The 51598-nt window shown below is 70.5% G+C and carries 54 protein-coding genes (1 of these 54 only partly in view); 19 read left to right on the top strand and 35 right to left on the bottom strand.

From position 1 onward, the window contains the following. Nucleotides 1-392: 392 nt before the first annotated feature. A complete protein-coding gene (locus E8D38_RS14080) occupies nucleotides 393-2315 on the top strand; it encodes an ATP-dependent metallopeptidase FtsH/Yme1/Tma family protein (RefSeq protein WP_140631544.1) in 1923 nt (640 codons plus the stop codon). Here the strand turns inward: E8D38_RS14080 and E8D38_RS14075 are convergent. Genes E8D38_RS14075 through E8D38_RS14065 form a run of 3 tightly spaced genes read right to left on the bottom strand, consistent with a single transcriptional unit; the run spans nucleotide 2312 to nucleotide 4704 of the window. Continuing rightward, nucleotides 2312-2677: a hypothetical protein gene (locus E8D38_RS14075; RefSeq protein ID WP_140631541.1), complete on the bottom strand. Its 366-nt coding sequence runs from the start codon at nucleotides 2675-2677 to the stop codon at nucleotides 2312-2314. The two genes, E8D38_RS14080 and E8D38_RS14075, sit on opposite strands and share 4 nt — an antisense overlap. A 20-nt stretch (nucleotides 2678-2697) precedes the next feature. Continuing rightward, the gene (locus E8D38_RS14070) at nucleotides 2698-3387 is read right to left on the bottom strand and encodes a DUF502 domain-containing protein (protein ID WP_246099484.1); all 690 of its coding nucleotides are present in this window, start codon (nucleotides 3385-3387) and stop codon (nucleotides 2698-2700) included. A 51-nt stretch (nucleotides 3388-3438) separates the two neighbouring features. Continuing rightward, a complete protein-coding gene (locus E8D38_RS14065) occupies nucleotides 3439-4704 on the bottom strand; it encodes an MFS transporter (protein ID WP_219851747.1) in 1266 nt (421 codons plus the stop codon). Between the two features lie 130 nt (nucleotides 4705-4834). Here E8D38_RS14065 and E8D38_RS14060 point away from each other — a divergent pair, with 130 nt between their 5' ends. Then, nucleotides 4835-5146, top strand: coding sequence for a hypothetical protein (locus E8D38_RS14060; protein WP_140631535.1), 312 nt, complete (start codon nucleotides 4835-4837; stop codon nucleotides 5144-5146). Here the strand turns inward: E8D38_RS14060 and E8D38_RS14055 are convergent. The 16 genes from E8D38_RS14055 to E8D38_RS13985 all read right to left on the bottom strand — a co-directional run bounded on the left by E8D38_RS14055 (nucleotide 5143) and on the right by E8D38_RS13985 (nucleotide 17060). After that, nucleotides 5143-7014 carry a GGDEF domain-containing protein gene (locus tag E8D38_RS14055; RefSeq protein WP_181179142.1) on the bottom strand — a complete coding sequence of 624 codons (1872 nt, stop codon included), beginning with the start codon at nucleotides 7012-7014 and terminating at the stop codon, nucleotides 5143-5145. The genes E8D38_RS14060 and E8D38_RS14055 overlap by 4 nt on opposite strands. A gap of 66 nt (nucleotides 7015-7080) precedes the next feature. Continuing rightward, nucleotides 7081-7587, bottom strand: coding sequence for a YybH family protein (locus E8D38_RS14050; RefSeq protein ID WP_246099483.1), 507 nt, complete (start codon nucleotides 7585-7587; stop codon nucleotides 7081-7083). A gap of 107 nt (nucleotides 7588-7694) precedes the next feature. Then, entirely contained in the window at nucleotides 7695-7922 is a 228-nt protein-coding gene (locus E8D38_RS14045; protein ID WP_140631528.1) for a glycine zipper 2TM domain-containing protein, read from the bottom strand. Nucleotides 7923-8051: 129 nt separating this feature from the next. After that, complete coding sequence (locus E8D38_RS14040; RefSeq protein ID WP_140631525.1) at nucleotides 8052-8810, bottom strand: SDR family NAD(P)-dependent oxidoreductase; 759 nt, start codon at nucleotides 8808-8810, stop codon at nucleotides 8052-8054. Beyond that, nucleotides 8807-9436 (bottom strand): flavin reductase family protein, encoded by a 630-nt coding sequence (locus E8D38_RS14035; RefSeq protein ID WP_140631522.1) that lies wholly within the window; start codon nucleotides 9434-9436, stop codon nucleotides 8807-8809. Before E8D38_RS14035 ends, E8D38_RS14040 begins: the two co-directional genes overlap by 4 nt. Nucleotides 9437-9494: 58 nt before the next feature. After that, nucleotides 9495-10127 carry a pseudouridine synthase gene (locus E8D38_RS14030; protein ID WP_140631519.1) on the bottom strand — a complete coding sequence of 211 codons (633 nt, stop codon included), beginning with the start codon at nucleotides 10125-10127 and terminating at the stop codon, nucleotides 9495-9497. Nucleotides 10128-10171: 44 nt separating this feature from the next. Then, a complete protein-coding gene (locus E8D38_RS14025; RefSeq protein WP_219851745.1) occupies nucleotides 10172-10915 on the bottom strand; it encodes a class I SAM-dependent methyltransferase in 744 nt (247 codons plus the stop codon). Nucleotides 10916-11138: 223 nt separating this feature from the next. After that, the gene (locus E8D38_RS14020) at nucleotides 11139-11795 is read right to left on the bottom strand and encodes a dioxygenase family protein (RefSeq protein WP_181179140.1); all 657 of its coding nucleotides are present in this window, start codon (nucleotides 11793-11795) and stop codon (nucleotides 11139-11141) included. Nucleotides 11796-11876: 81 nt separating this feature from the next. Further along, complete coding sequence (locus tag E8D38_RS14015) at nucleotides 11877-12353, bottom strand: protein-tyrosine phosphatase family protein (RefSeq protein ID WP_140631516.1); 477 nt, start codon at nucleotides 12351-12353, stop codon at nucleotides 11877-11879. Between the two features lie 60 nt (nucleotides 12354-12413). Beyond that, nucleotides 12414-12605 (bottom strand): hypothetical protein, encoded by a 192-nt coding sequence (locus E8D38_RS14010; RefSeq protein ID WP_140631511.1) that lies wholly within the window; start codon nucleotides 12603-12605, stop codon nucleotides 12414-12416. 111 nt (nucleotides 12606-12716) lie between these two features. Continuing rightward, complete coding sequence (locus tag E8D38_RS14005) at nucleotides 12717-13184, bottom strand: cupin domain-containing protein (protein ID WP_140631508.1); 468 nt, start codon at nucleotides 13182-13184, stop codon at nucleotides 12717-12719. Between the two features lie 36 nt (nucleotides 13185-13220). Further along, nucleotides 13221-13373, bottom strand: coding sequence for a hypothetical protein (locus tag E8D38_RS28310; RefSeq protein WP_181179138.1), 153 nt, complete (start codon nucleotides 13371-13373; stop codon nucleotides 13221-13223). Between the two features lie 182 nt (nucleotides 13374-13555). Further along, nucleotides 13556-14395 (bottom strand): Tim44 domain-containing protein, encoded by an 840-nt coding sequence (locus E8D38_RS14000; protein WP_246099482.1) that lies wholly within the window; start codon nucleotides 14393-14395, stop codon nucleotides 13556-13558. A gap of 123 nt (nucleotides 14396-14518) precedes the next feature. Further along, nucleotides 14519-14770, bottom strand: a complete 252-nt coding sequence (locus tag E8D38_RS13995) for an RNA-binding S4 domain-containing protein (protein WP_140631502.1) — start codon at nucleotides 14768-14770, stop codon at nucleotides 14519-14521. A gap of 28 nt (nucleotides 14771-14798) precedes the next feature. Beyond that, on the bottom strand, nucleotides 14799-16160 hold the full coding sequence (locus tag E8D38_RS13990) for a PQQ-dependent sugar dehydrogenase (RefSeq protein WP_140631499.1): 1362 nt from the start codon (nucleotides 16158-16160) through the stop codon (nucleotides 14799-14801). A gap of 57 nt (nucleotides 16161-16217) precedes the next feature. Beyond that, complete coding sequence (locus tag E8D38_RS13985) at nucleotides 16218-17060, bottom strand: c-type cytochrome (protein ID WP_140631494.1); 843 nt, start codon at nucleotides 17058-17060, stop codon at nucleotides 16218-16220. Between the two features lie 119 nt (nucleotides 17061-17179). Between E8D38_RS13985 and E8D38_RS13980 the strand changes: the two genes are divergently transcribed. From E8D38_RS13980 to E8D38_RS13970, 3 genes are read left to right on the top strand one after another with little or no spacing between them, the layout of a single operon-like run. Continuing rightward, the gene (locus E8D38_RS13980; protein WP_140631489.1) at nucleotides 17180-17554 is read left to right on the top strand and encodes a c-type cytochrome; all 375 of its coding nucleotides are present in this window, start codon (nucleotides 17180-17182) and stop codon (nucleotides 17552-17554) included. 44 nt (nucleotides 17555-17598) lie between these two features. Next, the gene (locus E8D38_RS13975) at nucleotides 17599-18483 is read left to right on the top strand and encodes a cytochrome c oxidase subunit II (RefSeq protein ID WP_246099481.1); all 885 of its coding nucleotides are present in this window, start codon (nucleotides 17599-17601) and stop codon (nucleotides 18481-18483) included. A 41-nt stretch (nucleotides 18484-18524) separates the two neighbouring features. After that, nucleotides 18525-21029, top strand: a complete 2505-nt coding sequence (locus tag E8D38_RS13970) for a cbb3-type cytochrome c oxidase subunit I (protein ID WP_140631481.1) — start codon at nucleotides 18525-18527, stop codon at nucleotides 21027-21029. A gap of 316 nt (nucleotides 21030-21345) precedes the next feature. Here the strand turns inward: E8D38_RS13970 and E8D38_RS13965 are convergent, their stop codons facing one another. Beyond that, nucleotides 21346-22653, bottom strand: a complete 1308-nt coding sequence (locus tag E8D38_RS13965; protein WP_140631479.1) for a tryptophan--tRNA ligase — start codon at nucleotides 22651-22653, stop codon at nucleotides 21346-21348. Between the two features lie 153 nt (nucleotides 22654-22806). Between E8D38_RS13965 and E8D38_RS13960 the strand changes: the two genes are divergently transcribed. From E8D38_RS13960 to E8D38_RS13940, 5 genes are all read left to right on the top strand, one after another. After that, complete coding sequence (locus E8D38_RS13960) at nucleotides 22807-23274, top strand: (2Fe-2S)-binding protein (protein ID WP_140631476.1); 468 nt, start codon at nucleotides 22807-22809, stop codon at nucleotides 23272-23274. After that, nucleotides 23271-25346 carry a xanthine dehydrogenase family protein molybdopterin-binding subunit gene (locus tag E8D38_RS13955; RefSeq protein WP_140631471.1) on the top strand — a complete coding sequence of 692 codons (2076 nt, stop codon included), beginning with the start codon at nucleotides 23271-23273 and terminating at the stop codon, nucleotides 25344-25346. The genes E8D38_RS13960 and E8D38_RS13955 overlap by 4 nt, the downstream gene beginning before the upstream one ends. After that, nucleotides 25343-26263: a helix-turn-helix transcriptional regulator gene (locus E8D38_RS13950; RefSeq protein WP_140631468.1), complete on the top strand. Its 921-nt coding sequence runs from the start codon at nucleotides 25343-25345 to the stop codon at nucleotides 26261-26263. Before E8D38_RS13955 ends, E8D38_RS13950 begins: the two co-directional genes overlap by 4 nt. Nucleotides 26264-26392: 129 nt before the next feature. Then, nucleotides 26393-28360, top strand: coding sequence for an ABC transporter ATP-binding protein (locus tag E8D38_RS13945; RefSeq protein ID WP_140631465.1), 1968 nt, complete (start codon nucleotides 26393-26395; stop codon nucleotides 28358-28360). A 204-nt stretch (nucleotides 28361-28564) separates the two neighbouring features. Beyond that, nucleotides 28565-29317 (top strand): hypothetical protein, encoded by a 753-nt coding sequence (locus tag E8D38_RS13940; protein WP_140631462.1) that lies wholly within the window; start codon nucleotides 28565-28567, stop codon nucleotides 29315-29317. 3 nt (nucleotides 29318-29320) lie between these two features. On the opposite strand, the gene E8D38_RS13935 is transcribed toward E8D38_RS13940, so the two are convergent. Continuing rightward, nucleotides 29321-30064, bottom strand: a complete 744-nt coding sequence (locus E8D38_RS13935; RefSeq protein WP_140631460.1) for a DUF4198 domain-containing protein — start codon at nucleotides 30062-30064, stop codon at nucleotides 29321-29323. Between the two features lie 19 nt (nucleotides 30065-30083). Further along, the gene (locus tag E8D38_RS13930) at nucleotides 30084-32261 is read right to left on the bottom strand and encodes a TonB-dependent siderophore receptor (RefSeq protein WP_140631458.1); all 2178 of its coding nucleotides are present in this window, start codon (nucleotides 32259-32261) and stop codon (nucleotides 30084-30086) included. A gap of 165 nt (nucleotides 32262-32426) precedes the next feature. On the opposite strand from E8D38_RS13930, the gene E8D38_RS13925 reads away from it, so the two are divergent. Further along, on the top strand, nucleotides 32427-33593 hold the full coding sequence (locus E8D38_RS13925; protein ID WP_140631456.1) for an acetyltransferase domain-containing protein: 1167 nt from the start codon (nucleotides 32427-32429) through the stop codon (nucleotides 33591-33593). 10 nt (nucleotides 33594-33603) lie between these two features. Here E8D38_RS13925 and E8D38_RS13920 read toward each other — a convergent pair whose 3' ends face one another. From E8D38_RS13920 to E8D38_RS13910, 3 genes are all read right to left on the bottom strand, one after another. After that, nucleotides 33604-34692: an acyltransferase family protein gene (locus tag E8D38_RS13920; protein ID WP_246099480.1), complete on the bottom strand. Its 1089-nt coding sequence runs from the start codon at nucleotides 34690-34692 to the stop codon at nucleotides 33604-33606. A 164-nt stretch (nucleotides 34693-34856) separates the two neighbouring features. Then, nucleotides 34857-36308, bottom strand: coding sequence for an aminotransferase-like domain-containing protein (locus tag E8D38_RS13915; RefSeq protein ID WP_140631453.1), 1452 nt, complete (start codon nucleotides 36306-36308; stop codon nucleotides 34857-34859). A 16-nt stretch (nucleotides 36309-36324) separates the two neighbouring features. Continuing rightward, nucleotides 36325-36912, bottom strand: a complete 588-nt coding sequence (locus tag E8D38_RS13910; protein ID WP_140631451.1) for a LysE family translocator — start codon at nucleotides 36910-36912, stop codon at nucleotides 36325-36327. A 105-nt stretch (nucleotides 36913-37017) separates the two neighbouring features. On the opposite strand from E8D38_RS13910, the gene E8D38_RS13905 reads away from it, so the two are divergent. Beyond that, nucleotides 37018-37599 (top strand): DUF1415 domain-containing protein, encoded by a 582-nt coding sequence (locus tag E8D38_RS13905; protein WP_140631449.1) that lies wholly within the window; start codon nucleotides 37018-37020, stop codon nucleotides 37597-37599. A gap of 91 nt (nucleotides 37600-37690) precedes the next feature. Further along, entirely contained in the window at nucleotides 37691-38656 is a 966-nt protein-coding gene (locus tag E8D38_RS13900) for a threo-3-hydroxy-L-aspartate ammonia-lyase (RefSeq protein ID WP_140631447.1), read from the top strand. Between the two features lie 23 nt (nucleotides 38657-38679). Here E8D38_RS13900 and E8D38_RS13895 read toward each other — a convergent pair whose 3' ends face one another. Genes E8D38_RS13895 through E8D38_RS13885 form a run of 3 tightly spaced genes read right to left on the bottom strand, consistent with a single transcriptional unit; the run spans nucleotide 38680 to nucleotide 40249 of the window. Next, the gene (locus E8D38_RS13895) at nucleotides 38680-39315 is read right to left on the bottom strand and encodes a DUF1294 domain-containing protein (RefSeq protein WP_140631444.1); all 636 of its coding nucleotides are present in this window, start codon (nucleotides 39313-39315) and stop codon (nucleotides 38680-38682) included. Beyond that, nucleotides 39312-39632 (bottom strand): 2Fe-2S iron-sulfur cluster-binding protein, encoded by a 321-nt coding sequence (locus E8D38_RS13890; protein WP_140631442.1) that lies wholly within the window; start codon nucleotides 39630-39632, stop codon nucleotides 39312-39314. Before E8D38_RS13890 ends, E8D38_RS13895 begins: the two co-directional genes overlap by 4 nt. Then, nucleotides 39629-40249, bottom strand: coding sequence for a DUF938 domain-containing protein (locus E8D38_RS13885; protein ID WP_140631440.1), 621 nt, complete (start codon nucleotides 40247-40249; stop codon nucleotides 39629-39631). The genes E8D38_RS13890 and E8D38_RS13885 overlap by 4 nt, the downstream gene beginning before the upstream one ends. A 173-nt stretch (nucleotides 40250-40422) precedes the next feature. Here E8D38_RS13885 and E8D38_RS13880 point away from each other — a divergent pair, with 173 nt between their 5' ends. Both E8D38_RS13880 and E8D38_RS13875 read left to right on the top strand, forming a co-directional pair. Then, nucleotides 40423-40641, top strand: a complete 219-nt coding sequence (locus tag E8D38_RS13880) for a hypothetical protein (RefSeq protein WP_140631437.1) — start codon at nucleotides 40423-40425, stop codon at nucleotides 40639-40641. A gap of 244 nt (nucleotides 40642-40885) precedes the next feature. Further along, the gene (locus E8D38_RS13875) at nucleotides 40886-41794 is read left to right on the top strand and encodes a DUF808 domain-containing protein (protein WP_219851743.1); all 909 of its coding nucleotides are present in this window, start codon (nucleotides 40886-40888) and stop codon (nucleotides 41792-41794) included. Between the two features lie 11 nt (nucleotides 41795-41805). Here E8D38_RS13875 and E8D38_RS13870 read toward each other — a convergent pair whose 3' ends face one another. After that, on the bottom strand, nucleotides 41806-43254 hold the full coding sequence (locus E8D38_RS13870; RefSeq protein ID WP_140631434.1) for an alpha/beta fold hydrolase: 1449 nt from the start codon (nucleotides 43252-43254) through the stop codon (nucleotides 41806-41808). Between the two features lie 83 nt (nucleotides 43255-43337). Between E8D38_RS13870 and E8D38_RS13865 the strand changes: the two genes are divergently transcribed. Genes E8D38_RS13865 through E8D38_RS13855 form a run of 3 tightly spaced genes read left to right on the top strand, consistent with a single transcriptional unit; the run spans nucleotide 43338 to nucleotide 45152 of the window. After that, entirely contained in the window at nucleotides 43338-43868 is a 531-nt protein-coding gene (locus tag E8D38_RS13865; protein ID WP_140631431.1) for a methylated-DNA--[protein]-cysteine S-methyltransferase, read from the top strand. A 10-nt stretch (nucleotides 43869-43878) separates the two neighbouring features. Continuing rightward, on the top strand, nucleotides 43879-44751 hold the full coding sequence (locus E8D38_RS13860; RefSeq protein ID WP_140631427.1) for a helix-turn-helix transcriptional regulator: 873 nt from the start codon (nucleotides 43879-43881) through the stop codon (nucleotides 44749-44751). Nucleotides 44752-44789: 38 nt separating this feature from the next. After that, a complete protein-coding gene (locus tag E8D38_RS13855) occupies nucleotides 44790-45152 on the top strand; it encodes a VOC family protein (RefSeq protein WP_140631422.1) in 363 nt (120 codons plus the stop codon). A gap of 37 nt (nucleotides 45153-45189) precedes the next feature. Here E8D38_RS13855 and E8D38_RS13850 read toward each other — a convergent pair whose 3' ends face one another. From E8D38_RS13850 to E8D38_RS13830, 5 genes are all read right to left on the bottom strand, one after another. Beyond that, on the bottom strand, nucleotides 45190-45636 hold the full coding sequence (locus E8D38_RS13850) for an FKBP-type peptidyl-prolyl cis-trans isomerase (protein ID WP_140631416.1): 447 nt from the start codon (nucleotides 45634-45636) through the stop codon (nucleotides 45190-45192). Between the two features lie 51 nt (nucleotides 45637-45687). Then, nucleotides 45688-47097 carry a PEP-CTERM sorting domain-containing protein gene (locus tag E8D38_RS13845; protein WP_181179136.1) on the bottom strand — a complete coding sequence of 470 codons (1410 nt, stop codon included), beginning with the start codon at nucleotides 47095-47097 and terminating at the stop codon, nucleotides 45688-45690. A gap of 171 nt (nucleotides 47098-47268) precedes the next feature. Next, nucleotides 47269-47595, bottom strand: coding sequence for a hypothetical protein (locus E8D38_RS13840; protein ID WP_342779543.1), 327 nt, complete (start codon nucleotides 47593-47595; stop codon nucleotides 47269-47271). A 125-nt stretch (nucleotides 47596-47720) separates the two neighbouring features. Further along, nucleotides 47721-49349, bottom strand: coding sequence for a chitinase (locus E8D38_RS13835; RefSeq protein ID WP_140631408.1), 1629 nt, complete (start codon nucleotides 49347-49349; stop codon nucleotides 47721-47723). A gap of 159 nt (nucleotides 49350-49508) precedes the next feature. Then, complete coding sequence (locus tag E8D38_RS13830) at nucleotides 49509-50000, bottom strand: DUF3016 domain-containing protein (RefSeq protein ID WP_181179135.1); 492 nt, start codon at nucleotides 49998-50000, stop codon at nucleotides 49509-49511. A 65-nt stretch (nucleotides 50001-50065) separates the two neighbouring features. Here E8D38_RS13830 and E8D38_RS13825 point away from each other — a divergent pair, with 65 nt between their 5' ends. Beyond that, nucleotides 50066-51349: a M16 family metallopeptidase gene (locus E8D38_RS13825; protein WP_140631402.1), complete on the top strand. Its 1284-nt coding sequence runs from the start codon at nucleotides 50066-50068 to the stop codon at nucleotides 51347-51349. Here E8D38_RS13825 and E8D38_RS13820 read toward each other — a convergent pair. Further along, nucleotides 51319-51598: the end of a nucleotidyl transferase AbiEii/AbiGii toxin family protein gene (locus E8D38_RS13820; protein ID WP_140631398.1), read on the bottom strand. Its footprint extends 602 nt past the window's final position; the window shows 280 of its 882 coding nt (coding positions 603-882); its start codon lies beyond the right edge, outside the window; its stop codon occupies nucleotides 51319-51321. The two genes, E8D38_RS13825 and E8D38_RS13820, sit on opposite strands and share 31 nt — an antisense overlap.

Here is a 51598-nt window from a genome sequence, read left to right as displayed (position 1 = left end):
GATCCACCCCACCACCCATCCCCTGCGCCCCTTCCGGCCAGCGGGAAGGCAAACCCCAACGACATCCTCCAACAAACCCCCATGAACGACGCGCTTGACAAAGCGGGTCTCATAGAAGGGGAGCGGGCCTTGCTTGGGGCGGCCCGGCGCGGCGGCCCGTGGGATGTCTGCCCCTCGGCCGGCGAGTACGCCGGCCACTCCCCCGAGGGGAGCGGGCCTTGCTTGGGGCGGCCCGGCGCGGCGGCCCGGGGCCCGCGAGGAGTGACGCGCCGCGTCACCTCTGTAACGCTGGTGCGAGAGCAGGTGTAAACAGCGTGGCGTTTGCACCTTTCTTGGAGCCCTTACACGGGGCGCACTTGTAGTCTCATCAGCGGTCTCTACATTGGACCGCGATGAAGTACCTCTCCACCTGGCCCCGCTGGGCCCTCTACCTGGCCGGTTCGCTGGCTTCCCTCCTGGTTCTGGCTGCCGCGGTGGCATTCGAATACCGCGGCACGCTCCCTGCGCATGAAGGCAAGACGGCGCTGGCGCGGCAGTTCGAAGCCGAGCCGCGCGCCTGGCTCGACCAGCCGCGCGACGTGTCCGAGTTCGAGCGCACGCTGCGTGAGGGGCAGGCCTCTGCCATCGGCGTGGACGGCCAGCACGTGCTGGTCACCACCCGTGACGGCCAGCGCTTCAGCACCGAGCTGCTGTCGAGCACCCGCGAGGGCATGCACGGCCGGCTCGAGGCCTTGAGCCGCGAGCAGGGCTTCGCGCTCACGCAGGTCAAGGTGGACGCGCGCACCGCGCGGCAGAAGCTCATGGCGAGCATCGGCACGGTGATGGAACGGCTGATGGCGCTGCTCACCCTTGCGGCCACGGTGCTGATCGGGGTGTACCTCGTGCGCCAGACCGGCGGCATGGGCGGCGGGGCCAAGGCCAAGCTGGCCGAAAAGCCCGACACCGGCTTCGACGACGTGATCGGCTCCACCGAAGCCAAGGCCGCGCTGCAGCAGGTCACGGCCTTCATGCGCAACCCGGACAAGTACCTCGCGCTCGGTGCCAAGCCGCCGCGCGGCGTGCTGCTCGAAGGCCCGCCCGGCACCGGCAAGACGCTGCTGGCGCGCGCGCTGGCCGGCGAATGCGGCGCCAACTTCATCGCGGTGGACGGCTCGCATTTCTCGAGCATGTTCTACGGCGCCGGCATCGCGAAGGTTCGCGAGCTGTTCGCCACCGCCCGCAAGCACGCGCCGTGCATCGTGTTCATCGACGAGTTCGACGGCATCGGCAAGCGTGCGAGCGGCGCCAAGGTGCAGGGCGGCCAGTCCGAAGAGAACCGCATCATCAACAAGCTGCTGGTCGAGATGGACGGCTTCTCCGCGTCGGAGAACGTGGTCGTCATCGGCGCGACCAACCACGTGGGCAACGTGGACGACGCGCTCAAGCGCCCCGGCCGCTTCGACCTCGTGGCCCGCGTGCACCTGCCGACGCTCCCCGACCGGCGCGAGCTGTTCGCGCTGTGCCTGGCCCGGGTGAAGGCTGCGCCCGCCATCGACGCCGACGCGCTGGCCCGCGCCAGCAGCGGCCTGTCGCACGCTGACATCACCAACATCGTGAACCGCGCCGCGGTGCTGGCCGCCGAGGCCGGCGGGGCCCATGTGGAGCAGTCGCACATCGAGCGTGCGCTCGAAAGCCACCAGCTCGGCGGCGAGGTGTCCAACATGAAGGCGCTCATCACGCCGGCGCACCGGGAGCGCATCGCGGTGCACGAAAGCGGCCATGCGCTGGTGGCCCACGTGCTGAAGGCCGGGGTGGTCGAGCGCATCAGCATCGAGCCGCGCGGCCAGGCCCTGGGCGTGACCTTCGTGACGCGCCACAACGAGGTGCCGCTGTACGGCGAAGCCGAGCTGCAGGGCCGCCTGGGCATGCTGCTGGCGGGCCGCGAAGCCGAGCTCATGGTGTTCGGCAACACCACCTCCGGTGCTCAGGACGACCTCAAGCGCGCGTCCGAGCTGGCCATCGAGATGGTGAGCTCGATGGGCTTCTCGAGCGAATTCGGCCTGCTGAGCCTGAAGGGCGTGCCCGAGGCACTGGTCGGTCCGCACATCCAGGAGCGGGTGCTGGCCGAGGCCCGCGCGATGCTCGACCGTGCGCAGGCCCTGTGCCGCGAAACGCTGACCTGCCACCGCGCCGTGCTGGACGCGCTGACCGCCGACCTGCTGCGCGACGAGAACGTGTCGGGAGCGCTGCTGCGCGACCGGCTGCCGCTGCACGCCGAGGAAGAAGCCGCGAACGAGCCGTCGCTGCGGGTGGCGATGGCCGGGCTGGAGCGCTAACCGCCGAACTTGTCGACGGTCTTCAGCGCCCACTCGTTGCCGACCTCGTCCTGGATGTCGTGCACGAGTTCATCGATGACGGGCTCGGGCACGACGCCGTCGAACTGCTCGTGCAGCACCCGGTCGGCGAGATAGGGGCCGCCGTCGGTGTAGAGGTAGTCGCCGGCGTCGTCATGCGGCGTGGCGAACTTGGGGTCGTCGTAGCGGGTGGCGAACCAGCGCCACATCGCCGTCTGCTGCTGCTCGGGCGGCGCCTCGCGCAGCCACTCGGCATTGGGTTCGAAACGCACCGCGTTCACGTCGCCGGCCATCGGCGGCAGCACCACGGTGCGGCCTTGCGCAATTCGATCGGGTACAGGCATGACGTACTCCTTCAGTTCGTTCACGAGGGCGCCGTCGCTCCCTTCACGTCTGCGGCCACGCCGTGGGGCGCGGCCGGCAGATGCTGGGGCGACGTGACCCCCATCGACACATAGATGCTGGTGACCGCCTCCATCCCCAGGCTGGCAGGTGTGACCCAGTGTTGCGGCACGTAAACGAGCCCGCCGCCGACCGGTACCGGCGTGGTGGGCAACACCACCGCGAGGAAGGGCTTGCCTTCCACGAGCACCGGCTCGGGTGACGACAGCAGCGCCAGCACCGCCGCACCGCCCGGCCCGCCGAAGTGGCACCACACCGCGCTCATCGACTTGAGGCCGTCCTTGTCGCGCTGCGACACCATGCCGACGAACTTCTCGATCACGTCGTACACGTGGCGCACCAGCGGGATGCGGCTTACCACCGCGTTCACCGCGGTGGCCAGCCCGCGCTCCAGGCCCGACTCGACCAGGATGCCCAGCCCGAAGATCGCCGAGGCCAGCAGCCCCAGGCCGATGAGGTAGCCCAGCGCCTGGGTGCCGCCGAGCCCGAAGCCGATGGCCACGAGGCCCTTGCCGATCAGGCTGTCGGGGCCGAACCACTGGAACAGCAGCTGCCCGGTCCACACCAGGATCAGCACCGTGGCCATCAGCGGCAGCGCGGCCAGCAGGCCGGTCAGGAAGATGCGCGCGATGCGGCGCAGGTTTCGATTCACCACCTTCTCCTCAGCAAATGCCGCGCCCGCGTCGCGGGCGCCGGCAGGATTTCAGCGCACCTCGCTCAGGCGATCGCGGCGGGCGAGATCCGGGAACAGCTTCATCCAGGCCAACGCCACCAGCAGCGTGCCGAAGCCGCCCAGCAGCACCGAGCCCACCGGTCCCAGCAGCGCTGCCGTGGCGCCCGATTCGAATTCACCCAGCTGGTTGCTCGCGCCGATGAAGATCGAGTTGACCGCGCTGACGCGGCCACGCATCTCGTTGGGCGTGTCGAGCTGGACCAGCGACTGGCGGATCACCACGCTCACCATGTCGGCCGCGCCGGACACGAACAGCGCGGCGAACGACAGCCAGAACAGCGTCGACAGGGCGAAGCCGAGCGTGGCCACGCCATACACCGCCACCGCGGCGAACAGCAGCTTGCCGACGCGGCGCTGCAGCGGCCAGCGCGTCATCGCCAGCGACATGAGCAAGGCACCGGCCGCCGGCGCGCCGCGCAGCAACCCGAGGCCCCAGGGTCCGACATGCAGGATGTCCTTCGCGAACATCGGCAGCAGCGCGGTGGCGCCGCCCAGCAGCACGGCGAACAGGTCGAGCGAAATCGCGCCCAGCACCACCGGCCGCTGCCGGATGAAGCGCACGCCGGCCAGCAGCGTGTCGAGGCTCACCGGGGCCTTGGGCAGCAGCGCATGGTGATGGCGCACGCCCAGCATCAGCAGGCAGGCGGCGCCGAAGAGCAGGGCACACATCGCATACACGACGTCGGCTCCGGCCACGTAGACGAAGCCGCCCAGCGCCGGCCCGCCGATGATGGCCGCCTGCATGCCGGCCGAGCTGAATGCCAGCGCGCGCGGCAGCACCTCGGGAGGCACCAGCAGCGGGGCCAGCGCCTGCTGCGTCGGCATCTGGAAGGCCTTGGTGGTGCCGAGCACCACCGACAGCAGCAGCAACAGCTCGCGGCTGGTCCACTGCTGGTGTGCGGCGGTGGCCAGCACGAGGCCGATGACCGCCTGCGCGGTGTAGCAAAGCGCCAGCACGCGGGCCCGGTCATAGCGGTCGGCCACGTGCCCCGCCACCAGCGTGAGCGCCAGCGCCGGCGTGAACTGCAGCAGGCCCACGAGCCCGAGGTCCCAGGCGCTGCCGGTGAGGTCGTACATCTGCCAGCCCACCGCCACCATCAGCATCTGGTTGCCCATGGTCGAGGCGAGGCGACCAAACCAGAAGCGCATGAATGCGCGGAAGGTGAACAACGAAGGCTGGGAAGCGCTGGCGGGAGAGGGGCTCGCGGGCGGAGGAGGCGGGAGAGTCGGCGGCATGGACAGGCGTGCGGGGCCCGCTAGCTTAAGCGATGCCCCCGGCCGGGCTCTCGCCTTATGCGTGCTTAACAAACCCGCACTAGGATGCAGCCTCGTCTCACTGCCTCTCGCGCTTTCGCGTCTTTCGGCCATGAACTTCCTGTCCCGGGTCCTTTCCTTCCTGCTGCGTGTCGTCGTGCTGCTGGCGGGGCTGGTGTTCGCCGCCAGCATGCTGGTGGCCGGTGTGGTGGTGGCGCTGGTGTTCGTGCTGCGCAGCCTGCTGGCCGGCAAGCGGCCGGCGTCGGTGCGGTGGCGCATGGCTTCCGGCTCGCGCGGCAGGTCGGCGCCCTGGTTCCAGACTGCCGGCGCACGCCATTCAGGCGCAGACATGGGCGACGTGGTGGATGTGCAGGCTCGCGAGGTGCCCTCCGCCGCGCAGCGCCGCCTGCCGCCCGAAGCCTAGGCCGTGCGCGCGACCACCCGGTTGCGGCCGGCGTGCTTGGCCTCGTAGAGCCCTTCGTCGGCGCGCTTGAGCATGGTGCTGAGCGTGTCCGCACCAGGCGTGGACACGGTGACGCCCAGGCTCATGGTCAGGGCGCGGTCGCTGAACCAGCGCGAGGTATCGATGGCGGCGATGCCCTCGCGCAGCCGCTCGGCCACCTGCGTGGCGGCTTCCAGCCCCGTGTCGGGCAGCACCACCAGGAACTCCTCGCCGCCCAGGCGGCCCAGGCACACCGGCTCCCGCACCGCTGTCGAAAGCGAGGCCGCCACTTCCCGCAGGATCGCATCGCCCACCGGGTGGCCGTAGCGGTCGTTGATCGGCTTGAAGTGGTCGATGTCGCCGATGAGCACGGCGCAGGGTTTCGCGCCCGGCGCCGACAGCAGCTGCGACAGCCGCGCCAGCACGTTGCGCCGGTTGGCGAGGCCGGTGAGTTCGTCGGTGAGGGCGAGCGCGCGCATGCGCAGGCTGGTGCGCCGCTGCTGCGCCGCCCAGGCGGCCAGCAGCAGAGCCAGCACGCTGCCCAGCGAAATGGCCACCACCTGCAGCTGGTTGGCACGGCGCTGCTGCTCCAGGGCCTGCTCGTTGGCCAGGTTCTCGCGCAGCAGCGCGATGTTCTGGCGCTCCTTGGCGGCCGTGTCGAACTCCACCTTCAGCGTGGCGAAGCGCTGGTCGAGCTGCTGGTGCAGCAGCTTGTCGGAGGCCACCTTGAAGTCCACCTGGTGCGCATAGGCGGTCTTCCAGTCGCCGGTTTCGGCATGCGCCTGCGCCAGCTCATCGTGCGTGGACGCCAGTTCGGCCAGCGAGTCGGCGCGGGAGAACACCTCGCGCGCCTCCTCGAGGGCCTGGATGCTTTCGGCGTAGCGGCGCAGCCCCTGCAGCGCCTTGCCGCGTTCGAGCAGGATCTGGGCCTTGAGCCTGGCCTCGGGCGTTTCGCCGCCGATCAGGGCCTCGGCCTGCTGGAGCAGGTCCAGGGCGCCGGCGGCGTCGCCCCCGGCATTGCGCACGCTGGCCAGCCCGCGCAAGGCATGCGCCTGTCCGCGGGGGTACGCGATCTCGCGGCTGGCCGCCAGGGCCTTTTCGAAGGCCTGCCGCGCGGCGGGCCAGTCGCCCAGCTTCTCGTGCGCACGGCCGAGGTTGTGCACCGTGACCGCCACCTCGCGCAGGGCGCCTGATGCCTCCTGGGCTTTCAGCGTCTGCTCGTAGTAGCTGCGCGCCTGGGCGTAGTCGCCCATGCGGTTGTAGAGGATGGCGATGCCGTTGAGCGTGGTGAGCGCCTGCTGAGCCAGCCCGAGCCTTTCGTATTCGGCGCGCGCCCGCTGCAGGTCGGCCAGGCCGGTCGCGTAGCTGCCGAGCACGCCGCGCAGATAGCCGCGCTGGAACAGCGAGTTCGCCAGCATCTCGAGGTCGCGAGCGCCTTCGGACACGCTCACGGCCTGCTCGTAGTACGCCATGGCCTGGGTGTTGTCGCCGGCGCTTTCGAGCATCTCGCCGCGGCAGCCCAGTGCGCCGGCGCGCAGCCCCGGGCGCGAGGCGCGCGGCAGGGCCGCGTCGATCGCCTCGATCTGACGCAGGGCCAGGGCGGTGTCTCGCTCGGAGGCGTGGTCGCACAGCAGCAGGCGCGCCCGGATCTCGAGGTCGGCATCGGGCTGGCGGGCCAGTGTGGCGAGTGCCCTTTCAGCCAGCTGGCGTCCCTCGTCAGGGTGGCTGCGCAGCGCCCGTGTCGCCTCTTCGACCAGGGCTTCGGCCGGGTGCGGCGCTGCATGGGCACGCGGCAAGGCCCCGCCGCACAGCAGCAGGACCAGGGCAAGTGGGAGATACGGCAGGCTCACGGTACGGCAGCGGCACTGGAATGAGCGGCGCATTGTTGCAGAGTGCTACCGCCGGCCCGGCACCGGTTACTCCGCGCAGTTGCAACCCTTGTCGAACACGATGCGCCAGACCCCCGGGCCCTCCAGTCGCCAGATCGAGGTGAAGCTCGCGACCTTCTTGCCTTGCGGGTCGAAGACAGGCCCGGAGCTGATGGCCAGCGTGCCCGAGTCCAGCACCTGGACTTCCTCCGGTGCCCATGAGAAGGGGGCCTTGGCCGGCGCGTAGAAACGCTTCCAGGCGGCCGCCACGGCGGCCTTGCCGCGCAATGGCTTCGGCCCGGTGAAGAACACCGTTTCCTCGGAGAGGAAGCTCGAGAAGGCCGCATGGTCGCGGTCTGCCATGGTCCTGGCGAACGCACGTTCGGTGTCGGCCACCTGTTGTTCGAGCTGCAACCGCTCCGGTTCGCTCAGCACCACCGGCTGGCCCGGCCGATGCGAGCCCGGATGGCCGCAGGCCGCCAGCAACATGCCGGCAACGAGGAGGGCGGCACGGCGCAGCAGCGCCGCGCCAGGCGCGGTGGCAGTGAACAACATGGCTTCCTCGCTCCACGGAGAAGCCAGGGATGTTACGCGTCTGCCGCAAAAGCGAACGGCGCAACGAGCAAGCGTTGCGCCGTCGCAAAGTCCGGCGGAAAGGGGGCTCAGCGTTCCCGCTTCTTGCCCACCTGGTTGCCGACCACGCCGCCCACGGCGGCACCGCCCACCGTGCCGGCCACGCTGCCGTCGGTGAGCACCGAGCCGGCCACGCCGCCGATGGCGGCGCCGGCGGCGGTGGCCTTGTCACGTTCGCTCATGCTGGCGCAGCCGGCCAGCGCGGCCGACAACGCCATGGCAGGCAGCACGCCTGCAAGTTTGCGCAGCTTGTTCATGAAGTCTCTCCGTCGAATGGTTCGAGCCAGAGACATTCGTGGCTCAACACAACGGTAGACGCCGGGCCTGCCGCGCTGTATCGGCCCAGGGTGGCGGGGCTTGTCGGCCCCGGCTGTCGGACGGGTCCGTCAGGCCTCGCGCACGTCGGCCACCGGGTTGCTGCCGAAGTCGGCGCGGGCCAGGTAGGCCAGCACCTTGGCCGCAGCCTGCGCCGGGCTGCTCAGCTGGCCCTGGGCCTGCAGCTGCACGAAACGTTCGCGTTCGGGGAAGCGGGTCGCATCGGCACTGCGCAGCAGGACCTGCATGTCGGTGTCGATGACGCCGGGTGCCAGCGACACGATGCGCGCGCCGTTGGGGCGCTGCGCCTCCTCGAGCGCCGCCGCTCGAGAGTAGTGGTCCATGCCGGCCTTGGCGGCGCAGTAGGCGGCGCTGCCGGCCATGGCGCGCCGGCCCAGGCCCGAAGAGATGTTGAGCACGCGCCGGGGCCCGGCCCAGGACGACGTGGCGCGCAGGAAGGCCGACGTGAGCAGCAGCGGCGCTTCGAGGCCGACGCGCAGCGCGTTCGACAGGTCGCCGGCGTTCGCCTCGGCCAGCGCGCCGGGCGGCGGCACCACGCCTGCGTTGTTGATGAGGCTCGCGCCGGAAAAGGCATTCGCCGGCTGCGCCTGCAGCCAGGCTTCGAGCCGCGCCGCCGCTTCGAGCGGCTGGGCCAGGTCCTGTTCCCATTGCTCGCAGGCCGCCTGGGCTGCCTGCGCGGCCTGCGCCAGCGCGTCGCTGGTGCGGCGCGACAAGCACAGCAGCATGTGCCGCGCCGAAATCAGCTGTGAAGCGATGGCCTGGCCCATGCCGCGCGACGCGCCGGTGACGATGTAGAGCTGCCGGTTCATGTGTTCTCCGGGCGAGGCCTGTCCACCGGTTCGAGGGCCGAGGTCTCGAATGCTTCGCCGATGGCGAAGAAATGGCCGCCGGCCACGTAGTGCAGGGTGTGCAGCGACGGGTCGGTGCCCGGGCCGTACTGCCAATGGCCGTTCGAGAACACGCGCGTGTCGGCCTGGGCAGCCACCACTTCACCGATGAAGAGGTCGTAGCGCCGCTGGTTGTGCGGCTCGGGGATCAGCCGGCATTCGAGCCAGGCCACGCAGCCCTCGAGCAGCGGCGCTTCAATGGTGCTCGGCGCAAACGTGGCCAGGCCGTAGTGCGCGAACTTGTCGGTGCCGGCGCCTTCTCGCAGCGAGATCAGCTCGCGCGCCGAATGCTGGCCCACCGCGAGCGTGGCAGCGGCGAGCGCGCGGCAGGGCACGTTGATCGCAAAGCTTGCCGAGGCCTCGACCAGCTCGCGGGTGTAGGTCGCCTTGTCGATCACCACCGCCACCTTGGGCGGGTTGAAATCCAGCGCCATGTTCCAGGCGGCGGCCATGACGTTGCGCCGTCCGCCATGGGCGGCGCTCACCAGTACGGTCGGACCGTGGTTGAGCAGGCGATAGGACTTGGGCAGTTCGACGGGAGCGCGCATGGGTTGACGGCAGGCGAAAGCAAGGCGGCAGTGTAGGCAGGGCGGCGGGTCCGTTTCGTCAGAAGGGTGCCGGGCTTTCGAAGGTCATCGGCTCGCCGGTCCGCGGATGCGGCAGTTGCAGCAGCGAGGCGTGCAGCAGCAGGCGCGGCGCCATGGCGTGCACCTCGGGGCTGGCGTAGAGCGCGTCGCCGAGGATGGCGTGGCCCAGCTCGGCCAGGTGAACGCGCAGCTGGTGCGAGCGGCCGGTCACCGGCTCGAGCTCCACGCGCGTGGTGCCGTGTGTGCGGTCGTGCTGCAGCACGCGGTAGAGCGTGAGCGAGGGCTTGCCGAGGCTGTGGTGCACCTTCTGGCGCGGCCGGTTCGGCCAGTCGCAGATCAGCGGCAGCTCGATCCGGCCCTCGGGGCTCTGCACCGAGCCGGCCACCACTGCGGTGTAGCGCTTGTGCACCAGTCGCCGTGCGAAGGCGATGCTCAGGCTGCGCTGTGCCTGCGCGCCGCGGGCCAGCACCAGCAGCCCGGAGGTGGCCATGTCGAGGCGGTGGACGATCAGTGCATCGGCGTGCAGCGCCTGCACACGGGCGGAAAGGCAGTCCTGCTTGTCGGCGCCGCGGCCGGGCACGGCCAGCAGCCCGGCGGGCTTGTCGGCAACGATCAGCGTGTCGTCGGCGAAGACGATCTCGGGTGCGGTCATCGGCGGATGATCGCACCCGGGCTGTCGGCCGAGGCGGGCCGAAACTACCGCCGGGTGCCCCAGGTGAGCAGCGTGTTGCCGAGCATCATGCGTTCCTTCAGGCGCTCGAGGGTCGCCTTGGGGATCACCAGGCCCAGCGCATCGTTGAGCTTGGGCGAGTTGACGATGCGCAGGAAGCCGCCGTCGCCCACCGGGCACAGCGAGGCCAGCCCGACGTCGCGGAAGTGCGGCGCCATCAGCGCGCGCAGCTCCTTCGCATTGACCCAGCGGCGCACCTGTGCCGGATGCGCCGCCGCGACCGAGCGCCAGCGTTCGTAGATGGGGCGGTTCTGCGTGGCCAGCACCAGGCGGCCGCCCGGCTTCAGCAGGCTGGCCAGGCGTGACATGAAGGACGGCTGGTCGTCGACATGCGACAGCACCTCGAGCGACACCACGACGTCGAAGCTGCCGGTGGGGAGGTCGAGGTCGAAGATGTTGCCGCAGATGAAGCGCACCTGCGGCAGACGCCGGCGCGCGCGGTCAAGCACGGTCTCGACCATGTCGGTGCCGGTGACGGTGCCGTGGCGCGACAGCCGCTCGCAAAGCCAGCCGGTGCCGCAGCCCACGTCGATGATGGAAAGGTCCTTGCGGCCCAGCTGGGCCACCAGGTCTTCGACCGCCTGTGCCTGACGCAGCGAGGCGGCATTGAGCGCGCGGTCCTCGCGCGCTGCCGCATTCCACTCGTCCCAGTAGCGGGCCTGGTCGGCCATCGTGGGGGCGACGGCAGGGATGCCTTCGTTGAGCTGCATGGGTTCCTCTCCTGGAGTGGCGGGTGCAAGCACCTGCGCACAGGCTTGCCGCATGTGCGGCGCTTGGGCTCTCATTGGGCCGCGGCGCGAGTCGCGGTGCGGCGGCAGGTACGGCGGGTCTTGCGCGTCGACTGCGCGCAAGGCCGCGCAGATTACCCGCACGGGGCGGTTGCGCCACTCCCTAGGTCGCGAGTGCTTACATTTGACGGCGGCGCGGCCTTCGTCAAGCCGCCACCACGATCGGGAACCGCGCCAGCAGGCCGTCGCTCACCGGCTCGAAAGGCACGGTGAGCGCTGCCCGGTCGGCCTCGTTGCGGATCGAGCGCCACAGCATGTCGCGCTCGTTGCGCGGCTCGCCCTGTACGTACACCTGGGTGGTGAGAAGTTCGCGCGAGCCCAGCTTCACCTTCAGGTGGATGTGCGGCGCACGCCCACCGTAGGTGACCGGACGGAGCGTGCGAAATCGATAGCGGCCCTGTGCATCGACCGACACGCGGCCGAAGCCCTGGAAGTCCGGGTCGGCCTGGTTGCCGTCGCCGGGATGGTGGTAGCGGCCGTTGTGGTCGCATTGCCAGATCTCGACCGCAGCACCACGCAGCGGCTGCCCCGCCGGGTCGGTCACCTGGCCTTCGAGCCAGGTCGGCTGGCCGTGCTGGTAGCGGCGCGCTCCGCTGCGCAACAGGTCTGCGTCATGGTCGTCAGGCAGCCGCACAGGGTAGTAGGGGCCTTCGGTCTGGGACGGCGTGAGGCGCCGCTCGGCCGGCTGCCCGGCGCGTGGCCCGAACCAGAGCGCGGGCAAGGCGACCAGGGCGGTTGCGGCGAGGCCGTGCTGCAGGGCGCCGCGGCGCGTGTTGCTCGCAGGAAGGGCCGGCAGAGGCATGGCGAGACTTTCGGTTGGCGGAGGTGAGTTGCAGGACCGCCTCGGTGCGCAAAGGTTCCGCGCGCGCGAGCCTGCGCCGCCTCAGAACCAGTTCACCAGCCCCGACTGCAGTGCGTTCTCAGGGTTCGAGCCCGCGTCGCGGATGCGCTGCAGGGCCTCGTCGGTTGGCAGGCCCAGGTGCTTGAGCACGCAGGCCCCGGCGGTGCCGGTGCGGCCCATGCCGGCCGCGCAGTGCAGCAGCACCGAGTCACCCGCGATGAGGGCTGCCCCCGCCCGCTCGATGCCGGCGCGGAAGCCGCCCTGGTTGAGCGGCAGCCCGTAGTTGCGCATCGGCAGGTTGTGCCAGGCGAACGGCAGCTGCCCCCGTGTGATGGCACGGTGATAGGCCGGCGCGCCGCTGGCCACTTCTTCCATCGGCGTGAGGCACAGCACCAGCGAGAGCCTGGCGGCCCGCGCCTCGGCCACGAACTCCGCCCAGCTCTCGAAGCGCCCGGGCATCGAGGCGAGCCAGAGGCGGCCGGGTGTTTCGGCAGGCAGGTCGACGGGGCGAAAGGTCATGGCGGCAGGCGGCGGAATGCGCCGGTCATTCTGCCTTCGCCGCCTGCGCCGAGGGCCGGTTCAACGACGGTAGTAGTAGCCGTCGCCACGGTAGTGGTGGTGATGGTAGGGACCGCCATAGCCCGGCTGCACGATCACCGCGCCGCGGGGCCGGTAGTAGGGGGCCGGCACTACCACGCAGGCGGTGAGCAACTGGGTGGTGATCAGCAGGCCGGCCACCGCCAGGCTGCGGCGGTTCACGAAACGTCGCATCGTCATCTCCTCGGGCCTTGATGGCCGTGGTTTGCCAACGGCCGGGCAAATGCCGTTGTTGACGCGGCTACGTTTCCGGGAGGTAAAGATCGGGCGGGCTTGCGCTATCGATCACGGCCGGTGGATCGGGTCCACCCACAACACCGTTTCCGGCTTCTCGACCGGCTCGATGTCGAGGTTCACCGCCACCGCCTGGCCGTCGCTGCGCACCAGCACGCACTCCAGCGCCTCATTCGGGCTGGCGTTGATCTCCTGGTGGGGCACGAAGGGCGGCACATAGATGAAGTCGCCCGGACCGGCCTCGGCGGTGAACTGGAGCTGTTCACCCCAGCGCATGCGCGCACGACCCTTCACCACGTAGATCACGCTTTCGAGCGGCCCATGGTGGTGTGCGCCGGTCTTGGCATTCGGATGGATGTGCACGGTGCCGGCCCACAGCTTCTGCGCACCGACCCGCGCAAAGGTGATGGCGGCCTTGCGGTCCATGCCGGGCGTCTGCGCGGTGTTGGGGTCGAGCTGGTCGCCCGGCACGACGCGCACGCCGTCGTGTTTCCAGCGGGTTTCGTCCTGGGTGCTCATCGTGCGCTGGTCATCGGCTCGCGGTGGCGGCCGGCTTCAGCCCTTGTTCTTCTTCTTGCCCTTTTCGGGCACCACGGTGGTGATGGTGTACGAGACGCCCACCCCGAGAGGCGCCACCGGCTTGCCGCCTTTCTTGTCCTGCTTCGGTTTTTTCGCTTCCTTGTTGCCGTGCTGTTCTCGCTGAGCCATGAGGTCCTCCAGTTGTTGTGTCGAGACTTGCTGTTGGTGTTTGCTGTTGCTGCTGCTATCGCTGTCAGTCGTCGCAGTTGCCATGCGTGCGCGCGATGGTGTGCCCGGCAGGCAACGAAGTCAATCGACACAAGCAGCAACGGCGGCCGAAGCCGCCGTCGTGTGGTGCTGAACCTTGGCGGTCACTGCACCGGCGTGATGCCGGCGATCGCCCACTCGCGGCTGCCGTTCACCGGCTTCACCAGATGCCAGAGTTCGTCGAAGGCGGCAGCACCGGCATCGGCCTGCTCGCGGATGAGGCCCGAGAAGCGCACGCTGGCGACCCACTGGTCGCCTTCTTGCGCCGTGTCGACGAGCTGCGCATCGAGCTGCACCACGTCGGTCTGCTGCGGCTTGCCGCCGCGTTCCTGCAGGTCCAGGCGCAGCGAGGCGAACAGCTCCGGCGTCGTGAACTTGCGCAGGTCCTCGACCTCGCCGGCGTCGTTGGCCGCCTGCAGGCGGATGAAGATCATCTTGGCGATGCGCTCGAACTCCTGCGCGTCGAACCCGGCAGGCACGCTCGCGCGTTGCAGCGGCGCTGCAACGGGCGGGGCCTGGTACGGCTGCGGCGTGGCGGCGCCTGCACCGGCGTACTGCAATCGCGAGCCGCCGGCCGCGTTGCCCGCCAGCCGGCGCAGCAGCCAGCGCACCACCACGAAGGCGACGGCGGCGAGCAGCAGCATGGTCACGAAGTTGGCCGCGGCGGCGCCCAGGCCGAGGTGGCTGAACAGGGCCGCGAGCCCCAGACCCGCCGCAATGCCGGCCACCGGGCCGAGCCATGAGCGCTTGCCGACGTTGGCTGCAGCGCCGGCGGTCGTGGGCGCCGTGCCGGCGGTCGGGGCGGTGGCATTCTGCTGCCCGGCCTGCTGTTGCGCCGGCGCATCCGCCGGCTTGTCGGCCGGCTTGGTCGGCGTGACCTGCCGCTGCATGCCGGCAGCCTTGCCGCGGCCCAGGCGCTGCGCATCGGCGTCGAAGGGGGTCAACGTTAGGGTTGCACCCGCCAGCGCCAGTGAAAGTGCAAGGAGGAAGGTTCTCAACAAGAGGGTCTCCGGTGGTTCAGTCGGCTGGAAGGCCGAGGCCGTTGGACGAAGCTGGGGCCGTTCGGTTCAGTTTCCAGCCTCGGGCACGCCGGCTTCGCCCCGGCCGGCGATCACCCGGATGCGCGTGCCGGCCACGCTGACCACCTGGGTCGCACGCACCTTGCAGGTCTTGCGCAGCTCCTGCTGGCCGTTCACCTGCACCTTGCCGGCGGCCACCATGGCCTTCGCAGCGCCGCCGTTGTCGGCCAGGCCGGTGGCCTTGAGGAGGGCATCGAGGGTGATGTACTCGCCCCGCAGTTCGAAGTCGATGAAGTTCATGCGGCGAGCATAGCCGGCGCCGCGTGGGCTACCGGCTCGCAGCCGACGCCGCGGGCTGGGCGGCGGTTGCCGCGGCCGTGCTGGGGGAAGTCACGCGCCACACCGTGTTGCCGACGTCGTCGGCCACCAGCAGGCCGCCGTGCTTGTCGATCGCCACGCCTACCGGCCGGCCGTAGGCATCGCCGCCTTCGCTCACGAAGCCGGTCAGCACGTCTTCCGGCACGCCGCGGGGCCGGCCGTTCTCGAACGGCACGAACACCACCTTGTAGCCGCTGCGCGGCTTGCGGTTCCACGAACCGTGCTCGCCGATGAACATGCCGGTGGCAAAGCGCGGCGGCAGGGCCGCGCCTTCGGAGGTGGAAAGGCCCAGCGGGGCCACGTGGGAGCCGAGCGCGTAGTCCGGTTTCACCGCCTTGGCCACGAGTTCGGGTCGCGGCGGCTTCACCCGCTCGTCGACGTTCTGGCCGAAGTAGCTGTAGGGCCAGCCGTAGAAGGCGCCTTCGCGCACCGAGGTGAGGTAGTCCGGCACGAGGTCGCTGCCGATCTCGTCGCGCTCGTTCACCACCGTCCACAGCACGCCGGTCGAAGGCTCCCAGGCGAGGCCGTTGGGATTGCGCAGGCCGGTGGCGAACAGGCGCTTGCTGCCGGCCTTGGGATCCACCTCCCAGATGGCGGCGCGGCCTTCCTCGATGTCCATGCCGTTCTCGCCGACGTTGCTGTTGCTGCCCACGGTGGCGTAGAGCTTCGTGCCGTCGCGACTGGCGATGAGGTTCTTGGTCCAGTGGTGGTTCAGCCCGGCCGGCAGGTCCACCACCTTGGCGCCGGCGGCGTCGATGCGCGTGGCACCCGGCGTGTATGGAAAGCGCACCACCGCGTCGGCATTCGCCACGTACAGATCGTTGCCCACCAGGGCCATGCCGAACGGCGACGACAGGCCTTCGAGGAAGGCGGTCTTCACCTCGGCCGTCCCGTCGCCGTCGGCATCTCGCAGCAGCGTGATGCGGTTGGGGCTGGGCACGCCGGCGCCGGCCTTGGCCATCACCTTCTTCATGACCCACTGCTTGATGCCGCCGTCGCTGCCCTCGGGCTTGGGCGGCGCATTGGACTCGGCCACCAGCACGTCGCCGTTGGGCAGCACATGCAGCCAGCGCGGGTGCTGCAGGCCGGTGGCGAACGGCGCCACCGCCAGGCCGGCGGCCGGCGCGGGCTTCTGCCCCGCAGGCCAGCCCTTGGCCGGTGCGATATGCACGGTGGGGATGAGCGTCTTGTTCGGCTGCGGCAGCGTCGGCTCGGGGCCGATGCCAGCCGTGTCGGGCAGCTTTGCCGATTCGCCGCAGCCTGCGGTGGCCAGCACGGCGGCGGTCAGCGCCAGGGAGCGTCGTGTGTCCATCGTGCGTCCTTTCTGTCGAGGGGGGCACTGCAGCGAAGTGCAATCGACATGCCCGCGCTACTTCAGCGTGGCCAGGTAGGCGGCGATGTCGTGCGCATCGCGTTCGCTCACCGACAGGGCCGGCATGGCGGTTTCGGGGTCGACCGCATGCGGCGCGAGGATCCAGTGCGCCATCTGCGCCGGCGTGTTGGGCAGCGTGCCGGCAATGAGTTCGCGGCGGCCCATGCCTGCCAGCGGCGGGCCCACGTGCACCTGCGCGCCGGTGACGCCCGGGATCACATGGCAGCCGTTGCAGCCGTTCTGGTTGAGCGCGGCCCGCCCGCGCGCCGCATCCGGCGGGTCGATGCGTGCAGCACCGCCGGTGCAGGGCCGGCGGTCCTGTGCCGCCTCCTGTGCCGCCATGAGCTCGCGGTAGTCGTGCGGCGACAGGTCCGGCAGCCTTCGCATGAAGGCCACCAGCGCCCACAGGTCTTCATCGGGCAGGCGATGCTGCCAGGCCGGCATGCCGCTCATCTTGATGCCGTGCCGGGTGATCCAGTAGAGCTCGCCGGCCTTCCACTTGCGGGCAGCGTCGGCGAGCGGCCCGGGCAGCGGCTGCATCGCAAGTGCCATCTCGCGCGGGGCGACGCCCGGGCCGCCGTGACACTGCTCGCACTTGTCTCGAAAGCATGCCGCGCCGCGCTGCAGCCGCGCCGCGTCGGTGTCCAGCCCCGCAGGCGCCTCGATGTCGCGCGCGCGCAGGCGCACCGACTGGTGCATCGTGCGCTCGATCGTCGAATACACCGGCTGCAGGTGCGGGCTCACCGCCGACACGTCGTAGACCCCGCTCCACACGAAGAGCGCAGCGCCCAGCACGGCCAGCGCCGCGGCGGTGGCCAGGGTCAGCAGCACGGTTTTCATGAGTCTTCGTAGCCTTTACAAGGTGTTGCGGCGGGGCCGGTGCATCCCCGCACGGGCCTGCGGCTTGCCACGGTGCGTCGAAGGCCGGTTGCTGCCCACCGGCAAACACCGCACCGCCCATGCTTCCCCACACCTTCGTCTCGAGGATTGCCGCTGCTTCTGCCTCGGTCCTGCTGGCGGCCTGCCTGCCGTCGCCGCAGGCTCGGCAGGCCTCGGGCGATGCAGAACGGGGGCGCAAGCTGATCGCGCAGTACCAATGCGGCGAATGCCATTCGGTACCCGGCGTGGAAGACGCACGCGGCACGCGGGCGGTCACCCTGGAGTCCTTCGGACTGCGCAGCTACATCGCCGGACGCGTGCCGCAGCAGCCCGAGGTGCTCGTGCGCTGGATCGTCGAGCCGGCTGCGGTGGTGCCCGGCACCACCATGCCCCGCATGGGCGTGAGCGAGCGCGACGCGCGCGACATCGCGGCCTACCTCGGGGGCCTGCGCTGATGCTGTCTGCGGCTTCGGCCCATCCTGCGCAAGGCCTCGCCGAAATGACGGTCGTGCTGGTCATCGGCGCGGCGCTCGTGTTCGCCTGCGTGATGGGCCTGCTGGTCGTGGTGGTGTGGCGCCGACCCGCGCAGCCGTTGACGCGGCGTCGCGCGGCCGCATGGGTGCTGGGCGGCGGCGTGCTGTTCCCGGCGGTGGTGCTGTCGGCGCTGCTCGCCTATGCCGCCGTGCGCAGCGGACCGCTGGCCGGCACGCAGCGGGCGCGCGGTGACATGGTGGTCGGGATCACCGCGCACATGTGGTGGTGGGAAGTGCGCTACCGCGAGCCCGCATCGGGCCGCGAGGTGGTGCTGGCCAATGAGGTGCGCCTGCCGGTGGGCCGCGCGGTCAGCTTCGGCCTGTCGACCGCCGACGTGATCCACAGCTTCTGGGTGCCGCAATTGGCGGGCAAGGTCGACATGGTGCCCGGGCGGGTGCACCAGCTGCGGGTGCGGGCCGACGCCGCCGGCAGCTTCCGCGGCCAGTGCGCCGAATACTGCGGCGAGCAGCATGCACGGATGGCGCTGCAGGTGGTGGCCATGCCGCCCGACGAGTTCGACCGCTGGCTGCTCGCACAGTCGCAGCCGGCGCAGCCGCCGACCTCCGAGCCGGCCCGGCGCGGGCGACAGGTGTTCGAGCAGCAGCGATGCAACGCCTGCCATGCGGTGCGGGGCCTGTTCGAAGCCGGGCCGGGGCAGGGGCCCGACCTCACCCATGTGGGCAGCCGGCTGGCGCTGGGCGCCGGCACGCTGCCGATGCGTCACGAGCACCTGGTGCGATGGGTCGGCAATGTGCAGGCGGTGAAGCCGGGGGCGCGCATGCCCTCGTTCGACCGGCTGGACCGCGAGTCTCTCGACGCGCTTGCCGTGTTCCTCGGGGAGTTGCGATGAGCGGTTGTCGAGCGCCGTTGCCGCGCACACCGGTGAAGTGAATGCACTCACCCCCGAACTCCCTCCCGCGACCGCCGGACGAACTCGAGCGCCTCGAGCAGGCCTGGCGCACCCCGAAGGGCTGGCGCCTGCTCTCGACGGTCAACAACACCAAGGTCGGCGTCTTCTACATCGCGACCTCGCTGCTGTTCTTCGTGCTGGCCGGCGTGCTGGCCCTGCTGATGCGCGCGCAGCTCGCGGTGCCCGACAACGACCTCGTCAGCGCGCGCCTGTACAACCAGCTGTTCACCATGCACGGCACGGTGATGATGTTCCTGTTCGCTGTGCCGGTGGTGGAAGCGGTGGCGGTGTTCCTGCTGCCCGGCATGCTCGGGGCGCGGGACCTGCCGTTCCCGAGGCTGTCGGCCTACGCCTTCTGGGCCTATGCGATCGGCGCGCTGGCCTTCTTCTGCACCCTGTTCTTCGGCCTCGCTCCCGATGGCGGCTGGTTCATGTACCCGCCGCTGGCCAGCGCCACCTACTCGCCGGGGCCGGGCGCGGACTTCTGGCTGCTGGGCATCGGCTTCATCGAGATCTCGGCCATCGCCGGAGCCATCGAGCTCATCGTCGGCATCCTGTTCACCCGTGCGCCGGGCATGAGTCTTTCGCGCATGCCGGTGTTCGCCTGGGCCATGCTGGTGGTGGGCCTCATGATCGTGTTCGCCTTTCCGGCGGTGATCGCCGGCACCGCGCTGCTGGAACTGGAGCGCGCCTTCGACTGGCCCTTCTTCATTGCCGAACGCGGCGGGGACCCGGTGCTGTGGCAGCACCTGTTCTGGTTCTTCGGCCACCCGGAGGTCTACATCATCTTCCTGCCCGCGGCCGGGCTGGTCTCGATGATGCTGCCCACCCTGGCCGGCACGCCGCTGGTGGGCTACCGCGCCGTGGTGCTGGCGCTCGGGGCCACCGCCTTCTTCAGCTTCGCGCTGTGGGTGCATCACATGTTCACCGCGGGGCTCGGCGTGCTCACCAGCAGCCTCGTGTCGGCGGCAAGCATGGCGGTGGCCGTGCCGGCAGGCATGCAGGTGTTCGCATGGCTCGCCACGCTGCGGCAGGGGCGGCTGCGGCTCACCGGCTCGGGCCTCTTCCTGCTCGGCTTCCTCGTCACCTTCGTGCTCGGCGGGCTGACCGGCGTGATGGTGGCGGTGCTGCCCTTCGACTGGCAGGCGCATGACAGCTACTTCATCGTCGCGCACCTGCACTACGTGCTGATCGGCGGCATGGTGTTTCCGCTGTTCGCGGCGCTGTACCACTGGTCGCCGCTGCTCAACGGACATGCCTTGAGCGAGCGGCTCGCGCGCTGGGTGTTCGGGCTCATGTTCGGCGGCTTCCATGTCGCCTTCTTCCCGATGCACGTCTCCGGGCTGCTGGGCATGCCGCGGCGCGTCTACACCTATGCCGGCGACCTGGGCTGGAACGGCTGGAACCTGGTGTCCACCGCCGGCGCCTTCGCGCTCGCGGCCGGCGTTGCGCTGTTCTTCTTCGATGCGGTGCGCACCTGGCGGCGTGCGCACCGGCCCCATGGCAACCCGTGGAATGCGGCCACCCTCGAGTGGCTGCCGCAGGGCGACTACGGCGCCCGCAGCATCCCGTGGGTGCGTTCACGCGAGCCGCTGTGGCGCCAGCCCGGCCTGGCCGGTGAAGTGGAGGCGGGCGCCCACTGGCTGCCCGGCACGGTGACCGGCCGGCGCGAGACCCTCGTCACCTCGCCGCGGCGCGCGCGGCTGTGCCACCTCATCGTGCTGCCGACCGACTCATGGTGGCCGCTGGCGGCTGCCGCCGGAACCGCCGGCTTCTTCCTGCTGCTCACCGTCAAGCTGACGTGGGTGGCCTGGGCCTGCGGCGTGGTCGCGGTGGCCGCGACGCTGGCCTGGCTGTGGCAGACCGACCGGCCCGTCGCCCCGGTGGCGCAGGTGGGCGAGGGCGTCCTGCTGGCGGTGGGGGCGGCGGGGGCGCGCTCTCACTCGTGGTGGGCCGCCGTGGTGTGGCTGGTGGTGGATGCCACCATCTGCGCGTCGCTGGTGTTCGCCCACCTGCATGTGTCCTTGCGGGCCGAGGTATGCCCGCCGGCCGGGGCCGGCCTGCCGCCCTGGCTGTACGTGGCCGCGGCCGTGGGCTTGTGGGTCCTGAGCTCCTCATGCGCGGCGGCGCTGTCACGCGTGGCCATGCGCAGCCGCGCGGCGGTCGGCTGCGGCCTGCTCGCGGTGGCGCTGCTGTGCGCGCTGGCGGGCACCGCCGCCTGGCTGGGCGGCCATGCGGTCGCCGGCCTGCAGCCGGTGGCCCAGGCATGGAGCGCCACGGTGGCGGCGCTGGCGGGCTACCAGGCGCTGCACACCGTGCTGCTGGTCGTGATGGCGGGCTACCTGGGGGCGCGGCTGCTGTGCGGGCATGTCACGCCGCGCAGCCGCGCCACGCTCGACAACACGCTGCTCGTGTGGCACGGCTGCGCAGCGCAAGCTGTCGTGTCGGCGCTGGTGGTGCAGCTGCTGCCGTGGGTGATGGGATGAAGGCTGACGGCTTCGTGGCCCACTCGCGCCAGGCCGTGCTGCCGCTGCTGGTGTGGGCCGTGCACTTCGGCTTCTGCTATGTGTTCCTGGCCCTGGCCTGCAGCGCGCGATGGGAGGCGGAGCTCATCACCGGCACCCTTGTTGTGGCCTCGGCCGTGGCGCTCGCGTGGCTCGCGGGGCTGCTGGTGATGGCGCTCAGGCGCCGCCCCGGCCGGGGCGTGCGCGCGGGTGCCTCGGTGCTGGCGCTGCTGGGCGTGGCCTGGACCACGCTGCCGGTGCTGGCGCTGCCGCTGCCGCCCTGCAGCGACCCGGCAGCCTATTCCTGGCTGGCGGCCAGCAGGTCCAGCGCCGCGCTCACCGCCTGTGCCTCGCCCTTCAAGGCGACCGGTGCGCCGGCCAGCGCGGCCGCGCCTTCCTTCTTGAAGCGGCTCACCCAGGCGCCGGCATCGCGCGGCTGATCGAAGCCCTCGCTCTGCAGCAGCACCGCGCCGGCCGCATCGGTGAGCTTGAAGAAGAAGCGGCCGTCGGCTTCGCGGTACTGCTTGAACACCGGCAGCGCCGCCTTGGCGGGCGCGGCCTTGGCCGTCGCGGCAGGCGACGCCAGGGCATGCATCCGGCGCAGGCCCACCGCGTCGCGCAGCTGCGCAAGGAAGGGCGTGGCCACCGCGCGCGCCTTGCGGGCACCTTCCTGCAGGGCTTCTTCCACCCGCTCGGGGTGGGCCATCAGCTCGTCATAGCGGGCGCGCAGCGGGCCGATGTCGCGTTCGATCAGCTCGGCCAGCCGCTTCTTGGCATCGCCCCAGCCGAGCCCGGCCTTCAGGTCCTGCCGGAAGGCCTCGCGCTCCTCGGGCTTCGCGAATGCGTCGTGGATCATCACCAGCGCCGAGCCTTCGGTTTCCTTCGGCTCGCCGGGCAGGCGCGAGTCGGTCACGATGCGCGCGATCGCGTCGGTGAGCGCCTTCGGGCCGCCCTCGAACAGCGGGATGGTGTTGTCGTAGCTCTTGCTCATCTTGCGGCCGTCGAGGCCCGGCAAGGTGGCCACGTGTTCCTCGATCACCGCCTCGGGCAGCACGAAGTGCGGCTTGTCGGCCGCGCCGAACAGGTGGTTGAAGCGCTGGGCGATGTCGCGCGCCATCTCGATGTGCTGCACCTGGTCGCGTCCGACGGGCACCTTGTGCGCGTTGAACATCAGGATGTCGGCCGCCATCAGGATGGGGTAGCAGAACAGGCCCATCGACACGCCGTCGTCCGTCTCGGCGCCGGCCGCCTCGTTCGCGTCGGTGGCCGCCTTGTAGGCGTGGGCGCGGTTCATCTGGCCCTTGGCCGTCACGCAGGTGAGCAGCCAGGTCAGCTCGGTGATCTCGGGCACGTCGCTCTGGCGGTAGAAGGTCACCCGGGCCGGGTCCAGGCCGGCGGCGAGCCAGGTGACGGCCAGCTCCATGCGCGAGCGCTCCACCCGCGCCGGCTCGTCGCACTTGACCAGCGCGTGGTAGTCGGCCAGGAACAGGAAGCTCTCCACGCCGGGCTTGCGGCTGGCGGCAATGGCCGGGCGGATGGCGCCGACGTAGTTGCCGAGGTGAGGGGTGCCGGTGGTGGTGATGCCGGTGAGAACGCGCTGGGTCATGGTCCGGTACGCAGGCTGGATGTTTGTGGACGGTACGAGGCCCCTATTTGACCGCAGCCGGCGCTGCCTTCGGCTTCCGCCTGGCGCGATTGTTCAAGACGCCTGCCCCGGCGCCGCCCACACTGGCTTTGAGCACCGCTGAAGGAGGCATGCATGAAGCTCGATGTCAATGGCCGGGTCACTCCGGTGCCGCCCGGATGGGAAGACGAGACGCTGCTGGCAACGTTGCGTGAGGCGCTCGGGCTGGTGGGCAGCAAGTTCGGCTGTGGCGTGGGGCTGTGCGGCGCCTGCACCGTGCTGGTGGATGGCGTGCCGCAGCGCAGCTGCCTGATGCCGTTGCGGGCCTGCGGGGGCCGGGCCGTCCAGACCATCGAAGGGGTGGCGGGGGAAGGCGGGCGTCTGCATGCGGTGCAGCAGGCCTGGCTCGACGAGGCCGTTCCGCAGTGCGGCTATTGCCAGGCCGGGCAGGTGATGGCAGCGGTGGCGCTCCTGCGGAGCGTGCCTCGGCCCACCGAAGCGCAGATCGACGAGGCCATGGCCGGCCACCTGTGCCGCTGCGGCACGCAGCAGCGCATCCGCCGCGCGATCCGGCGCGCCGCGGGCCTGGAGTCCGCGCGATGAAGCGCCGGACATGGCTGGCGGCCGGGGCCGGCACGCTGGTGGCTGGCTTCTCGACCGGCTGCAGCCTGCCGGTGATTCCCCGGCGGCCGGCGCCGAGCCTGGACGACGCCCAGGGCTGGGTGCGTTATGCCAACGGCCGCTACACGCTGTGGCTGCCGCGGGTGGAGATGGGGCAGAACATCGCCACCGGGCTCAAGCAGGTGGCCTGCGAAGAGCTCGGCGTGGGCTGGGACGAGGTGATCGTGCGGTTGCCCGGCACGCGCGACTTCGCCCCGGTGCGCGCCACCGTGGGCAGCGACTCGATGGCCAGCTTCGCGCTGCCGCTCGCACAGGCTTGCGCGGCGCTGCGCGAGGCGGTGGCGGCGGGCCGCACGCGCGGCATGCTCGAGGTGCCACCGCGGCCGGCCACGGCCTTGCGGGCGTTCGCGGCGGGCGCGGCGCGTTTCGTCGGCCAGGCACCGCCGCTCGAACACGGCGAGGCCATCGTGCGCGGCAGGCCGCTGTACGTGGCCGACGTGCGCCGGCCGGGCATGGTGTTCGGCCGGGTGCTGCGCGCGCCCGCTTCGCCGGAGCTGGCCTCGAGCCTGGCCGGCATGTCGGAGGCCGCCGCCCGTTCGGTGGCGGGCTGCGTGGCCATCGTGCGCGACGAGCGGCTGCGGCTGGGCAATGCCGAAGGCTTGGGCATCGTCGCCCGCACGCCGCGCGCGCTGGAGCGCGTCGAGGCGGCACTCGATGCGCGCTGGCAGGTGGCGGGCGGCTTCGAGCAGGCCGACATCGACGCGGCGATGGACATCGACCGCCGTCTCCAGCGCGGCGCGCTGGCCCACACACCCGCCGCCGACCGCCTCGACGACCCGCATGGCGTCTGGGACGTGGACCTGCGCTTCGACATCCCGCTGGCCGCGCATGCGGCGATCGAGCCGCGCGCCGCGGTGGCCGAATTCGACGCCGGGCGCAGCTCGCTGCAGCTGTGGGTGGGCTCGCAGGACGTCTTCTACCAACGCGACGTGATGGCGCGCCGCTTCGGTCTCGACCCGGAACGCATCACGGTGCATGCACACCGCGTCGGCGGCGCGTTCGGCGGCAAGACCCTGTGCACCGTGGAGCTGGAAGCCGCCGTGCTCGCGTGGGCGGCCGGCGCGCCGGTGAAGGTGCAATGGACCCGTGCGCAGGAGTTCCGCCATGGCTTCCATCGCCCGCCGTCGAGCCACCGGGTGCGGGTGCGGTTGCGCGAAGGCCGCATCGACCAGTGGTGGCATGCGTTCGCCAGCAGCCACATCCTGTTCACCAATGCCGCCATGCCGGCGTGGATGCAGCGCTTCACCGACTTCGCAGGCGACAACGGCGTGGCCCGGGGGGCCGTGCCGCCCTACCGCGCGCGGCTGCGCCGCGTCGAGTTCGACCTCGTGCGCCCGCCCGTCTTCTGCGGGCCGTGGCGCGGCCTGGGCGCCGGGCCGAACAACCTGGTGATCGAGTCGGTGATCGACGAATGCGCCCGACGGGCGGCGCAGGATGCGGTGTCCTTCCGGCTGCAGCACATCGACGACCCCCGGCTGGCGCGGGTACTCGAGCGCGCGGCGCAGCAGACGCCGCGCGCCAGCGTTCCTGCGGCGAGCGTGCGTCAGGGCCGCGGGGTGGCCTGCGGCATCTACAAGGCGATGAGCTATGCGGCGGTCGTCGCCGACGTCGAGGTTGACGCGGCCGGCCAGGTCCGCGTGATGCGGCTCGTGTGCGCGCACGACTGCGGGCGAGTCGTCAATCCCGACCAGGTCCGCGCGCAATGCGAAGGCAACCTGGTGTGGGGCCTGGGCATGGTGCTGCACGACAACCTCCCGGTAGCCGCTTCACAGGTGGCGGCCGCCACGTTTGCCGACGCGCCGATACCGCGCTTCACCGATGTGCCGCCCATGCAGGTGCACCTGGTCGACGGTGGGGATGCGCCCACAGGCGCGGGCGAGACAGCCATCGTGGCGGCGGCGGGCGCGATCGCCAACGCCATCCGCGATGCCACCGGACACCGGCCCGGTCGATTCCCGGTGCGTGCCGCAGATCTGCGAGCATCGGATGCATGAGCGAGTTCGCCTCGGCCGCGATGATGCGGCTCATCCGGCTGGGCCTGGCCCGCCAGGGCCTTGACCCGCAGCCGGCACCTGCCGATGCCGGCCGGCGCGCGCACGTGCCGCTGGTGCACAAGCGGGCGCTGGCGTCGGCCCTGCTGGAGCGGCACGGGCCGCTGCCGCTGCTGCGCATCGGCGAAGCCCTGTTCGATGCGCAGGAGGAGCCGACGCTGCTGGCGCTTTCGCTGGCGCGCAGCCCGCTCGACCTGCTGCAGCGCTGGCAACGGCTGGAGCGCTTCATCCATTCGCGGCACCGCGTGGTGCTCGAGTCGCTCACCCCGCACGAAGCCGGCCTGCGGCATGTGTCGATCGACGCCGGCGAGCCGCCGACAGCGGCCGAGAGCCTGCTGGTGGTGGGCGTGCTGGCGGCGCTGCTCGAGAAGATCGGCACCTGCGACCTGCGGGCGCGGGTCGCGGGCGACATGTGCTGGCGCCGGCTGGGTGGCCGGTGGCACGGCGACGGCCCGTGGCCGGACGACGTCTCGGGCTGGGTGCTGCGCTGGGGCGGGTTGCAGGAGGCTGGCCCCCTGCCGGCGCAGGCGGAGCCCGGCCAGTGGGCGGCCCTGGCGCGCCGGCACATGGCCGCCGACCCGGGTGCGGGCTGGACGGTGCCGCGCCTGGCCGAGGCGCTCGGGGCTTCGCCGCGTTCGCTGCAGCGGCACCTGTCGGCGTCGGGCACCGGCTTCGGCGCCTTGCTGGCCGAAGTTCGGCTTGCACATGCCGCGCGGCTGCTGGCCACGTCGAGCGCCTCCGCTGCCGAGGTCGGGTTCGTCAGCGGCTTTTCCGACCAGGCGCATTTCACGCGCGAGTTCCGGCGCAGCACTGCGCTCACGCCGGCGGTCTACCGGCAGCAGTTCGCCAGCCAGGGCTAGACCGCACACCCGGCGCGCCCATGATGCCAGGGGGTGACTGCGCGGCGGGCCGATCGGCTACGCTTCGCAGCTTTCCCGTCGGCGCGCGGCCCTCGCGCAGCCGCGGCGACACGAAACGACGGAGATCCCGTGCTCAGCTGGTTCGAAAGACTCGTGCATCCCTACCCGGATGCCGCCCCCACGCCGCCGCCCAAGGGCTTCTTCCCGTTCATCTGGGCCTGTACCGCGGGCCTGCGGCCCTACCTGCTCGGCATGACCCTGTTCACTGCCGCGATCGGCGCGTTCGAGGCGCTGCTGTTCTCGATGCTCGGGCGCATCGTCGACTGGCTGGCCAACGTGAAGCCGGCGCAGCTGTGGGTCGAGCATGGCGGCACGCTGATGCTGCTGGCGGCGGTGCTGGCGGGCAGCATCTTCCTGGTGGCGGTGCAGTCGGCCTTCCGGCAGCAGGCGCTGGCGGGCAACTTCCCGATGCTGCTGCGCTGGAATTTCCACCGCCTCATGCTGGCCCAGAGCATGGGCTTCTACCAGGACGAGTTCGCCGGCCGGGTGGCCACCAAGGTGATGCAGACGGCACTGGCCGTGCGCGACACCTGGATGGTGTTCGCCGAGCTGCTGGTGTTCGTGATCATCTATTTCGTCACGCTGCTGCTGGTGCTGGGCGACTTCAGCCTGCTGCTGCTGGTGCCGTTCCTCGGCTGGCTGGGCCTGTACGTCGGCGCGCTGTGGTACTTCGTGCCGCGCCTGGGCAAGGTGGCGCAGGCGCAGGCCGATGCGCGCTCGCTGATGACCGGCCGCATCACCGATGCCTACACCAACATCGCCACGGTGAAGCTGTTCTCGCATGCGGGTCGCGAGGCCGGCTACGCACGCGGCGCGATGCAGGAATTCCTGGCCACCGTGTATGCGCAGATGCGCCTGGTCACCGGCTTCGAGATCGTGAACCACACGCTCACCATGCTGCTCATCCTCAGCTCGGCCGGCGTCGCGCTGTGGGCCTGGATCCATGGGCACGCCGGCGTCGGCGCGGTCGCGGCCGCTGGTGCAATGGCGCTGCGGCTCAACGGCATCTCGCACTGGGTGATGTGGGAGATGGCCTCGCTGTTCGAATACATCGGCACGGTGCAGGACGGCATCACCACGCTGTCGAAGCCGCACACCGTGCTCGACAAGCCCGATGCGAGGCCGCTGGCGGTGACGCACGGCGAGGTGCGCTTCGAGCAGGTGAGCTTCGGCTACGGCAGCGACAGGAAGGTCATCGACGGCCTCACGCTCACCATCCGGCCCGGCGAGAAGATCGGCCTGGTGGGCCGCTCCGGGGCAGGCAAGAGCACGGTGGTGAACCTGCTGCTGCGCTTCTATGACGTGGAGGCGGGGCGCGTGCTGATCGACGGCCAGGACATCGCGTCGGTCACCCAGGACTCGCTGCGCGCCCAGGTCGGCATGGTCACGCAGGACACGTCGCTGCTGCACCGTTCGGTGCGCGACAACATCCTCTACGGCCGGCCCGACGCGAGCGACGATCGCATGATCGCCGCCGCCAGGCGCGCCGAGGCGCATGAGTTCATCAGCGGCCTCACCGACCCGAAGGGCCGCACCGCGTACGACGCCCATGTCGGCGAGCGCGGCGTCAAGCTGTCGGGCGGGCAGCGCCAGCGCATCGCGATCGCGCGGGTGATGCTGAAGGACGCCCCGATCCTGCTGCTCGACGAGGCCACCAGCGCGCTCGACTCGGAAGTGGAGGCGGCGATCCAGGCGAGCCTGTACCGGCTGATGGAAGGCAAGACCGTGGTGGCCATTGCCCACCGGCTTTCGACCATCGCCGCGATGGACCGCCTCATCGTGCTCGACAAGGGACGCATCGTCGAGGAAGGCGACCACCGCAGCCTGCTGGCCAAGGGCGGGCTCTACGCGCGGCTGTGGGCGCACCAGAGCGGCGGCTTCCTCGGCGAGACGGCGGACGACGACGAGCCGGCTGCCCCGGCCGACCGCGACAGCGCGGCCGTCGAGGCTGCGACCGCGCTGGGGCGTGCGGCAGCCGGCACCACGGCGCCCGCCATTGCCGAGCGGCCGGCCGACGGGGCGCCGCTCATTCCTTGAAATCGGCCGTGTCAAGCTGCTGCGGGTTTCCACCCGGGCGGCATAACCGGTGGTAACCAAGCTGCACAAATGTGGTGTGGTTTTGCGGCTCGCTTGATGGTCCACTGAGGGGAAGCCGGGCGCCATGCAGCGCCCGGCGTTGCCAGGGAGGGAAACCCAGCGGAGCCACGGCCAATTGCCCGGGCTCCGCACGGTCTTGTCCCCATGCGCGACTTCGACGACTCCAGCCTTTGGCGCATCAGCGACTACGAGCGCATGCGCATGAACACCGGCACCAGCGGCTACATGAAGCTGGAGGGGCCGACGGTGCTTCCCACCACGCTGATGGCCGAGCTCAACCGGCTCGACGAGCGCAATGCGGCCGACGACGCCCTCGAGGTCATGGCCGCCTGCATGCGCCAGCGCGAAGCGGCACTCCTCTACCTGCAGCACGGCCACTACGTCTGGCCGGTGACCCTGTTCCCGCTGCAGATGCTCTACCACTCGCCGCGCGAGATGGCGCCCACCACCGTGGAGCGGCTCGACGACCTGAAGCTCATCAACATCGAGCCGCCGGGCGTGCGCCCACCGGGGCACTGGATGTACGAACGGGTGGGCCAGGCGGCCCATTACCGGCCGCTGCTGCCGCTGCTGTGGCTGGTGGCGCTGCGCGGGCCGCGGCGCGAACTGCTGTCCGAGATCGGCGGCACGGCCGCCTACCGTGCCATCAAGGATCCGGCCACCGAAAACCTCATGGCACCGGGCGCGCTCGGGCCCTCGGTGCAACGGCTGCGCCGCGAGGCGGCGTCGCTGCGCGACATCGCGTCATGGCCCGGCATGAGCCTCGAGCGGGCCAGCCGCCTCATCAACGCGCTGTACCTGGCGCAGTGCCTGATGATGACCCGCACCAACCCGGCCGCGCGCAGCGCCACCGGCTTGGTCGGGCGGCTGCTCGGGCTGGGGCGGTCGCGCCGCTAGGTCTCACTCCGGCGCGTGACCCAACGCGAACGACAGCGTGGCGAGGTGATGGGTCATGTCGGCCCTGCCGGGATCGGCGGGCGCGCTTTCGTGCTCGGTCTTCACGACGTTGTGGCCCTGGTTGCGCACCGCTAGCGTGATGCGGCCACGGGCATCGGCCACCAGCGGCCGGGCATCGGGGTCGCCCACCATGTCGGGCCATACCTTCGCCCGGGGCAAGGGCCGGCCTTCGAACAGCACCTGCACGGTGAGCTTGTCGTTGCGGTGGCGCGGGAAGGTCTTGCCCACCGGCACGAGCTGCAGCGCGAGACCCGGCTGCGGCCGCATCGCGCCCGCGGGCAGGCTCGCGAGGTGGGTCGTGTACTTCATGTAGCGCCCGCTTTGCGCGGCGCCGGCGACCTCGTCCTTGCCCTTGCCGTGCCACTTGCCCTGCGTGTCCTTGGTCCAGAGGCCGTTGTCCATGGTGGCGGTGATCACCGCGGGCAGGGCCTGCGCGTCCAGCACGGCCAGCGGGCCCTGGGGCTGCAGGCTAGCCACCACATCCTGCCCCTCGGCCGACCAGGCGGCCACCGAGGTGATCTTCGGCAGCCGCTTCACCGCGTCGAGGTCTTCGGCGCCTTCGCCGTAGACGAGCGCCAGGCGCCCGGCGCGCTGCGCGAACCAGATGCCGTGGGCCTCGCAGGGCTGCGCGAAGAAGCCGAGGCCTGCCGCCGCCACCGCGGCAGCGAGCATTGCGAACTTGTTCATGTGATGGCTCCCTGCAGCGTCAGAACTTGTATTGCACGCCCGCGATCACGGTGCGCGGCGCGCCCGGCGCCACCCACACGCTGTTGTAGGCGCTGGTGTAGTAGGTCTTGTCGAACAGGTTGTCCACGTCGAGCGAGACGCGCAGCTGGCGGGTCGCGTTCCAGTAGGCCGTGAGCTTGGCCACGGTGTAGGCGGGCAACTGAACGGGGGTGTCGCCCCACTGGCCGTCGCTGTCGCCCTGGCGTGCGCCCACGTGGGTGACACCCCCGCCCAGGCCCACGAGGTCGCCGCTGGACAGCGTGGTCTCGTGCACAAGGAAAGCGCTTCCGCTGTGGCGGGCGAACTGCTTCACCTTCGGGTCGGCGTCGAGGTAGACATAGGACAGCGCCGCGCGCCAGCCTGTCGCCACCCAGCCGGCCAGTTCGAACTCGACGCCCTTGTTGTGCACGCTCATCGCGCTGCCGTAGAGCTCGGTGTTCGGGTCCAGGTTGGTGGGCACATTGGTCTTGGTGATGTCGAACACCGCCACGTTGCTGCTCAGGCGGCCGTCCTGTGATTCCCACTTCAGGCCGGCTTCGTGGGCCTTGCCCCTTTGCGGTGCGAAGAAGTTGCCGGTGGTGTCACGGTCGGTGTTGGCGCGGAACGAGCGGCCGGTGCTCGCGTAGGCCGAGAGCGTGGGCTGGATCATCCATGCGAGGCCCAGCCGCGGCGACGTGGCGCGGGGCTCCTGCTCGCTGCTCGAACCGTTGATGCTGGTGTTGCGGGAGGTGGCGCGGTCGTGGCGCAGCCCGGCCAGCAGCCTGAGCGAGCTCGTGAGCGATACCACGTCCTGCACGTAGAGGGCGCGGGTGTTGTCCTTGAGCGTGCCGTTGCGGTTGACGTTGAGCGCGCTCAGGGGCGGGTAGGTGACCCGGCCGTACACGGGGTTGGAGACCGAGATGCCCAGGCTGTTGCGCAGCCCGCCGGCGTGGTCGAGCATGGTGCGGTCCTGGGTAAAGCGTGCCGCTTCCACGCCCACCATCAGCTCGTGCTTCACGTCGCCCGTGCTCAGCTTGCCGCGGGCTTCGAGTTGCACCGAGGTCTCGCGCGACTCGAAGTTGCGATAGCGCAGGCGGCGGCACAGCCAGTCGCGTGTGTTCATCGAGGTGGCGCAGTCGGGGCCGCCGAATGGCACTTGCTCGATGCCGAAGCCCTCGAGCGTGCCGCGCTTGAGCTGCAGGCCGCCGTGCAGCGACCACTGCTCGCTGAGCGTATGGTCGGCAAAGAACTGGTGGGTGTGGTTGTCGATGGTGGTGTCGGCCACGTTGGTCTCGCCGTAGAAGCGCGAGACGGGCACCGCGTCGATCTGGCCGTTGACGACCACCACGCCGCGATCCAGCGGGGCGGCCTGCCGCAACCATTCGCCGTCGTAGCGCAGCTGCGTGTCGGGCGTCGCGTTCCACGTAAGCGCGGGGGCCAGCAGCGTGCGGCGGCTGTGCACCTCGTCGCGGAAGCTGTCCTTGTCTTCCACCGACGCGTTCAGGCGGTAGGCCAGCGTGGGGGCTTCATCACCCCCACCGTTGAGCGGGCCCGTGCTGTCGACCGCCATGCGCTTGTAGTTGTAGCTGCCCACGTAGCCTTCGACCGAGTGGCCGGCGGTGAAGCGCGGCTGCTTGGTCACCAGGTTGAGCGTGCCGCCCGGCTCGCTGCTGCCGTACAGCGCGCCCATCGTGCCCTTGAGAAACTCGATCTGCTCCAGATTGGCCGTGTCGCGCGGGGCGTTGAAGCCGCGGTTGGCCGGCATGCCGTTGCGCAGCATCGACATGGTGCTGTCTTCATGACCCGCAAAGCCGCGGATGGCCACGTTGTCCCAGGTGCCGCCGAAGTTGTTCTGGCGCGAAACGCCGGCCGCGTAGTCCAGCACGTCGTCCAGCCTCTGAGCGCTCAGGTCGTCCACCAGCTGGCGAGTCATCACGCGCACGGCCTGCGGCACTTCGATCAGCGGTGTGTCGGTCTTGGTGGCGCCGGCGGATGTGCTGGCGTTGTACTGGCCCGACTGGCGGCGGCCGACGATCTGCTGCGCGGGCAGTTCGGCCTGCACTTGGCGGGTCGCCTTCGGGTCGGTGGTCGAGGATTCTTCGGCAGCCGCCGCAGTGGCGCCGCAGCTTGCGGCCGTGAGCAGCGTGGCGAAAAGGAAGCGTTGTCGGTGGAGTTCCATGCGGGTCCGGCTGGGAAAAGGGCCCGCAATATAAATGAGAATCACTCTCAATGAATGATGAAGCCATGACCGGGGCAGGTCTTGTGCGAGGCGCTGTGGCGATTCGTCCGGGGCACTACCATCGGCGCCCGCCCAGCGGCCGACGGTCCATCCAGCACACCTGCAATGCAAAGCTCCTCCTCTGCGACACCACGACTGCAGTCCATCGACGCGCTGCGCGGCTTCGTCATCGTGGTCATGCTGCTCGACCACGTGCGCGAGACCTTCTATCTGCACCACCAGGTCGGCGACCCGATCGACCTTGTGCACACCGCGCCCGACCTGTTCTTCAGCCGGGTGCTGGCCCACCTGTGTGCGCCGGTGTTCATGTTCCTCGCCGGCCTGGCGGCGTTTCTGTATGGCGCACGCCATGGCGAGGGCGCGCGGGCGGCCGCGTCTTCATTCCTGTGGCGGCGCGGGCTGTTCCTCGTGGTGCTCGAGATGACGGTGGTCAACTTCGCGTGGACCTTCCAGTTCCCGCCGGCGCGGGTGTACCTGCAGGTGATCTGGGCCATCGGCCTCAGCATGCTGGCGCTGGCCGCGCTGGTGTGGCTGCCGCGCCGCGTCCTGATCGGCCTCGCCCTCGTCATCGTGGCGGGTCACAACCTGCTCGACGGCCTGCACTTCGACGCAGGCCACCCGCTGCAGGTGCCGTGGGCCGTGCTGCATGACCGCGGCTGGATCGACGTGACGCAGTCGCTGCGGCTGCGCACCTCGTACCCGCTGCTGCCGTGGATCGGCGTGATCGCCCTGGGCTATGCGGCAGGACCGTGGTTCCTGCCCGGCGCCGACCCCGGCTTGCGCCGCCGCCGGCTGCTCGCCTGGGGCCTGGGCCTGCTCGCGGGCTTCGTCGTGCTGCGCGCGCTCGACGTCTACGGCGACCGGCCGTGGACGGCGGGCGATACGGCGCTGCAGACGGCGATGGGCTTCGTCAACGTCACCAAGTACCCGCCGTCGCTGCTGTTCGTTGCGCTCACCCTGGGCGTGGGCCTGCAGCTGCTGCGGGCGTTCGAGCTGGCGTCCGACAGGCGGCGGCGCTGGCTGGCGCCGCTGGCGGCATACGGCGCCGCGCCGATGTTCTTCTACGTGCTGCACCTGTACGTGCTGAAGTTCCTCTACCTCGGGGCGCTGGCCGCCTGGGGGCCGAACCAGGGGGCGGTGTTCGGCTTCGACGCGATGTGGCAGGTGTGGGCCGCGGCCGTGCTGCTTGCGGTGCTGCTGTATCCGGCGGTGCGCGCCTTCGCCGCCTTCAAGGCGCGGCGGCGCGACATCGCCTGGCTGAAGTACCTGTAGCCGGCTGCTGTCAGATGGTGATCCGCCAGCCGCGCCGCCTTGCCCACACCGCCAGCACGCACCACGGCGCAAGAAACGCCAAGGCAAACGCGAACGATGCCGCCTCGGGTCCGGCCAGCGGCGTGAGCGGCTGCGCGAACAGGTGCTGGTTGATCCACTGCAGCACGCCCAGCGCCATCAGCACGCAGAACAGCAGCCAGGTGCCGGCGTAGACCGTGATCGCGTTGAGGCCCAGGCTCGTGCCCAGCGCCGGCCAGCCGCGCAGGTCGATCAGCTCGTGTGCCAGCGCCACTGCCAGCAGGCCGAAACCACCGGTCCACAGTACGTAGGAGGGCGTCCACAAGGCCTTGTTGAGCGGCAGCACCAGCGACCACAGGCCACCCAGCGCCACGGCCGCCACGCCGGCACCCCACAGGCGCGAAGCCTTGCCGGCGCGCAGCCGGTGGCTGGCCAGCAGGCCGAGCAGGGTGGTGGCGATGGCCGGCAGCGTGCTGAGCAGGCCCTCGGGGTCGCTGTAGCGGCCGGTGCTGCGGTCCAGCGCATAGGCCAGCGGGCCGAGCACCGCGTTGTCCACCCGGTCGGCGATGTTCTGGCCCGGCTCCAGCGGGCCGCCGGCGGCGAGCAGCGCCCAGTAGCCGAGCAGCAAGGCCGCCAGCAGTGCCCACTGCGCGCACAGGCTGCGCAGGTGGATCGCCACGAGCCCCACGCAGGCGAAGCAGATGCCGATGCGCTGCAGCACCCCCATCAGCCGGAAGCCTCGCGTGTCGAGCAGCAGCCAGGTGGCCAGGTTGAGCACCAGCCCGAGCGCGAAGATGCGCAGGCCGCGCAGCAGCAGGGCACGGGTGAGCGCGCCATCGTGGGTGCGGCCGGCATCGAGCTTCGGGCCGAAGGCCAGGCCGATGGACAGGCCCACGATCAGCAGGAACCAGGGAAAGATGAAGTCGGTGGGCGTGGCGCCGTGCCACCTGGCATGGCGCAGCGGCGCCCACACATGGCTCCAGCTGCCGGGGTAGTTGACCAGCAGCATGGCTGCGACGGTGAGGCCGCGCAGCGCGTCGATGGAGGCGAGGCGGGGCGTGCGGGGGGCGGCGGTGCTCAAGATGCCTGCACCATCAGCGGGGCGGCGGTGAACTGTCCGATGAGTCCGTACATGGAACCTCCTGCCGCGGCTTCGGGCGGCACAAGGGGAGGCAATGTAGACACGGGCGGGTTACGTGGCAAGAACACCCTGGATTCCTCCGCGGCTGTCTGCGCTCTGTGTCCCTACCCCACCTTCGACGCCGCACGCCCGATCACCTGGCGCGCGCTCGACAGCGCGCCCAGCCGCTCGCGCAGGTAGGTGGCCAGCCGCTCATGCTGGCTGTACACCACGTTGAAGCGCAGGTGCGGGTCCGGGCGCCCGTCGGCCATGAAGGTGGCGCCGCGCGACAGCAGCAGGCCGTTGCGGAAGGCGTCCTTCACCAGTTCGTCCACGTCCACGCCCTGCGGCACCGAGCCCCACAGGAACAGCCCGCCTTCGGCCGGGTGCTCCAGCAGGATGCCGGCCTGGCGCAGCTGCTTCGTCGCGGCCCGGCGTGCCGTGGCGAGCTTCTGCTGGAGCCGGTCGAGGTGCTTGCGCACGCGGCCGGCCGCCAGCAACTCGAGCAGCACGAACTCGTTGAGGGCGGCGGTGGTGAGCACCGAATGGATCTTCTCGCGCAGCAGCGGCTTCAGCAGCGCCGGCTCGGCTGCGATGTAGCCCAGCCGCAGCCCGGGGCTCAGTGCCTTGCAGAAGCTGGAGTAGTAGATGACCTGGCGCAGCTCGGCCAGCTGCGCCACGCGGGTGGCCGAGCCGGGGTGGAAGTGGCCGTGCACGTCGTCCTCGGCGATCAGGAAGCCGTGCTGCTCGGCCAGCACCAGCAGGCGGTGCAGCCTGGCGGCGCTGCTGCTCCAGCCGGTGGGGTTGTGCAGCACGCTCTGCAGGAACATGAGCCGCGGCCGGTGCTCCAGGCAGGCGGCCTCGACCTGGTCGACGTCCGGCCCGTCGATGCGGCGTGCAACGGGCACCAGCCGCACACCGGCCAGGCGCAGCCGGTCGAACAGCAGGAAGTAGCCAGGGTCTTCGACCAGCACCGCGTCGCCGGGCTGCAGGAAGGTGCGGCAGATCAGGTCGATGGCATGTGTGCTGCCATAGGTGGTGAGCACGCGGCTCGCATCGACCGCGAGCCCCTGCGCGCGCATCAGCATGGCCAGGCGCTCGCGCAGCTCGGGCAGGCCTTGCGGCGGGCAGCGCCGGGCCAGGCCGCCGCTGCTGCGGGCCAGCGCCCGCTGCACCACGGCGGCCGGCACCGCGTCTTCGAGCCAGGCCACCGGCAGCGCGCCGCTGCTGGCCGGCAGCATGTCGGCGCGCAGGTTGTTGGCCTGCTGCACCAGCCACACCGGCTCCTGTTCGTCGCCGGGCTCGATGAGCGAAGCCCCCGGCATCTGGCCGGGCTGCGAGGCGGCTTCGCTCACGAAGAAGCCGGCCGTGCCGCGGCTGTCGATGCAGGCGGCGGCCACCAGCCGGTCGTAGGCGGTGACCACCGTGTTCGGGCTCACGCCCAGTTGCGCGGCCAGCGTGCGGATCGACGGCAGCCGGGCTCCGGACGAGAGCTGGCCGCCTTCGATGAAGGCGCGCAGGCGGTGCTCGATCTGGTCGGCCAGCGGCACCGATGAATCGCGGTCGAGTGAGAACATGAAGGCAGGCGGTCGGTCAGCGCACCAGCAGCAACAGCGCCAGCGCCACGAGGGTGGCCGCCATGATGACATTGAAGATGCGCTGGCGGCGCGGGTCGGTGAGCAGGCGCCGGATCGCCACGCCGAACAGGGTCCACATCGACACGCAGGGGAAGTTGATGGCCACCGTGATGACCATGGCCACCAGCGCCGCCGTGCCGGTGCCAAGCGCGGGCGGCAGGAACACCGAGGCAACCGTCACCGACTTGACCCAGTTCTTCGGATTCACGAACTGGAAGGCCGCTGCCTGCCAGAAGCTGACGGGCTGCGGCAGCTCGGCGCGGCCGATGGCGCTGCCGGTGAGCTTCCAGGCCAGCCACACCAGGTAGGCCGCGCCGGCGGCCTGCAGGCCGGTGTGCAGCAGCGGATAGCGGGCGAACAGTGCACCCAGGCCCAGGCAGGTGAGCCACATCTGCACGCCGTGGCCGGCGCCGATGCCCAGGATGTGGGGCAGGGTGCGGCGATAGCCGAAGTTGGCGCCCGAGGTGGTGAGCATGAGGTTGTTGGGGCCGGGGGTGCTCGACATCACGAGCGAGTAGGTGGCCAGCGGCAGCAGTTCGGTCATGCGGGGCTTTCGTGAACGGGCCTCGAGCTTCCCCGGCCTCGCCGCGGGCGTGAAGCCACAGCGGCGCTGCACTGTGTCAACGCGGGGGGCCATACAGTTGCGGCCATGAACACGACAGAGACGAGAGAGGACGACGACAGGGTCGTCGCCGAAACCCGCGCCTGGCTGGTGCGCGCCGTGATCGGGCTCAACCTGTGCCCGTTTGCGAAGGCGGTGCATGTGAAGCAGCAGGTGCGCTACGTGGTGTGCAGCACCAGCGATGCGCAAACGCTGCTGGCCGTGCTGCGGGAGGAGCTGCGCCTGCTGGCCGAAGCCGACCCGGCCGTCGTGGACACGACGCTGCTGATCCACCCCCGCGTGCTCACCGACTTCGCCGACTACAACGACTTCCTCGACGTGGCCGACAGGGCCGTGGCGGAGCTGGGCTACGAGGGCGTGCTGCAGGTGGCCAGCTTCCACCCGCACTACCAGTTCGCCGGCACCGGGCCGGACGACGTGACCAACGCCACCAACCGCTCGCCTTACCCAACCTTGCATCTGTTGCGTGAGGAAAGCATCGACCGCGCGGTGGCTGCATTCCCCGACCCGGACGCCATCTACGAGGCCAACATGCGAACGCTGGAGGCGCTGGGCGCACGAGGCTGGGCCGAGCTGCAGGCGCAGTGCCGCAAGGACGCCGGAGGCTGAGCGCTGTATCAGCGCGCCGGGGCCCACAGTTTCAAATGCGCGCGCAGGGGCTATCGTCGGGCCTCGACCGCCGCCTACAGAGGACGCCCCCATGGACCTGCCCATCACCTGGCCAGACGTCGAAGCCGCTGCCGAACGCCTGAAGGGCGTGGCGCACCGCACGCCGGTGGTCACGTCGCGCCACGTCGACCGGCTCACCGGTGCGCAGGTGTTCTTCAAGTGCGAGAACCTGCAGCGGGTCGGCGCCTTCAAGTTCCGGGGCGCGTACAACACCCTGTCGCAACTCTCGGCCGAGCAGCGCCGCCGCGGCGTGATCGCCTGGTCGTCGGGCAACCATGGCCAGGCGGTCGCGCTGGCCGCGCAACTGCTGGGCATGCCGGCGGTGATCGCGATGCCCGAGGACTCGCCGCCCATCAAGCTGGCCGCCACCCGCGGCTATGGCGCCGAGGTGGTGCTGTATGACCGCTACACCGCGGACCGCGAGCAGATCGGCCGCGACATCGCTGCCGAGCGGGGCATGGCGGTGGTGCCGCCCTACGACCATCCGCACGTGATGGCGGGGCAGGGCACGGCGGTCAAGGAGCTGCTCGAGGAGGTGGGGCCGCTCGACCTGCTGTTCGTCGGCATCGGCGGCGGCGGGCTCATCAGCGGCAGCGCCACGGCGGCCAACCACCTCGCGCCCGCCTGCGAAGTGTGGGGCGTGGAGCCGGAGGCCGGCAACGACGTGCAGCGTTCGCTGCAGCGAGGCGAGCGGGTGGCCATCGAGGTGCCGCGCACCATCGCCGACGCGGCGCAGACCCACCTCGTCGGGGCACTGACCTTCCCGGTGATCCAGCAGCTGGTGAAGGGCGTGCTCACCGTGAGCGATGCGCAGCTGGTTCAGGCGATGCGCCTGTTCGCCGAGAGACTGAAGCTCGTGGTCGAGCCGACCGGCTGCCTGGGCACTGCGGCGCTGCTTGCCAAGCTGCGGCCGGTGGAAGGCAAGCGCGTGGGCGTCATGGTGAGCGGCGGCAACGTGGACCTGTTGCGTTACGCCGAGTGGCTGCGGTCCGCCTGAGGCGCCGCCCGGACGCGGCTGTTTCAGCCGCGTTGCGTGGTTTGCCGCAGCCACGCCAGCAGCCCGCCCCAATGCAGCGCGACCGTGCCCCAGTACACCGCGCGGAACTGCGCCTTGCTGGACTTGTGGCGAAGCACCTGCTGCGCCAGCCAGGCGCCAGGCCAGCCGCCGGCGAGGCTCAAGGCATGCAAACTCGATTCCGGCGTGCGCCAGGCACCGCGTTGCGCGGCGTACTTGTCGCGCCAGTACACGAAGAACGTGATGGCGTTGAGCAGCGCCGCGGCGCCAAGCACCGGCACGGTGAGGTGGCGGTGCCACACAGCCCACAGCAGCACCGCTGCATAGGCCATCATCAGGCAGGCCACGAGCAGGCTGTGCAAGGGCGAAATGCCGGCGGCGGTCTTCGTCGTTGCAGGGCGCGGCCATGGCTGCCTCGACGGGGTCACGGCACGCGACCCGGCGGCATGGACCGCCATCGCTCGCGGGCCTTTGCCGCCCACGTGGATTTCCTCGAAGACGACGTCCAGCCCTTCGCGTGGCGCAGTGCCGGCATCGCGGAAGTCGCGCACGTGAAGAAAGACGTCGGTGCCGCCGGGTGAGCGTATGAAGCCGAAGCCCCGGGCGGCATCCCAGCGCACGATCGTTCCCTGCTTCTTCATCGCTTGCCGGCCTGGGTTTGAACCGAGGCCTCGGACGATGCGATCACCAGCGCAGACGTCGCCCGCGCCACGCAGGGCAGGATCCAGCCCTCGCGCTTTTCCTCGGCCAGCAGGCCCGGCCACTCGATGGTGTATTCGATGGTGCCGCTCAGCAGCCGGCACATGCAGGCGCGGCAGGTGCCGTTGCGGCAGGAACTCGGCAGGCGGATGCCGGCAGCCTGCGCGGCCTTCAGCAGCGGCACGGAGGCCGGCGCGTCGAAGCGCAGCCCGGCCGGCTCGAGGGACACCGGATGGCGCGGCTCTTCGGGGCTGCTCATGCCGCAGGGTGCGCGAACACCAGCATCAGGTTGTTGGCGGGCATGGCGAAGCGCTGCGTCAATGCCAGGCCGGCCTGGTGTGCTTCGGCCAGCACATCGGCGAGGCGGCGCAGCCCCCAGGCCGGGTTGCGTTCACGCAGGTCGGCGTCGAACGACAGGTTGCTGGGCGCAGTGGGCAGGTCGTCGAGCAGGTAGGGGCCATAGGTGATGAGCAAACCGTGCGGCGCCAGGTGGCGCGCCGCACCCTGCATCAGCCCGCGGCAGGTGGCCCACGGCGAGGCATGCAGCATGTTGGCGCAGTAGATCGCATCGACCTGCCCGACCGGCCACTGGGCGGCGGTCACGTCGAGCTGCAGCGGCGCGCGCACATTGGCGATGCCGGCGTCTGCAACCCAGGCCCTGACGGAAGGCAGCACCTGCGGATTGGCGTCGCTGGGCCACCAGGTCCAGGCGGGCAGGGCGGCGGCGAAATGGGCCGCGTGCTGGCCGCTGCCGCAGGCGATCTCGAGCAGGTCGCCGCCCTCGGCGCGCAATACCTGCCGCAGCACCTCGAGGATGGGCTGCTTGTTGCGTTCGGCGGCCGGGCTGTGGGCGCGAGGGTCTTCGGTTGGCGTCATGCGGCGCATTGTGCGGTGAAGCGGGTCGGCCCGAGCGACACTTGTCAGCGCATTTCCTACAAGGCCTCCAGCACCCTTCCGACAGTTCTCACCGGCATGCATCCAGTGATCTCGCGGGCGCGTAGTTCTAAATTGAAGTCATCGGACACACAAACTGGCAAACGGAGATCAACATGAACACCGCGACCCTGCCTCTTTGCGAACAGCAACCCCGCTTCGAACTGCGTTTCCAATCGTTGTTCAGCGAAGGCCGCGCTCTCACATTCCCGTGCGACGACCGGGGCGAGGTGCGCTTCGACCTGATGAGCGAAAAGGCCCGCGCGAACTACCTGTACGCGCGGGTGGTGGTCGGCCGCGAATACGCCACCCCGGCGGTGATGCGCAGCCACTGAGGCGTCTTGCCGCCAGGGCCGCCGAACGGTGGCCCGGTTGATCTCCAACAGCGTTCTCCCGCCGGCTCACCGAGCCGCGCCCCCCGGGCCGCGTCGGCCCACTCCCCCGATCCTGACCTCGCACCCCCGCAGACCGGCGGCGCGGGCATTCACGCCAGCCCGGTACCATGCCGCCCCTGGAGCCGGGCCGGCACGCCGCCTGCATGGCCACACGACACGGGTGACAACGGAGAGGGACTACCTGATGGCCACCAGCCTGCTTGCACTGCTCGACGACATCGCCACCATGCTCGACGACGTGGCGTTGCTGACCAAGGTCGCCGCCAAGAAGACCGCCGGCGTGCTGGGCGACGATCTCGCGCTCAATGCCCAGCAGGTGGCAGGGGTGGCGGCCGACCGCGAGCTGCCGGTGGTCTGGGCGGTGGCCAAGGGCTCGGCGGTCAACAAGGCCATCCTGGTGCCGGCGGCGCTGGCGATCAGCGTGTTCGCCCCCGGGCTCATCACGCCGCTGCTGATGATCGGCGGCGCCTTCCTGTGTTTCGAAGGTGTCGAGAAGCTCGCGCACAAGTTCCTGCACAGTCAGGCTGAAGACGATGCCCACCATGCCGAACTCACGCAGGCGCTTTCCGATCCGAACGTGGACCTGGTGGCGCTGGAGAAGGACAAGATCAAGGGCGCGGTGCGCACCGACTTCATCCTGTCGGCCGAGATCATCGTCATCTCGCTCGGGGCCGTGGCAGGCGCCAGCTTTGCCACCCAGGTGGGCGTGCTGATCGGCATCGCCGTGCTCATGACCATCGGCGTGTATGGCCTCGTGGCCGGCATCGTGAAGCTCGACGACTTCGGCCTGTACCTGAGCCGCAGCAGTCGCGCGGCGACCCGCAGCATCGGCGATGCCATCGTGAAGGGCGCGCCCTACCTGATGAAGGGCCTGTCGATCGCCGGCACGGCGGCCATGTTCCTGGTGGGCGGCGGCATCCTGGTGCACGGGCTGCCGGTGGTTCACCACGGCCTCCAGGGACTGGAGCACGGCGCCGGCCCGGTGCTGGGAGCGCTGGTGCTGCCGGTGGGCGGCGCGCTGTTCGGCGTGGTCGCCGGGGCCGTGGTGCTGGCGGTGGTGGGTGGCGCGAAGAAGGTCTTCGGCAGGCGCTGAGGTCCCGCCCCTCAGTCGGCGGCGGGCACCGGCCAGATGCGGTGGGCATCGGCGGGCCGGCCGGCGCTCTCGACCTCGCTGACCGAGAAGTAGACCCGGCTCGGTGTCGGCATGTCGATGCTCCTTTCGCTGGCCGACACCGTGGCGCCGGCGAAGTCGAGGTGGCTGGCGGCCGCGCGCAGCCCGATGCGGCCCTTGAGCCGCACGGCGGTGGCCATGATGCGGCTGCGCTGCGCATCGAGTGCCACGCCGCTGGCCGCATCGATGACCGAATGTTCCAGCGTCGCGGACGAGCCCACCATCACCAGCCGGCCGATGCGCGCGTGCTCGATGCGAACGCCGTGGCAGTTTTCCAGCGTGAGGCTTTCGTACACGCCGCTGTAGCGCCTGCCGGAAGCGTTGCGGCAGGCGACCTGGCCCTGCTCGCCTGGGGGCACTTCGGCCTCGAACCGGGGCGCCAGCGGCTCCGCAAGAGCAGACATCAGCAGGCGGTTGAACCGCTGCGGCTGCTCGGTCATCGGCACGTGCTGCGCGCCGTCGATGACCTGCCAGCGGGCGTCGGGCAGCCGTGCAGCGAGCAGTGCGCCGGTGCGCGGCGGCGCCACCGGGTCGTCGCGGCCCCAGATCACCGTGGTGGGCGCCCGCAGTTCGCGGATCGCCTGTGTGAAGTCGTGCTCGACGAGCCCGAGCGCCGCATCCACCTGCGTGTGGCCGCCCAGCAGGGCCTGCCGGACCCGGGGTGTGTCGACCAGCCAGCGGCTGAAGTCGAAACGGTCGTCCAGCATGCTGAACAAGCCGCGGTGCAGCGCGTTGACCCGGTCGCCGGCAGCCGCCAGGAAACGATCGACCGGTTCGAAGCCGAACGCGGGCGCCGCCGGTCGGGTGAGATGCTGCGCGAACACCGACTTGTGCAGGATGCCGGCGGCGTCCACCAGCACCAGCCGGTCCACGCGGTCGGCGTGGCGGTGGGCGAAGTGCAGGCTGGCCGCGCCGCCGAGCGAATGGCCCACCACATGCACCCGCCGGCCGGGGGCGTGAAGGTCCAGCACCGCGGCCAGCGTCTGCCCCAGCTGTTCGAACGAATGCACGCCGGCGGGCGCTGGCGACGCGCCAAAGCCGGGCAGGTCGAGCGCGATCACGTGGAACCGCTGTGCGAGGGGCTCCAGGGTGGCGCGCCAGTCGCGGTGCGCGTTGTTGCCCAGGCCGTGCACCAGCAGCACCGTCTGCGCTTGTTGCTGGCCTGCCTCTGCGACGAGCACATGCTGCCCGCCCGGCAGTTCGGTACAGCTGTAGCGCAGGCCGGCCAGCCTGGCGGGCGGCACGGGGGCGTTGCCTGCGGGCGTGGCCAGCCGATCCTGGCAGGGGCTCTCGACAGGTGTGGCGGCGGCCAGGCCCGAGGCGGTGGCCCAGGCGAACACCAGGGCCAGGCTGCGGCCCAGGGCCGGTCGGGTCAGTCGCATCAGGGCGGAAGTCCTCTCGGGGAAGGGTCGCGATTGTGCCGCGGCCGACACGCCTGCCGTTGCGGCGGCATGATGTGCAACCCATGAAAGCCACAAGTTTTGCCAGCTTCGAGACCGCCATCGGCCGCTGCGGCATCGCGTGGAACGAGCACGAGGCGGTGGTGGCGGTGCGCCTGCCTGCGCTCGACGGCGCGCCGCGGTCGCGCAGCTTCGCGTCGGCCGGCGAGGCGGTGCCGCCGCCCGCAGTGGCGGCCGCGATCGACGGCATCGTGGCCTTGCTGCAGGGCCAGGCGCGAGACCTGGCCGAGGTGCCGCTGGACATGCAGGACCTGCCGGCATTCGATCGCCGGGTGTATGAGCTGGCGCGCCGCATCGCGCCCGGCCACACGCTCACCTATGGCGAGCTGGCCCGGCAGCTGGGGGAGCCGGGTGCCGCGCGCCGGGTGGGCCAGGCGCTCGGTCGCAATCCCTTCCCGCTGGTGGTCCCTTGCCACCGGGTGCTGGCGGCCGGGGGCCAGACCGGCGGCTTTTCCGCGCCGGGGGGCGTGGAGACCAAGCTCAGGCTGCTGGCCATCGAGGGCGCCACGCTGAACGGCACGCTGCCGCTGTTCTGAACAGGCTGCCATGAAAGCGCCGCGCCCCTCCACCGTCTTGCTGCATGAAGACTCTGCGCTGCGCGTGTGGGACTACTGCTGCCAGGCCGGCCCGGGCGACCGGCCGTTCACCGAGCTGCATGGCCGGCACTCGGTGTCGTACGTGCGCAGGGGCAGCTTCGGCTACCGCTGCCGGGGCGTGACTTCCGAGCTGGTGGCCGGCTCGGTGCTGGTGGGGCGGGCCGGCGACGAATACGTGTGCACCCATGACCACCATGTGTGCGGCGACGAGTGCCTCTCGTTCCACCTGTCGTCCGAACTGGCGGAAGGCATTGCCGGCCGGGCCGGCAGTGCCTGGCAGAGCCGGGGGCTGCCGCCCTTGCCCGAGCTGGTGGTGATGGGCGAGCTGGCCCAGGCGGCCGCCGACGGCCGCAATGATGTGGGAGTGGATGAAGCCGGGCTGCTGCTGGCGGCCAGGTTCATGGCGCTGGTCTCGACCACACGGGCCTCGGTTGCGGCCGGGGCACTGCGGGCGTCTGACCGGCGGCGTGCCGTCGAGGCAGCGCTCTGGCTCGATGCCCATTCGCACGATGCCGGCATCGACCTCGAGCGCAGCGCAGCCCAGGCGCAGCTGAGCCCGTTCCACTTCCTGCGGCTGTTCGCCAAGGTGGTGGGTGTCACGCCGCACCAGTACCTCGTGCGTTCGCGCCTGCGCCATGCGGCGCGCCTGCTGGCCGACGAAGACCGTTCCATCACCGACGTCGCCTACGACGTGGGCTTCAACGACCTGTCGAACTTCGTGCGCACCTTCGGCCGTGCGGCCGGTGTGTCGCCACGGGGCTTCCGCCAGGCCGCGCGCGGCGAGCGCAAGTTTCTCCAAGACCGGATCGAGCGCCGTTCCTAGCATCACCTGCGTCCATTCATTCATGACGGAGGTGAACCATGTTCGATCACATCGGCATCAAGGCCCGCGACCTGAGTGCCAGCGTGCGCTTCTACACCGAGGCACTGGCCCCCCTCGGGCACGTGCTCGGCTACAGCGACGATACCTGCGCCGGCTTCGGCCCCAAGGACGCGCCGGCGCTGTGGATCTACGCCACCAAGGAAGGCGCCGGCCCCGGCACGCATGTGGCCTTCGCCGCGAAGGACCACCAGGCCGTGCAGGGCTTCCATCGCAAGGGCATTGAAGCGGGCGGCCGCGACAACGGCGCGCCCGGCCCTCGCGAGCACTACTCGCCGACCTACTACGCAGCCTTCCTGATCGACCCGGACGGCAACAACGTGGAGGCGGTCTGCCTCAAGTAGCGTTCATCAGGTGGCGTTCCGCCAGGGTGGCTTGCTTTCACTTGCCGGCGATGGCCAGCAGCTCCACCTCGAAGTGCAGCGTGGCATTGGGCGGGATCACGCCGCCAGCGCCACGCTCGCCGTAGGCGATGCCGGGCGGGCAGGTGAGCCGGGCCTTGCCGCCCACCTTCATGCGCTGCACGCCTTCGGTCCAGCACTTGATCACGCGCGACAGCGGAAACTCCGCCGGCGTGCCGCGCTTGTAGGAGCTGTCGAACTCGGTGCCATCGGGCAGCGTGCCCTTGTAGTGGACCTTCACCGTGTCGGCGGCCACCGGGCTGGCTCCGGTGCCTTCCTTCAGCGAGCGGTACACGAGGCCGCTGGCGGTGACCACCGCACCGGGTTCCTTGGCCGCGTCTGCAGCGGCCTTGGACTGTGCCCAGGCGCTGCAGGCGAGGGCGGCAGCGGCGACAAGTGTGGCGGTGCGCAGGAAGGCGGTGTTCATCGGGGCGGTCTCCGAGACAAGGGAAGGGCCGCCATCATCGTCGCTGTGCCCTCAGGCGGCAACCTCCCGCGGGCCGTGCCGCACGGTACCCGTGCTCGTGGCCAGGCGAGCCGAAGCGCTGCCGACGCGCCGGCGCAGCCGCACCCACAAGGTCAGTGCACCTGCCAGCAGCATGGCCCAGGTGGCAGGCTCCGGCACCTGCGTGAGCAGGAAGATGCCGCGCAACCCGCCGGCGGTGATGCCGTACAGGGTGATGTGCCCGACGTCGTTCATGTGCACGCTGTACGGGTCGATCTGGCTGATGTCGTTGAACGAGGCCGCCAGCGAGGCGCTCAGGTCGATGAGCCGCCCGTCGCGCCACAGGAAGGCGTGCTGTACCGGGTTGCCCTTGTAGTCGAGCTCGTCCAGCTCGGCCACGCCGACGACGTCGCCGCGTTCATTGACCTGCAGCGCCACACTGCCAAGCCCGCCGAAGGTGCCCAGGTCGCGCATCGTGCCGTCGCGCCACAGGAAGGCGCGGTGGAAGAGGCCGCTGCCGTCGACGGCGGAGCTGCCCACCACGTCGCCGGCGTTGTTGAGGTCCCAGGCGTTGCTGTCCCTGCCGCCGAGCGTGCCGAGGTCGGTCATCACACCGTTGTCCCACAGGTAGGCATGCCGCGGCGCCTCGCTCAGCGGGCCGGCCAGGGTGGACGTGCCGGCGATCTGCCCGGCCTCGTTGATGCCGGCCGTGGTGGCGATGGCTCCGCCCAGCGTGCCGAGGTCGATGGTCGTGCCGTTGCGCCAGGTGAAGGCGCGCACCGTGTCGCTGCCGGGCCGGTGGCCCTGGCCCACCACCTGGCCGGCATTGTTGAGGCCGGTCGCCACGGTGTAGGCGCCCCAGCCGAGCGTGTGGCGCTGGCCGTTGCGGTCGTACAGGAAGGCGCTTTGCACCGCGTCGAGCGAGCCTGGGTACTGCAGGGACGCCGTGCCGACGGCCTCGCCGACGTCGTTGACATGCGAGGCACGGCTCCACGCTGCGTTCGGCGGGCCGGGCTGGGTGTAGCGGGCGCCGTCCGGGTGATGGATGTAGGCGATGGTGCGCGGCGGGTCGCCACGGTCGAGCGCGCCGCCGACGATGTAGCCGGTGTTGCTGATGTCGGCGGCCGAACCGCCGGGCAGGCCGAGGTTGGCGATCTCGCTCAGGCGGCCGTTGCTGTAGAGCACCGAGGTCGAGGCGCCGCCGGGTCCCCACACGCCGCCGACGATGCGGCCGGCATTGTCGATGTCGGCCACGAACATCTCGGTGTAGCCGGGCAGCATGCCGACATGGCTCCAGGTGCCGAGCACCGGCTGCTGTTGCTGCTGCGCATGGCCCGGTGCGACCGCCATGACGGCCGCCACCAGCAGCAGCTGTCGGATGATGCGGCGCGCGGCCGAACACGACGGCGCGCACGCAGGCTGGCCGGAAAGCTGGTGGTCCATGCCGACTTCTCCCTGTGCCATTCGCCGCCCGGCAGCGCAGCCGGGCCCGGGGGTCGGATGACTATAGGAAGCCGCCGCAGCGCTTTCCGTGTCGGCAAGACTCTCTTACGACTCTCGTACTTTTGCGACACCAGAGCGACACCAGAGCGACCCGGGTCGCCACGCGCTTCGTCAACGCAGGCTCTGCGTCACCTGCGCGCAGACGTTGGTGCCGGTGATCGTCAGGCGCAGCCCGCCGCCGTGCCACTCGAGCCATTGCAGTGCCACGTAGTCGTCGATCACCCCGTCTTCGATCATGTCGGCGCGTCGCCTCGCCAGCAGGGCTGCGGTGGCCGGCAGTGCCTCGCGCAGGTATTCGCGGCGCTCCGCCGGAAGGCCTGCATGGGCTGCCGCGGCCATCCAGGCGTGTGTCGCGGCCATCGCCCTCGCCCTGCCGCCGGCACTGGAGCCCTTGCTGTTCGGTGCGTTGCGGGCGAGTTGCGAGGGCTTGTTGGCCATGTCGATCTCCAGTGAAGGCCCAACATAGCACCCGAACATGACAAGGCCTGCCCGCCTCGGACTGCCAGGATGGGTATTGCCGTGCGGCGCGAAATACCGCACGGCGCGAAGGCCCGGACGATCGATCAGGGCTGCTGGTTCAGGTAGCTGCGGTGACCCTTCGCGAACGCATAGCCGTTGGTGCGGTCCCAGTTGATCGACCAGGTCATGATGCCGCGCAGGCTGGGTTGTGCCGCCTTGGGCCTGTAGCTGCCGCAGTTCACCAGCTTCATCAGGCAGTCCATCGCCTGTTGCCCCTGGGCCACCGTGATGTACCCGCCCGACGGCGCCGCGCCCGGTGTGGCCGGCACGCCGAAGCCCACCTGATCGGCACGCAGCGGCGGGAAGAAGCGGCCCGGGTCGCGGCCGACGTTGAAGCCGGTCAGCAGCATGTCGGTCATGGCCACCTGGAAGTCGACGGTGCCCTGGCTGTACGCCTTTTCATCGGTGGCGGTGATGCTGCCGGTGTTGTAGTGCTGCACATGAAGCAGGGTGAGCTCGTTGCGCAGCCCGTGGATGATGCCCAGGTAGCCGCCCCAGATGCCGCCGGAGACGCCGTAGCCGCCTTGTACGTAGGCGGTCTCGGGCGCCATGGTGACGGAGAAGTTGGTGCCGAAGCGGGCCTTCAGCGCCTTCACACCGGCGATGAGATGCACCACCTGCGCGGTCTGCGGATTGCGGAAGTCCTCGCCGGCGCCGATCGACAGGTTGTTCTCGATGTCGACGTCGATGCCGTTGAAACCGTACCTGGCGATGATGTCGCCCATCGTCCTGATGAACTGCTCGCGCGCGGCCAGCGTGTCGAGAATGATCACGCCGTTGGCGCCGCCGAGGGAGATCTGCACCCGCTTGCCCTTGGCCTGCTTGGCCTTCACGTCGGCGATGAACTCGGCCTCGTTGAAGGCCTTGTCGAGCACGAACTTCGCGGTACCCACCGGCGCGAACGGATCGCCTTCGGCGAACGACACATTGATGATGTCGTACTCGTCGGGCACGTCACGCAGCGGCATGGTGCCGGTGCCGTTGTCGAAGTTGTGCCAGTAGCCCACCACCACATGCCTGGGAAGGCCCGACACCGGCGGGGGCGTCGGTGTGGGCGAGGGGGTCGGTGCGGGCGACGGGGTCGGCGTGGGAGCAGGGGTCGGGGCGGGCGTGGGTGCCGGTGTCGGGGCCGGTGTCGGCGCACCACCGATGCAGGCGCCGAGATCCACCCAGGGCTTGCCGCTGCCGACGTTGCTCGGTGGCACTTCGTTCTGTGTCCACCACTGCGCGCGGTAGTTGCGGCTGCCGTACGACGCCAGAGAGCCGTTGGTGTAGACGGCACTGCTGTTCCAGGGAGTGTGACAACCGGTGGTCGGCGCGGGAGAGGGCGCAGGGGTCGGCGACGGCCGTGGCGTGGGCGCCGGCGTGGGCGCCGGTGTGGGTGCCGGTGTGGGTGCAGGCGTCGGCACCGGTGTCGGGGCGGGCGCGGGGCCGCTGCTGACGCCGAGGTCCTTCCAGAGGCTGGGCGTGGAAGCAGGCGTCCAGCCGGCGCCGACGTGAGCCGTGTGCGTGACGAGTGCCTGGTAGTCGCGGCCGCCGTAGGTGACCACCGTGCCGGCGGCATAGGTGCTGCCTTCCTGCCACAACGGCGCCGCATGGGCCGCCAGCACGCCGCCTGCCAGTGCGAGCGCTGCGAACAGCTGATGGAGACGGGTGAGTCGGATCGGGTTCATCGTCGCGGTCCTCCATGGTTGGCGCGCGACAGTACCAGTGATGCATACCAAAATCAATATTGGTATTGTCATTCTGCCGATACTGGTAACTGATTGGTATCTTTATGGCCGCAAAAAAGGCCGCTCAGAGGCGGCCCGAGGCGTTGGAGCCGAGGTGCTCTACGGCGCCGAAGCGAACCGCTCGCGGAACCATTCGGCGAGCATGCGTTTTTCGTAGTACAGCGACTCCTGCGCAAAGCCGAAGGCCGAGCGCATCTGGTAGGTCATGTCGGAGACGCTTTCCTCGCGCGGCTGTGCCGCGGCACCGCCTTCGCCTTGCAAGGTGTAGCGCAGGATGATGCGCGGCCAGTCGGCGCCGCCGCGCGCGATGCGCATGTCGGTGCCGCGCCGCGTGGGCCGCATTTCGCCGGCCAGGTCGACCTGGAGCACCTCGATCTTGAGTGCTTGCCCTTCCGGCAGATGGCGCTGGCCGAGCGCCTTCAGGTGTTCCTCGAGGATCCTCAGGTTGCGGGCTTCGTCGCGAAACTTGTCGCCGGCATCGACGTAGCGATCGACATCGACGAACGAGACCTCCACCGGCCCCGCGAGGGCGGGCGCCGCTGCGGCCGCACAGATGCCGTACAACAGCCAGGTGCGAAATTGCATGGACATGGTGACCTCTGGGAGTTCGAGTGCATGGAATTCTGCGCCCGCCGAGGTCGCCCGACAATCGCGCGATGTCCAGTCCATCACCTGCTCCTGATTCCGACACCTTCGTGGCCACGCTCGACAACGGCGTGCGGGTGCTCGCCATCGCGCTGCCCCACGTCGAGAGCGCCAGCGTCAGCGTCTTCGTGCGCACCGGCAGCCGCAACGAGAGCCCGCGGCAGAACGGCATCAGCCATGTGGTCGAGCACATGGCCTTCAAGGGCACCCGCACCCGCAGCTGCCAGCAGATCAACCTCGACGCCGAGGTGCTGGGCGCCGAGGTCAATGCGCACACCGACAAGGACCACACCGCCTTCCACATGCGCGGCCTGGCCCGGCATGCGCAGGCCTTCCTGCCGATGCTGGCCGACATCGTGATGCACAGCACCTTCCCGGAGGCCGAGCTCGAGCGGGAGCGCCAGGTGCTGCTGCAGGAATACGCCGAAGAGGATGACGACGCGCTCGCCGCGGCCTACAAGCTCTTCGACCAGCTGTGCTACGGCAAGCACGGCATCGCCCAGCCGGTGATCGGCACGCGCCGCAACATAGAGCGGTTCACCAGCGACGAGCTGCGCGCCTACGTGCAGCAGCAGTACAGCGCGGCCAATGTGGTGGTCGGCGTGGCGGGCAACATCGACCCGCAAGCAGTGGTGCAGCAGGCGCGGCAAGCCTTTGCCGGCCTGCCCGCAGGCAGCGCGCACCAGACGACGGCGCCCGCCTTCCTGGGCGGCTTCGCGGCCCGCCGCATGGCAGGCGTGAGCCAGAGCCACGTGGTGCTGGGCTTTCCGCTGCCACCCCTCGCAGACGATGCCCACCATGCCGGCATCGTGGCCGCGGCGCTGTTCGGCGAGGGCATGAGTTCGCCGCTGATGGACGAGATCCGCGAGCGCCGGGGGCTGGTTTACTACGCCGCCTGTTCAGCCGACGTGGCCGACGTGGCCGGGCAGTTCGTCATCGAGGCATCGATGGCGCCGGAACACGTGGACGAATTCGCCGTCGAAGTGCAGCGCCTGCTGCGGCAGCAGGCACAGGCGATCGATGCGCAACACCTCGAGCGCGCGCGCAACCAGATCGCCGTGCGCCGGCTCGAGACGCTGGAGCGGCCGTTCCGGCGCATCGAGGAGGCCGTCCAGGACCTCTTCGTGTTCGGCCGCGTGCGCCCGCGAGGCGAGGTCGCCGCCCGCCTGGGCGCGGTGACCGCGCCGCAGGTGCAGGCGGTGTTCGACCGCATGCTGGCATCGCGCGCTTCGGTGGCCATCGCCGGCCGCGTGCGGCAGGGGGCTCAGTCGCCCTGGCGCGCGTTGTCAGGCTGATCCTCGGGTCGCTGCGCGTTGCCTTCCCGGCCGGGGATGGCCCCGGTCCAGTCGGTCACCTGCTGCGGCGTCATGGTGCCGAAAGGCTCGATACGGCCGTCGCGGTAGCCCTGCTGCTCCACGTCGGGCAGGTACTGCTCGCGCGACAGCAGCGTGCCGGCACATACCAGCGTGGGCGGCGGCTCGCGCAGCGTTTCCTGCCGCAGGCGCTCCATCAGGTCGGCCATCACCCACTCGGGCACGCGCGCA

The sequence above is a fragment of the Methylibium rhizosphaerae genome (genome assembly GCF_006386545.1).
GTDB classification, from domain to species: Bacteria; Pseudomonadota; Gammaproteobacteria; order Burkholderiales; family Burkholderiaceae_C; genus Pseudorivibacter; species Pseudorivibacter rhizosphaerae.
Note: the sequence above shows the minus strand (reverse complement) of the source record. Positions and strands in the feature narration are given on the sequence as shown.

Excerpts from the sequence above, each read along its gene's own strand:
- E8D38_RS13840 (WP_342779543.1), bottom strand. The coding sequence starts at position 47,595 with ATGGCCAACAAGCCCTCGCAACTCGCCCGCAACGCACCGAACAGCAAG.
- E8D38_RS28310 (WP_181179138.1), bottom strand. The coding sequence starts at position 13,373 with ATGGCTCAGCGAGAACAGCACGGCAACAAGGAAGCGAAAAAACCGAAG.
- E8D38_RS13835 (WP_140631408.1), bottom strand. The coding sequence starts at position 49,349 with ATGAACCCGATCCGACTCACCCGTCTCCATCAGCTGTTCGCAGCGCTC.
- E8D38_RS13890 (WP_140631442.1), bottom strand. The coding sequence starts at position 39,632 with ATGAGCAGCCCCGAAGAGCCGCGCCATCCGGTGTCCCTCGAGCCGGCC.
- E8D38_RS13985 (WP_140631494.1), bottom strand. The coding sequence starts at position 17,060 with ATGAAAACCGTGCTGCTGACCCTGGCCACCGCCGCGGCGCTGGCCGTG.
- E8D38_RS13860 (WP_140631427.1), top strand. The coding sequence starts at position 43,879 with ATGAAAGCGCCGCGCCCCTCCACCGTCTTGCTGCATGAAGACTCTGCG.
- E8D38_RS13885 (WP_140631440.1), bottom strand. The coding sequence starts at position 40,249 with ATGACGCCAACCGAAGACCCTCGCGCCCACAGCCCGGCCGCCGAACGC.
- E8D38_RS13915 (WP_140631453.1), bottom strand. The coding sequence starts at position 36,308 with ATGTTCTCACTCGACCGCGATTCATCGGTGCCGCTGGCCGACCAGATC.
- E8D38_RS14035 (WP_140631522.1), bottom strand. The coding sequence starts at position 9,436 with ATGCGCGCTCCCGTCGAACTGCCCAAGTCCTATCGCCTGCTCAACCAC.
- E8D38_RS13975 (WP_246099481.1), top strand. The coding sequence starts at position 17,599 with ATGACGGTCGTGCTGGTCATCGGCGCGGCGCTCGTGTTCGCCTGCGTG.
- E8D38_RS13930 (WP_140631458.1), bottom strand. The coding sequence starts at position 32,261 with ATGGAACTCCACCGACAACGCTTCCTTTTCGCCACGCTGCTCACGGCC.
- E8D38_RS13900 (WP_140631447.1), top strand. The coding sequence starts at position 37,691 with ATGGACCTGCCCATCACCTGGCCAGACGTCGAAGCCGCTGCCGAACGC.
- E8D38_RS14075 (WP_140631541.1), bottom strand. The coding sequence starts at position 2,677 with ATGCCTGTACCCGATCGAATTGCGCAAGGCCGCACCGTGGTGCTGCCG.
- E8D38_RS13905 (WP_140631449.1), top strand. The coding sequence starts at position 37,018 with ATGAACACGACAGAGACGAGAGAGGACGACGACAGGGTCGTCGCCGAA.
- E8D38_RS13880 (WP_140631437.1), top strand. The coding sequence starts at position 40,423 with ATGAACACCGCGACCCTGCCTCTTTGCGAACAGCAACCCCGCTTCGAA.
- E8D38_RS13990 (WP_140631499.1), bottom strand. The coding sequence starts at position 16,160 with ATGGACACACGACGCTCCCTGGCGCTGACCGCCGCCGTGCTGGCCACC.
- E8D38_RS13970 (WP_140631481.1), top strand. The coding sequence starts at position 18,525 with ATGCACTCACCCCCGAACTCCCTCCCGCGACCGCCGGACGAACTCGAG.
- E8D38_RS13850 (WP_140631416.1), bottom strand. The coding sequence starts at position 45,636 with ATGAACACCGCCTTCCTGCGCACCGCCACACTTGTCGCCGCTGCCGCC.
- E8D38_RS14045 (WP_140631528.1), bottom strand. The coding sequence starts at position 7,922 with ATGAACAAGCTGCGCAAACTTGCAGGCGTGCTGCCTGCCATGGCGTTG.
- E8D38_RS13895 (WP_140631444.1), bottom strand. The coding sequence starts at position 39,315 with ATGAAGAAGCAGGGAACGATCGTGCGCTGGGATGCCGCCCGGGGCTTC.
- E8D38_RS13855 (WP_140631422.1), top strand. The coding sequence starts at position 44,790 with ATGTTCGATCACATCGGCATCAAGGCCCGCGACCTGAGTGCCAGCGTG.
- E8D38_RS13965 (WP_140631479.1), bottom strand. The coding sequence starts at position 22,653 with ATGACCCAGCGCGTTCTCACCGGCATCACCACCACCGGCACCCCTCAC.
- E8D38_RS13875 (WP_219851743.1), top strand. The coding sequence starts at position 40,886 with ATGGCCACCAGCCTGCTTGCACTGCTCGACGACATCGCCACCATGCTC.
- E8D38_RS14025 (WP_219851745.1), bottom strand. The coding sequence starts at position 10,915 with ATGCAGCTCAACGAAGGCATCCCTGCCGTCGCCCCCACGATGGCCGAC.
- E8D38_RS13980 (WP_140631489.1), top strand. The coding sequence starts at position 17,180 with ATGCTTCCCCACACCTTCGTCTCGAGGATTGCCGCTGCTTCTGCCTCG.
- E8D38_RS13925 (WP_140631456.1), top strand. The coding sequence starts at position 32,427 with ATGCAAAGCTCCTCCTCTGCGACACCACGACTGCAGTCCATCGACGCG.
- E8D38_RS14040 (WP_140631525.1), bottom strand. The coding sequence starts at position 8,810 with ATGAACCGGCAGCTCTACATCGTCACCGGCGCGTCGCGCGGCATGGGC.
- E8D38_RS14020 (WP_181179140.1), bottom strand. The coding sequence starts at position 11,795 with ATGCCTCTGCCGGCCCTTCCTGCGAGCAACACGCGCCGCGGCGCCCTG.
- E8D38_RS13960 (WP_140631476.1), top strand. The coding sequence starts at position 22,807 with ATGAAGCTCGATGTCAATGGCCGGGTCACTCCGGTGCCGCCCGGATGG.
- E8D38_RS14010 (WP_140631511.1), bottom strand. The coding sequence starts at position 12,605 with ATGCGACGTTTCGTGAACCGCCGCAGCCTGGCGGTGGCCGGCCTGCTG.
- E8D38_RS13940 (WP_140631462.1), top strand. The coding sequence starts at position 28,565 with ATGCGCGACTTCGACGACTCCAGCCTTTGGCGCATCAGCGACTACGAG.
- E8D38_RS14065 (WP_219851747.1), bottom strand. The coding sequence starts at position 4,704 with ATGCCGCCGACTCTCCCGCCTCCTCCGCCCGCGAGCCCCTCTCCCGCC.
- E8D38_RS14005 (WP_140631508.1), bottom strand. The coding sequence starts at position 13,184 with ATGAGCACCCAGGACGAAACCCGCTGGAAACACGACGGCGTGCGCGTC.
- E8D38_RS13910 (WP_140631451.1), bottom strand. The coding sequence starts at position 36,912 with ATGACCGAACTGCTGCCGCTGGCCACCTACTCGCTCGTGATGTCGAGC.
- E8D38_RS14080 (WP_140631544.1), top strand. The coding sequence starts at position 393 with ATGAAGTACCTCTCCACCTGGCCCCGCTGGGCCCTCTACCTGGCCGGT.
- E8D38_RS13950 (WP_140631468.1), top strand. The coding sequence starts at position 25,343 with ATGAGCGAGTTCGCCTCGGCCGCGATGATGCGGCTCATCCGGCTGGGC.
- E8D38_RS14050 (WP_246099483.1), bottom strand. The coding sequence starts at position 7,587 with ATGTTGTTCACTGCCACCGCGCCTGGCGCGGCGCTGCTGCGCCGTGCC.
- E8D38_RS14030 (WP_140631519.1), bottom strand. The coding sequence starts at position 10,127 with ATGACCGCACCCGAGATCGTCTTCGCCGACGACACGCTGATCGTTGCC.
- E8D38_RS13995 (WP_140631502.1), bottom strand. The coding sequence starts at position 14,770 with ATGAACTTCATCGACTTCGAACTGCGGGGCGAGTACATCACCCTCGAT.
- E8D38_RS13865 (WP_140631431.1), top strand. The coding sequence starts at position 43,338 with ATGAAAGCCACAAGTTTTGCCAGCTTCGAGACCGCCATCGGCCGCTGC.
- E8D38_RS14015 (WP_140631516.1), bottom strand. The coding sequence starts at position 12,353 with ATGACCTTTCGCCCCGTCGACCTGCCTGCCGAAACACCCGGCCGCCTC.
- E8D38_RS13935 (WP_140631460.1), bottom strand. The coding sequence starts at position 30,064 with ATGAACAAGTTCGCAATGCTCGCTGCCGCGGTGGCGGCGGCAGGCCTC.
- E8D38_RS13845 (WP_181179136.1), bottom strand. The coding sequence starts at position 47,097 with ATGGACCACCAGCTTTCCGGCCAGCCTGCGTGCGCGCCGTCGTGTTCG.
- E8D38_RS14060 (WP_140631535.1), top strand. The coding sequence starts at position 4,835 with ATGAACTTCCTGTCCCGGGTCCTTTCCTTCCTGCTGCGTGTCGTCGTG.
- E8D38_RS13955 (WP_140631471.1), top strand. The coding sequence starts at position 23,271 with ATGAAGCGCCGGACATGGCTGGCGGCCGGGGCCGGCACGCTGGTGGCT.
- E8D38_RS13830 (WP_181179135.1), bottom strand. The coding sequence starts at position 50,000 with ATGTCCATGCAATTTCGCACCTGGCTGTTGTACGGCATCTGTGCGGCC.
- E8D38_RS13825 (WP_140631402.1), top strand. The coding sequence starts at position 50,066 with ATGTCCAGTCCATCACCTGCTCCTGATTCCGACACCTTCGTGGCCACG.
- E8D38_RS13870 (WP_140631434.1), bottom strand. The coding sequence starts at position 43,254 with ATGCGACTGACCCGACCGGCCCTGGGCCGCAGCCTGGCCCTGGTGTTC.